The sequence below is a fragment of the Thiosulfatihalobacter marinus genome (genome assembly GCF_016019955.1).
GTDB classification, from domain to species: domain Bacteria; phylum Pseudomonadota; class Alphaproteobacteria; order Rhodobacterales; family Rhodobacteraceae; genus Shimia; species Shimia marinus_A.
In genome coordinates this window covers 172208-228475 of record NZ_JAECRZ010000001.1, presented here as the reverse complement: position 1 = coordinate 228475, position 56268 = coordinate 172208, and the positions used below count along the sequence as shown (strand labels likewise).

58 protein-coding genes (2 of these 58 only partly in view) are annotated in these 56268 nt (G+C 65.0%); 27 read left to right on the top strand and 31 right to left on the bottom strand.

Going from position 1 to position 56268, the window contains the following annotated elements; all coding sequences use genetic code 11:
* On the top strand, positions 1-412 hold the end of the coding sequence (gene fabB / locus I3253_RS01080) for a beta-ketoacyl-ACP synthase I (RefSeq protein WP_197915772.1). It extends 818 nt beyond the left edge of the window; the window shows 412 of its 1230 coding nt (coding positions 819-1230); its start codon lies beyond the left edge, outside the window; the stop codon is at positions 410-412.
* 8 nt (positions 413-420) lie between these two features.
* Complete coding sequence (locus tag I3253_RS01075) at positions 421-1212, top strand: enoyl-ACP reductase FabI (RefSeq protein WP_197915771.1); 792 nt, start codon at positions 421-423, stop codon at positions 1210-1212.
* Positions 1213-1399: 187 nt separating this feature from the next.
* Here I3253_RS01075 and I3253_RS01070 read toward each other — a convergent pair whose 3' ends face one another.
* Entirely contained in the window at positions 1400-1828 is a 429-nt protein-coding gene (locus I3253_RS01070) for an FKBP-type peptidyl-prolyl cis-trans isomerase (RefSeq protein ID WP_197915770.1), read from the bottom strand.
* Between the two features lie 175 nt (positions 1829-2003).
* On the opposite strand from I3253_RS01070, the gene I3253_RS01065 reads away from it, so the two are divergent.
* From I3253_RS01065 to I3253_RS01030, 8 genes are all read left to right on the top strand, one after another.
* Positions 2004-2690, top strand: a complete 687-nt coding sequence (locus tag I3253_RS01065) for a haloacid dehalogenase type II (RefSeq protein ID WP_197915769.1) — start codon at positions 2004-2006, stop codon at positions 2688-2690.
* Positions 2690-3535 (top strand): alpha/beta fold hydrolase, encoded by an 846-nt coding sequence (locus tag I3253_RS01060; protein WP_197915768.1) that lies wholly within the window; start codon positions 2690-2692, stop codon positions 3533-3535. The genes I3253_RS01065 and I3253_RS01060 overlap by 1 nt, the downstream gene beginning before the upstream one ends.
* Positions 3532-4506 carry a threonine ammonia-lyase gene (locus I3253_RS01055; protein WP_197915767.1) on the top strand — a complete coding sequence of 325 codons (975 nt, stop codon included), beginning with the start codon at positions 3532-3534 and terminating at the stop codon, positions 4504-4506. Before I3253_RS01060 ends, I3253_RS01055 begins: the two co-directional genes overlap by 4 nt.
* Before the next feature lie 135 nt (positions 4507-4641).
* On the top strand, positions 4642-5430 hold the full coding sequence (gene pcaD / locus I3253_RS01050; protein ID WP_197915766.1) for a 3-oxoadipate enol-lactonase: 789 nt from the start codon (positions 4642-4644) through the stop codon (positions 5428-5430).
* Entirely contained in the window at positions 5423-6133 is a 711-nt protein-coding gene (locus tag I3253_RS01045) for an alpha/beta fold hydrolase (RefSeq protein ID WP_197915765.1), read from the top strand. The genes pcaD and I3253_RS01045 overlap by 8 nt, the downstream gene beginning before the upstream one ends.
* Before the next feature lie 4 nt (positions 6134-6137).
* Positions 6138-7466 (top strand): lyase family protein, encoded by a 1329-nt coding sequence (locus I3253_RS01040; RefSeq protein WP_197915764.1) that lies wholly within the window; start codon positions 6138-6140, stop codon positions 7464-7466.
* 159 nt (positions 7467-7625) lie between these two features.
* Positions 7626-8828: a TCR/Tet family MFS transporter gene (locus tag I3253_RS01035; RefSeq protein WP_197915763.1), complete on the top strand. Its 1203-nt coding sequence runs from the start codon at positions 7626-7628 to the stop codon at positions 8826-8828.
* An 87-nt stretch (positions 8829-8915) separates the two neighbouring features.
* Positions 8916-10001, top strand: coding sequence for a Zn-dependent alcohol dehydrogenase (locus I3253_RS01030; RefSeq protein WP_197915762.1), 1086 nt, complete (start codon positions 8916-8918; stop codon positions 9999-10001).
* Positions 10002-10040: 39 nt separating this feature from the next.
* Here the strand turns inward: I3253_RS01030 and I3253_RS01025 are convergent, their stop codons facing one another.
* Positions 10041-11486 (bottom strand): M20 family peptidase, encoded by a 1446-nt coding sequence (locus I3253_RS01025; protein ID WP_197915761.1) that lies wholly within the window; start codon positions 11484-11486, stop codon positions 10041-10043.
* Positions 11487-11648: 162 nt separating this feature from the next.
* Between I3253_RS01025 and I3253_RS01020 the strand changes: the two genes are divergently transcribed.
* From I3253_RS01020 to pdeM, 4 genes are all read left to right on the top strand, one after another.
* On the top strand, positions 11649-12881 hold the full coding sequence (locus tag I3253_RS01020) for a mandelate racemase/muconate lactonizing enzyme family protein (protein WP_197915760.1): 1233 nt from the start codon (positions 11649-11651) through the stop codon (positions 12879-12881).
* Between the two features lie 155 nt (positions 12882-13036).
* On the top strand, positions 13037-13363 hold the full coding sequence (locus I3253_RS01015) for an ArsR/SmtB family transcription factor (protein WP_197915759.1): 327 nt from the start codon (positions 13037-13039) through the stop codon (positions 13361-13363).
* A gap of 6 nt (positions 13364-13369) precedes the next feature.
* The gene (locus tag I3253_RS01010; protein ID WP_197915758.1) at positions 13370-15790 is read left to right on the top strand and encodes a ligase-associated DNA damage response DEXH box helicase; all 2421 of its coding nucleotides are present in this window, start codon (positions 13370-13372) and stop codon (positions 15788-15790) included.
* A gap of 101 nt (positions 15791-15891) precedes the next feature.
* The gene (gene pdeM, locus I3253_RS01005) at positions 15892-16554 is read left to right on the top strand and encodes a ligase-associated DNA damage response endonuclease PdeM (RefSeq protein ID WP_197915757.1); all 663 of its coding nucleotides are present in this window, start codon (positions 15892-15894) and stop codon (positions 16552-16554) included.
* A 26-nt stretch (positions 16555-16580) separates the two neighbouring features.
* Here pdeM and I3253_RS01000 read toward each other — a convergent pair whose 3' ends face one another.
* Complete coding sequence (locus I3253_RS01000; protein WP_197915756.1) at positions 16581-17345, bottom strand: LytTR family DNA-binding domain-containing protein; 765 nt, start codon at positions 17343-17345, stop codon at positions 16581-16583.
* Positions 17346-17473: 128 nt separating this feature from the next.
* On the opposite strand from I3253_RS01000, the gene I3253_RS00995 reads away from it, so the two are divergent.
* The gene (locus I3253_RS00995) at positions 17474-17899 is read left to right on the top strand and encodes a PaaI family thioesterase (RefSeq protein ID WP_232236898.1); all 426 of its coding nucleotides are present in this window, start codon (positions 17474-17476) and stop codon (positions 17897-17899) included.
* A gap of 48 nt (positions 17900-17947) precedes the next feature.
* Here the strand turns inward: I3253_RS00995 and folD are convergent, their stop codons facing one another.
* From folD to ruvC, 18 genes are all read right to left on the bottom strand, one after another.
* On the bottom strand, positions 17948-18850 hold the full coding sequence (gene folD, locus I3253_RS00990) for a bifunctional methylenetetrahydrofolate dehydrogenase/methenyltetrahydrofolate cyclohydrolase FolD (RefSeq protein WP_197915755.1): 903 nt from the start codon (positions 18848-18850) through the stop codon (positions 17948-17950).
* A 146-nt stretch (positions 18851-18996) separates the two neighbouring features.
* Entirely contained in the window at positions 18997-20673 is a 1677-nt protein-coding gene (locus I3253_RS00985; protein WP_197915754.1) for a formate--tetrahydrofolate ligase, read from the bottom strand.
* Between the two features lie 162 nt (positions 20674-20835).
* The gene (locus I3253_RS00980; RefSeq protein ID WP_197915753.1) at positions 20836-21435 is read right to left on the bottom strand and encodes an MOSC domain-containing protein; all 600 of its coding nucleotides are present in this window, start codon (positions 21433-21435) and stop codon (positions 20836-20838) included.
* Between the two features lie 23 nt (positions 21436-21458).
* Positions 21459-22226 carry a methyltransferase domain-containing protein gene (locus I3253_RS00975; protein ID WP_197915752.1) on the bottom strand — a complete coding sequence of 256 codons (768 nt, stop codon included), beginning with the start codon at positions 22224-22226 and terminating at the stop codon, positions 21459-21461.
* Between the two features lie 102 nt (positions 22227-22328).
* Entirely contained in the window at positions 22329-24248 is a 1920-nt protein-coding gene (gene ftsH, locus I3253_RS00970; RefSeq protein WP_197915751.1) for an ATP-dependent zinc metalloprotease FtsH, read from the bottom strand.
* Positions 24249-24327: 79 nt separating this feature from the next.
* The gene (gene tilS / locus I3253_RS00965; protein ID WP_332255657.1) at positions 24328-25587 is read right to left on the bottom strand and encodes a tRNA lysidine(34) synthetase TilS; all 1260 of its coding nucleotides are present in this window, start codon (positions 25585-25587) and stop codon (positions 24328-24330) included.
* Positions 25584-26432: a tol-pal system protein YbgF gene (gene ybgF / locus I3253_RS00960; RefSeq protein ID WP_197915750.1), complete on the bottom strand. Its 849-nt coding sequence runs from the start codon at positions 26430-26432 to the stop codon at positions 25584-25586. The genes tilS and ybgF overlap by 4 nt, the downstream gene beginning before the upstream one ends.
* Positions 26433-26438: 6 nt before the next feature.
* Positions 26439-26942 (bottom strand): peptidoglycan-associated lipoprotein Pal, encoded by a 504-nt coding sequence (gene pal / locus I3253_RS00955; RefSeq protein WP_197915749.1) that lies wholly within the window; start codon positions 26940-26942, stop codon positions 26439-26441.
* 74 nt (positions 26943-27016) lie between these two features.
* Entirely contained in the window at positions 27017-28321 is a 1305-nt protein-coding gene (tolB, locus tag I3253_RS00950; RefSeq protein ID WP_408647772.1) for a Tol-Pal system beta propeller repeat protein TolB, read from the bottom strand.
* 23 nt (positions 28322-28344) lie between these two features.
* Complete coding sequence (locus tag I3253_RS00945; protein WP_197915747.1) at positions 28345-29427, bottom strand: hypothetical protein; 1083 nt, start codon at positions 29425-29427, stop codon at positions 28345-28347.
* A 9-nt stretch (positions 29428-29436) separates the two neighbouring features.
* Positions 29437-29916 (bottom strand): protein TolR, encoded by a 480-nt coding sequence (gene tolR, locus I3253_RS00940; protein WP_197915746.1) that lies wholly within the window; start codon positions 29914-29916, stop codon positions 29437-29439.
* 3 nt (positions 29917-29919) lie between these two features.
* Positions 29920-30594: a protein TolQ gene (gene tolQ / locus I3253_RS00935; protein WP_197915745.1), complete on the bottom strand. Its 675-nt coding sequence runs from the start codon at positions 30592-30594 to the stop codon at positions 29920-29922.
* A gap of 199 nt (positions 30595-30793) precedes the next feature.
* On the bottom strand, positions 30794-31180 hold the full coding sequence (gene ybgC / locus I3253_RS00930; protein ID WP_197915744.1) for a tol-pal system-associated acyl-CoA thioesterase: 387 nt from the start codon (positions 31178-31180) through the stop codon (positions 30794-30796).
* Between the two features lie 82 nt (positions 31181-31262).
* Positions 31263-31862: a methyltransferase domain-containing protein gene (locus I3253_RS00925; RefSeq protein ID WP_197915743.1), complete on the bottom strand. Its 600-nt coding sequence runs from the start codon at positions 31860-31862 to the stop codon at positions 31263-31265.
* Positions 31863-32501, bottom strand: a complete 639-nt coding sequence (locus I3253_RS00920) for a hypothetical protein (RefSeq protein WP_197915742.1) — start codon at positions 32499-32501, stop codon at positions 31863-31865.
* Positions 32502-32780: 279 nt separating this feature from the next.
* On the bottom strand, positions 32781-33806 hold the full coding sequence (ruvB, locus tag I3253_RS00915) for a Holliday junction branch migration DNA helicase RuvB (RefSeq protein WP_197915741.1): 1026 nt from the start codon (positions 33804-33806) through the stop codon (positions 32781-32783).
* A gap of 3 nt (positions 33807-33809) precedes the next feature.
* On the bottom strand, positions 33810-34538 hold the full coding sequence (ruvA, locus tag I3253_RS00910; RefSeq protein ID WP_197915740.1) for a Holliday junction branch migration protein RuvA: 729 nt from the start codon (positions 34536-34538) through the stop codon (positions 33810-33812).
* Complete coding sequence (gene ruvC / locus I3253_RS00905) at positions 34535-35041, bottom strand: crossover junction endodeoxyribonuclease RuvC (RefSeq protein WP_197915739.1); 507 nt, start codon at positions 35039-35041, stop codon at positions 34535-34537. Before ruvC ends, ruvA begins: the two co-directional genes overlap by 4 nt.
* Positions 35042-35377: 336 nt before the next feature.
* Between ruvC and I3253_RS00900 the strand changes: the two genes are divergently transcribed.
* Complete coding sequence (locus tag I3253_RS00900; protein ID WP_197915738.1) at positions 35378-35566, top strand: DUF1127 domain-containing protein; 189 nt, start codon at positions 35378-35380, stop codon at positions 35564-35566.
* Between the two features lie 175 nt (positions 35567-35741).
* Here the strand turns inward: I3253_RS00900 and I3253_RS00895 are convergent, their stop codons facing one another.
* The 4 genes from I3253_RS00895 to I3253_RS00880 all read right to left on the bottom strand — a co-directional run bounded on the left by I3253_RS00895 (position 35742) and on the right by I3253_RS00880 (position 39863).
* Entirely contained in the window at positions 35742-36086 is a 345-nt protein-coding gene (locus tag I3253_RS00895; protein ID WP_197915737.1) for a hypothetical protein, read from the bottom strand.
* Positions 36087-36338: 252 nt separating this feature from the next.
* A complete protein-coding gene (locus I3253_RS00890) occupies positions 36339-37208 on the bottom strand; it encodes a 50S ribosomal protein L11 methyltransferase (RefSeq protein WP_197915736.1) in 870 nt (289 codons plus the stop codon).
* A gap of 84 nt (positions 37209-37292) precedes the next feature.
* Complete coding sequence (locus I3253_RS00885; RefSeq protein ID WP_197915735.1) at positions 37293-38627, bottom strand: MATE family efflux transporter; 1335 nt, start codon at positions 38625-38627, stop codon at positions 37293-37295.
* Positions 38628-38630: 3 nt separating this feature from the next.
* Positions 38631-39863 carry an MFS transporter gene (locus I3253_RS00880; RefSeq protein ID WP_197915734.1) on the bottom strand — a complete coding sequence of 411 codons (1233 nt, stop codon included), beginning with the start codon at positions 39861-39863 and terminating at the stop codon, positions 38631-38633.
* Positions 39864-39991: 128 nt separating this feature from the next.
* On the opposite strand from I3253_RS00880, the gene I3253_RS00875 reads away from it, so the two are divergent.
* The 5 genes from I3253_RS00875 (at position 39992) to I3253_RS00855 (ending at position 44648) form a co-directional block, all read left to right on the top strand.
* A complete protein-coding gene (locus I3253_RS00875) occupies positions 39992-41056 on the top strand; it encodes a YeeE/YedE family protein (protein WP_197915733.1) in 1065 nt (354 codons plus the stop codon).
* A 107-nt stretch (positions 41057-41163) separates the two neighbouring features.
* Positions 41164-41808 carry an SDR family NAD(P)-dependent oxidoreductase gene (locus tag I3253_RS00870; protein WP_197915732.1) on the top strand — a complete coding sequence of 215 codons (645 nt, stop codon included), beginning with the start codon at positions 41164-41166 and terminating at the stop codon, positions 41806-41808.
* Positions 41809-41874: 66 nt separating this feature from the next.
* Positions 41875-42657, top strand: a complete 783-nt coding sequence (gene surE / locus I3253_RS00865) for a 5'/3'-nucleotidase SurE (RefSeq protein ID WP_197915731.1) — start codon at positions 41875-41877, stop codon at positions 42655-42657.
* Positions 42654-43310: a protein-L-isoaspartate(D-aspartate) O-methyltransferase gene (locus I3253_RS00860; protein ID WP_197915730.1), complete on the top strand. Its 657-nt coding sequence runs from the start codon at positions 42654-42656 to the stop codon at positions 43308-43310. Before surE ends, I3253_RS00860 begins: the two co-directional genes overlap by 4 nt.
* A 123-nt stretch (positions 43311-43433) precedes the next feature.
* Positions 43434-44648, top strand: a complete 1215-nt coding sequence (locus I3253_RS00855; RefSeq protein WP_197915729.1) for a M23 family metallopeptidase — start codon at positions 43434-43436, stop codon at positions 44646-44648.
* A gap of 43 nt (positions 44649-44691) precedes the next feature.
* Here the strand turns inward: I3253_RS00855 and I3253_RS00850 are convergent, their stop codons facing one another.
* The 4 genes from I3253_RS00850 to I3253_RS00835 all read right to left on the bottom strand — a co-directional run bounded on the left by I3253_RS00850 (position 44692) and on the right by I3253_RS00835 (position 47362).
* Complete coding sequence (locus I3253_RS00850) at positions 44692-45537, bottom strand: ATP-binding protein (RefSeq protein ID WP_197915728.1); 846 nt, start codon at positions 45535-45537, stop codon at positions 44692-44694.
* 143 nt (positions 45538-45680) lie between these two features.
* Positions 45681-46652, bottom strand: a complete 972-nt coding sequence (tatC, locus tag I3253_RS00845; protein ID WP_197915727.1) for a twin-arginine translocase subunit TatC — start codon at positions 46650-46652, stop codon at positions 45681-45683.
* Positions 46649-47122: a Sec-independent protein translocase protein TatB gene (gene tatB, locus I3253_RS00840; protein WP_197915726.1), complete on the bottom strand. Its 474-nt coding sequence runs from the start codon at positions 47120-47122 to the stop codon at positions 46649-46651. The genes tatC and tatB overlap by 4 nt, the downstream gene beginning before the upstream one ends.
* Before the next feature lie 18 nt (positions 47123-47140).
* Positions 47141-47362, bottom strand: coding sequence for a twin-arginine translocase TatA/TatE family subunit (locus I3253_RS00835; protein ID WP_197915725.1), 222 nt, complete (start codon positions 47360-47362; stop codon positions 47141-47143).
* A 179-nt stretch (positions 47363-47541) separates the two neighbouring features.
* On the opposite strand from I3253_RS00835, the gene I3253_RS00830 reads away from it, so the two are divergent.
* Positions 47542-48216, top strand: coding sequence for a helix-turn-helix transcriptional regulator (locus I3253_RS00830; protein WP_197915724.1), 675 nt, complete (start codon positions 47542-47544; stop codon positions 48214-48216).
* 147 nt (positions 48217-48363) lie between these two features.
* On the opposite strand, the gene I3253_RS00825 is transcribed toward I3253_RS00830, so the two are convergent.
* Both I3253_RS00825 and I3253_RS00820 read right to left on the bottom strand, forming a co-directional pair.
* Positions 48364-49464, bottom strand: a complete 1101-nt coding sequence (locus I3253_RS00825) for an ABC transporter ATP-binding protein (protein ID WP_332255658.1) — start codon at positions 49462-49464, stop codon at positions 48364-48366.
* Between the two features lie 206 nt (positions 49465-49670).
* Positions 49671-50450 carry an SDR family oxidoreductase gene (locus tag I3253_RS00820; RefSeq protein ID WP_197915723.1) on the bottom strand — a complete coding sequence of 260 codons (780 nt, stop codon included), beginning with the start codon at positions 50448-50450 and terminating at the stop codon, positions 49671-49673.
* Positions 50451-50590: 140 nt separating this feature from the next.
* Here I3253_RS00820 and I3253_RS00815 point away from each other — a divergent pair, with 140 nt between their 5' ends.
* From I3253_RS00815 to I3253_RS00795, 5 genes are all read left to right on the top strand, one after another.
* Positions 50591-51601 (top strand): Hint domain-containing protein, encoded by a 1011-nt coding sequence (locus I3253_RS00815; RefSeq protein ID WP_197915722.1) that lies wholly within the window; start codon positions 50591-50593, stop codon positions 51599-51601.
* 49 nt (positions 51602-51650) lie between these two features.
* Complete coding sequence (locus I3253_RS00810) at positions 51651-53258, top strand: peptide chain release factor 3 (RefSeq protein WP_197915721.1); 1608 nt, start codon at positions 51651-51653, stop codon at positions 53256-53258.
* 47 nt (positions 53259-53305) lie between these two features.
* Positions 53306-54061 (top strand): hypothetical protein, encoded by a 756-nt coding sequence (locus tag I3253_RS00805; RefSeq protein WP_197915720.1) that lies wholly within the window; start codon positions 53306-53308, stop codon positions 54059-54061.
* A complete protein-coding gene (locus I3253_RS00800) occupies positions 54058-55014 on the top strand; it encodes a glycosyltransferase family 2 protein (protein ID WP_197915719.1) in 957 nt (318 codons plus the stop codon). The genes I3253_RS00805 and I3253_RS00800 overlap by 4 nt, the downstream gene beginning before the upstream one ends.
* A gap of 175 nt (positions 55015-55189) precedes the next feature.
* Positions 55190-56268, top strand: the 5' portion of a protein-coding gene (locus tag I3253_RS00795; protein ID WP_197915718.1) for a DEAD/DEAH box helicase. The gene runs 352 nt beyond the window's last position; the window shows 1079 of its 1431 coding nt (coding positions 1-1079); its start codon is at positions 55190-55192; its stop codon lies beyond the right edge, outside the window.

The following is a 56268-nucleotide window of genomic DNA, read 5'->3' as shown; positions in this document are numbered from 1 at the left end:
TGAAGGCGGCGAACGCGCCATGCGCCTGGCCCTGCAAACCCTGCCCCAGGGGCGCAAGGTGGATTACATCAACGCCCACGGCACATCGACCCCGGTGGGCGATGTGGGCGAAGTCGAGGCCGTGCGCCGCGTCTTTGCCGGACAAGCCCAGCCGCCGATCTCCTCGACCAAGTCGATGACCGGCCATGCCCAGGGCGCGGCCGGGGCATTGGAGGCGATTTTCTGCCTGCTGATGCTCAAGAATGATTTCATTACGCCGTCGATCAATGTCGACACGCTTGATCCGGCAATCAACCCGGACGAAATTGCCACAAAAACAATCGAAAACGCCGGCCTCGATACGGTGATGACGAACAGCTTCGGATTTGGCGGAACCAACGGGTCCATGCTGCTGTCGAAATTCAAGGGATAACGAAAACGATGTCGGATATTCTCAAGGGCAAGCGCGGCCTGATCATGGGCGTCGCCAATGAACGCTCCATCGCCTGGGGCATCGCCAAAGCCATGCACGAAGCCGGGGCCGAACTGGCATTTACCTATCAGGGCGAGGCCTTCGGCAAACGTGTCACTCCGCTGGTTGCCAGTCTGGGCAGCGAGTTTCTTGTCGATGTCGACGTGACCGACGACGCCTCGCTGGATCGTGCCTTCGAAGAGCTTTCGGCCAGATGGCCCACCATCGATTTCGTCGTGCACGCCATCGCCTATTCCGACAAGAACGAGCTGACCGGACGGTTTGTCGATACAACCCGCGACAACTTCAAGAATTCGCTTGATATTTCCTGCTACTCGCTGATCGAAGTCGCCCGCCGCGCGCACCCGATGATGGCCGAAAACGGCGGCACGATCCTGACCATGACCTACCAGGGCTCCAATCGCGTGACCCCGTATTACAACGTCATGGGTGTGGCCAAGGCGGCGCTGGAAAGCGCCACGCGCTACCTGGCCAACGATCTGGGCCCCGATGGCATCCGCGTCAACGCGATCTCGCCCGGCCCGATGAAAACCCTGGCCGGCGCCGTGATCGGCGGCGCGCGCGCCACGTTCAAACATACCGGTGCCAACGCCCCGATGCGCGCCAATGCCACACTGGCGGCGATCGGCGGCACCGCCGTCTACCTGGCTTCGGATGCCGGGATCTGCACCACGGGCGAGATCATCCGTGTCGATGGCGGCTACCACGTGCTGGGAATGCCCCAGCCCGAAAACCTCTAGCGCGGCATGGGGGCGCTGCCCCCAAACCCCCGGAGTATTGTCGGAACAATGAAAGACGGCCCCTACCCCCGCTTTCATTGTTCCCGAAATACTCACGGCGCTGACACCTGCCGCGCGAGTGCAGGTCGAAAAGGAAAAAACCTGCCGGCGCCGAGCGGGCTTTTGCCTCTTTCGGGTTTGCGGTCGCTTATCCGATCGACACCAGTTCGATGGCAAATGTCAGATCCTTGCCCGCCAGCATGTGATTGGCATCCAGTGTCACGGCATCGTCGGTGATTGCCGTCACTGTTACCGGCATCACCTGCCCCGTGGGCGACTGCATCTGCAATTGCAGCCCCACTTCCAGCGGGATCTCGGCCGGGATGTCGGCGCGCGGAACGTCCTGCACCGCCTGGTCATGGCGCGGGCCATAGGCCTCGTCAGCCGGGATCTCGGCCACTTTCCTGTCGCCGACGGCCATACCGTCCACCGCCGCATCGAACCCGGGAATCACCTGCCCCGCGCCCAGCGTGAATTCCAGCGGCTCGCGCCCTTGTGAACTGTCGAAGACGGAGCCGTCGTTCAGCGTTCCCGTATAGTGGATGCGTACCGTATCGCCCGATTTTGCGGCTGTCATGAAATATCCTTACTTTCTGCGTTTCTCCGCGCATGACGCGCGGCTTGACGCGGGCACCCTAGTCACCCCTGCCCCGAATCACAAACAGGTCGCCCGGCTTCTGCCACCCCCAGCCAAACGCCCCTTTTCCCCGCGCGCATTTCCTGCCACCATCCCCAAAATCAGGGAGGATCCCATGCCTATCACCACCTGCATCTTCGACGCTTACGGCACCTTGTTCGACGTTGCCGCCGCCGCGCGCGAGGCTGCCGCCGAGCCGGGCCGCGAAGCCTTTGGCGAACATTGGCCGCGCGTGGCCACCGACTGGCGCCTGAAGCAGTTGCAATATACCTGGCTGCGCGCCGTCGCCGGTGCCCATACCGATTTCTGGGAGGTCACTCGCAATGGCCTTGACTGGGCGCTGGAAAATGCCGGGCTGGACCGCGACCCGGAGCTGCGCGAACGCCTGCTACAGCTTTACTGGGAACTCTCCGCCTACCCCGAAGTGCCGCACATGCTGGCCGAACTCAAGGACCAGGGCATGAATACCGCGATCCTTTCGAACGGCTCGCCGGACATGCTCGATGGCGCGGTCCGGTCGGCCGGAATTGGCGCGTTGCTGGATGACGTGCTGTCGGTCGAAAGCGTGGGCATCTTCAAACCCGCCGCCGCGGTCTATGATCTGGTCCTGAAGCGTTTCAACTGCGCGCCCGAGAACGTGCTCTTTGTCAGCTCGAACGGCTGGGATGCCGCTTGTGCCACCGGTTTCGGCTTCACCACCGCCTGGGTCAACCGCGCCGGCGAACCGATCGACCGCCTGCCCTGGACCCCGCAACTCGTGCTCAACGATCTGACCGGAATCCCGCAGGAGACCCACCGCTGATGCCTCGTTTCACCAGTTCCGATGGCCTCTCGCTCTACTATGACGACACCGGCGGCGCCGGTCCGGTCGTGCTTTGTCTCTCCGGCCTGACCCGAAACAGTACCGATTTCGACTATGCCATTCCGGCGCTTGCCGGCGCGCGCGTGATCCGCATGGATTATCGCGGGCGCGGCAAGTCCGACTGGGCCGAAGATTTTACCACCTACACTATCCCGCGCGAGGCCCAGGATGCGCTGGAATTGCTCGATCACCTCGATCTGCCCTCGGCGGGCATTCTCGGCACGTCGCGCGGCGGGCTGATCGCGCTGACGCTTGCGGCCATGGCGCGCGACCGGCTGACGGGGGTCTGTTTCAACGATGTCGGCCCGGTGATCGATCCCGACGGATTGGCGGTGGTGCTGGATTTCCTGGGCCGCGATCCGGTCTGGAAAACCCATGACCAGGCCGCCGCCGTGTTCGGCAGCCGCATGGCCGGCTTTGCAAATGTACCCGCATCGCGCTGGCGTGAAGAAGTGGAACGGCACTTCATCGAAACACCCGGGGGCCTGCGCATCAATTACGATCCGAAACTGCGCGACGCCACCCTGGCCGCCTTTGACCCCAAGGCCGATCCGCCCGACCTCTGGCCGCTGTTCGACGCGCTGGCGGGTCTTCCGGTGGCCGGGTTGCGCGGGGTCAACTCTGACATTCTCAGCCCCGAAACCTTTGCGGAAATGCAAAGTCGCCTGCCGATGATCGCTGCACAGGTCGCGGATCGCGGCCATGTACCTTTTCTTGACGAACCAGAGAGCGTGTCGGTCTTGAGCCGCTGGATCGACGCGCTGCGCCAACAGGAAACTTCATGAATATCGATATGATCCGCGCCGCCGCCAAGCGGCTCAACGGCCACGCCCGGCGTACGCCGCTTCTCACCTCGCCGTTTCTTGACGACATCGCCGGACGACGCGTGCTGGTCAAGCCGGAATGCCTGCAACATACCGGCTCGTTCAAGTTTCGCGGCGGCTGGTCGGCGGTCTCCGCGCTTGATCCCGAAACCCGCAAACGCGGCGTCATCGCCTATTCCTCGGGCAATCATGCGCAGGGCGTGGCCCTTGCCGCCGCCCGGCACGGCATCCCGTCGGTGATCGTCATGCCCACCGACGCGCCCCGGCTCAAGATCGAAAACACCCGCGCGCTTGGGGCCGAGGTGGTGCTGTACGACCGCGCCGGCGGCGAAAGCCGCGAGGACGTGGGCAATGCAATCGCCGCCGGACGCGATCTTACCCTGATCCGTCCCTATGACGAACCCCAGGTGATCGCGGGCCAGGGCACCACCGGTTTGGAAATCGCCGCACAGGCGCATGCCGAAGGGGTTGAGGCGGGCGATGTGCTGGTCTGTTGCGGCGGCGGCGGGCTGACCTCGGGGATCGCGCTGGCGCTGGAGGCCGAGGCGCCGGGACTGCGCGCGCGCCCCTGCGAACCGGAAGGGTTTGACGATACCGCCCGTTCGCTGATCTCGGGGCGAATCCAAACCAATTCCCGCCAGTCCGGCAGCCTGTGCGACGCCATCATCACGCCGGCGCCGGGCGAGATCACCTTTCCGATCATGGCGCGGCTCTGCGGCCCCGGCCTTGTCGTGACCGAGGAACAGGCGCTGCGCGCCATGGCGCTGGCCTTCAAACGGCTCAAGATCGTGGTGGAACCCGGCGGCGCCGTGGCGCTGGCGGCGGCGCTGTTTCACGGGCAAGACATTCAGGGCGAGGCGGTCGTGGCGGTTTGTACCGGTGGCAATGTGGATGCGGATGTGTTTGCCGCGGCCGTCACACGATACGATTAGACATGCCGCCACGCCCCGACATCGCGCCCCTTCACCATCGGAAACCACAATGGCATACCGGGCCGCACCGCCCGATGACCGACAAGCCAAACGTCACAGCCCGTTCCGGGCGCATTTGAAACCGGGAGAATGACCATGCAAATCGCCGATCTTGACGGCACCCGCCTGCATTACCGCATCGACGGCGACCCTGCGGGCGCGCCGGTCCTGTTCATCAATTCGCTGGGCACCGATCTGCGGCTCTGGGATCCGATCCTGCCGCACCTGCCCGACGGCCTGCGCCTCATCCGCTATGACAAGCGCGGTCACGGCCTGTCGGATTGTCCACCCGCGCCCTATGCCATGGGTACGCTGGTGCGCGACGCCGAACAATTGCTGGATATGCTCGACGTGCGCGAGGCGCTGGTGGTTGGGCTTTCGGTTGGCGGCATGATCGCACAGGGGCTGGCCGCGAAACGGCTGGATCTGGTGCGTGCGCTGGTGCTGTCCAATACCGGCGCCAAGATCGGCACGCGCGAGATCTGGGACCAGCGGATCGCCATGGCGCGCGAAAACGGCGTGGCCGCCCTGGCGGACGGGACCATGGAACGCTGGTTCTCCAAGCCGTTCCTGTCGCGCCCGGAACTGGCGCTTTGGCGCAACATGTTCGAACGCACGCCGCTTGAGGGCTTCACCGGCTGTTCGGCGGCGATCCAGGGTACGGATTTCTATACGCCCACCGCAGGGCTGCGCCTGCCCACGCTGGGCATCGCCGGGTCCGAAGACGGCGGCACACCGCCCGATCTGGTGCGCGAAACCGTTGGTCTGATCCCCGGATCGCGCTTTGAACTGATCCGGCGCGCCGGGCATCTGCCCTGTGTCGAAGTCCCCGAAACCTATGCCGCGCTGCTGACCGGATTCCTTCGGGAAACCGGCCATGTCTGACATCCTGCTGGTGCATGGATCCTGTCACGGCGCCTGGTGCTGGCGTGATCTGGAACCGGCACTGGAGGCGCTGGGCCACTCCGCGCGCAGCATCGACATGCCCGGCCACGGCGCCGATCCCACCCCGGTCGGCGCGGTCACGCTGGACAGCTGCGCACAGGCGGTGGTGGACGGGCTGCGCGAAAACACCGTGGTCCTGGCCCATAGCTGGGGCGGCTTTCCCGCCACCCGCGCCGCCGATCTGGCGCCGGGGCGCATCGCGCGGCTGATCTATCTTTGCGCCTATGCGCCGTGGGACGGGTATTCGCTGGCCAACATGCGCCGCACGGCGCCCTACCAGCCGCTGATGCACGCCGTGCTGCGCGCGCCTGACGGGCAAAGCTTTACCATCGATCCGCTGCAAACCCAGGCGGTGTTTTATCACGATTGCCCCCCCGGCACCGCCGAATTCGCCAATATGCGGCTCTGCCCCCAGGCCATCGCGCCCCAGGAAACCCCGATCCGGCTGGGCGCCGGTCAGGCGGGCACGCCGAAGACCTATATCCGCTGCATGGATGACCGCACCATCCCGCCCGAATTTCAGGTCACGATGACCGCTGACTGGCCGCCCGAAGACGTGCATGAAATCGCCACGGGCCACTCGCCCTTCTTTGCCGACCCACAGGGGCTGGCCCGTCTGATCGACCATATCCTCAAGGACTGACACAATGGCCGGATCCGTCTTCGACAGCCCGATATTCGCGCGGCTCTTTCCCACTGGCGAGGCCGGGCGCCTGTTCACCGACAGCGCCGAACTGCGCGCCATGCTGCTGGTCGAGGGAATGCTCGCCAAGGTGCAGGGCGAGCAGGGCATCATCCCGCAGGACAGCGCCTTTTTCATACAGCGCAGTGCGATGGAGGTGCAGATCGATCCGGCCGGGCTGGCCGGGGCGACAGGGCAGAACGGCGTCAGCGTGCCGGGGCTGGTGGCCGCGTTTGCCAAGGCGATGGAGGCCCCAGGGCACAGCCAGTATATCCACTGGGGCGCCACGTCGCAGGATATTATCGACACCGGCCTGATGTTGCGGCTGCGCCAGTTGCTGACCCTGTGCGAAACCGATCTGCGCGCGATCCTGGCGACGCTTGGCACGCAGGCCCTGGCCCACGCAGACACGCCGATGGCCGGGCGCAGCTGGGGGCAGCACGCCACGCTCACCAGCTTTGGTGCGCAATGCGCCGAATGGGGCAACCCGCTGACCGACCTGCTTGAGGAGTTGCCCGCGCTGCGCGATGGCGCGCTTTGGGTGTCGCTGTCGGGCGCCGCGGGCACGGCGGGCGCGCTGGGCGAGAAGGCGGGCGAAACCCGCGCCGCGCTGGCCCGCGCGCTGTCCCTGGCCGATCCGGGCCGCAGCTGGCACACGGATCGCGGCCCGGTGTTGCGCATCGCCGCCTGGCTGGCGCGGGTGACTGCCGCGCTGGGCAAGCTGGGAACCGACCTGGTGGCGCTGGCGCAATCGGGGATCGCAGAGGTCTCGATCGGCCCTGCCGGGGCCTCCTCGACCATGCCGCAGAAGCGGAATCCGGTGGCGGCTTCGGCGCTTGTGGCGCTGGCGCGCCAGTCGGGCGGGCTGATGGCCACGCTTCAGGACGGCGCCATGCACGCCCACCAGCGGGACGGGGCGGCGTGGTTTGCCGAGTGGCTGGCCCTGCCGCAGCTGTGCCTGGGGGCGGCTTCGGCGCTGACCATTGCACGGACGGCCTGTGACGGGCTGGTGCCGGATCCGGTGGCCATGATGGCGGCCGGCGCCGACCCGCTGGGCCTGATCCATGCCGAGGCGCTGAGTTTTGCCCTCGCCGCGCGGATGCCCCGCCCCGAGGCGCAGGCGGCGGTGAAATCACTGTGCGGGGAGGCGCGCGCAACCGGCCAGGCGCTGGCGTTGCTGGCGCATCGTGCCCATCCGGGCCTGGATCTGTCATCGGTGTTTGATCCGGGCACGCAGATGGGGCAGGCCCCGGCGCTGGCGCGCGGTTTTGCGGCGCGGGTGGCCGGGCTTTAGGCAAGGAGGGGGCGCCGCCCCCGTCGCCTTGCGGCGACTCCCCCGGAGTATTTCCGGCAAAATGAAGACCGGGGGTGAGTTCCGCGTGTCAGGTGGTGGCAAGAGCGTTGACGCCCGCCCCGTTTCGTGGCTCATTTCGCGCGGTCTCCCGGAGGTTTCATGTTCACCCGCCTGCCCGTTCTCGTGATCCTTGCAACGGCAGTGATCGACGCCATGGGCTTCGGTCTGATCCTGCCGGTGATGCCCGATCTGATTCGCGACGTGACCGGTGGCGACCTTGCCCAGGCCGCGATCTGGGGTGGGATCCTGTCGACGGTGTTCGCGGTGATGCAGTTCCTGTGCGGCCCGTTTCTTGGCAGCCTGTCCGACCGGTTCGGGCGGCGCCCGGTCCTGCTTGTGTCGCTGGCGGTGATGGCCGCCGATTATGTGGTGATGGCGTTGGCGCAGACGATCTGGCTCTTGGTTCTGGGGCGTATCATCGCCGGGGTGACGGCGGCCACCTATGCCACGGCGCTGGCCTATATGGCCGATATTTCCACGCCGCAGGAAAAGGCCCGCGCCTTTGGTGTGATCGGCGCCGGGTTCGGGATCGGATTTGTGCTGGGCCCGGTCCTGGGCGGGGTGCTGGCCGAGTTCGGCACCCGCGCGCCGTTCTGGGCGGCGGCAGCGCTGGCGGGGATGAACGCGCTGTTGGGCTTGGTGGTGCTGAAGGAAACCGTGACCGACGCCACCCGCCGCGCCTTTGCCTGGAAACGCGCCAATCCGCTTGGATCGCTGGCCGCGCTGGGGCGGCTGCCGGCGGTGGGCAAGTTGTTGATCGTGTTCTTTCTGTACCAGGTGGCCACCGCCGTATATCCGGTGATCTGGCCCTATTTCACTGTCCAGCGTTTTGGCTGGTCGCCGGGAATGATCGGCCTGTCCCTTGCTGCTTACGGGGTGGGTTTCGCCATTGTGCAGGGCGCGCTGATCGCCCCCACGATCCGCATATTCGGCAACCGCCGCACGGTGATTATCGGCCTTGTCATCGAACTGGCCTCGTTTGTGTTCCTGGGCTTTGTCGCCTCGGGCACGCTGTTGCTGGCGATGGTGCCGGTCTTTGCCTTTGGCGCGGTCGGGCTGCCCGCGTTGCAGGGCATCCTGTCGCGCCGGGTGCCCGATGACAGCCAGGGCGAGTTGCAGGGGCTGTTGTCTTCGCTTACCTCGCTGGCCACGATCCTGGCGCCGCTGGTGATGACACAGGTTTTCGCCACCTTCTCGGGCGCGGATGCCCCGATCTATCTGCCCGGCGCGCCCTTCCTGCTTTCGGCGGCCCTGATGGGGCTGGCGATCATCGTCTTTCTGCCGTCACGCAAACCGACGTAGGGTCACATCATCGGTGGGCCGTGTTTTTTGACTCGCCTTTGCCTGCCTCAGCTTCAATTCTGATCCGGAACAACAAGGGAGAGCGCCATGCAAACCATCAAGGCCGCCGTGTGCCATGAATTCGGCCAGCCGCTGGTGATCGAGGACATCCAGCTGGCCGCGCCCGGGATGGGCGAAATCGAGGTCACGCTGAAGGCCGTGGCCATCTGCCATTCCGACATCTCCTTTGCCGAAGGCGGCTGGGGCGGCACGCTGCCCGCCGTCTATGGGCACGAGGCCGCCGGGCACATTACCGCGATCGGCCCCGGCGTGAGCGGGCTGGCGCCGGGCGATCCTGTCATCGTGACCCTGATCCGCGCCTGCGGTGCCTGCCCGTCCTGCGCCGGCGGCAAGCCGACGATCTGCGAGACCCCGGTGGACGGCGACAGCCATCCGCTGCGAACCGCCGCGGGTGGCCCGTTGCATCAGGCCATGGCCTGTGGTGCCTTTGCCGAAAAGGTGGTGGTCAGCCACCGCCAGGTGGTGAAGATCAACGATGACATGCCCATGGATTGCGCCGCGCTGGTGGCCTGCGGGGTCATCACCGGGGTTGGCGCGGTGGTCAATGCCGCTGAACTGCGCGCCGGACAGGACGTGGTTGTGATCGGTGCGGGCGGCGTTGGGCTGAATGCCATTCAGGGCGCGCGCATCGCCGGGGCGCGGCGCATCGTGGCCGTGGACATGTCGCAGGAAAAGCTGGACATCGCCAAACAATTCGGCGCGACCGACGGTATCCTGGCCACCGGGCGCAAGCCGTGGATCGCCGCCATGCGCGCCATGGGGCGCGGCGCGGATGCGGTGATTGTCACGGTCGGCGCCATTCCCGCCTATGACGACGCGCCGCGCTATCTGGGCCGGGGCGGCAGGGTGATCATGGTCGGGATGCCCCATTCGGGCGCAACATCCACCTACGAACCGGTGATCCTGGCCGCTGTCGGTCAGGGCATGATCGGCTCCAAGATGGGCGATGTGGTGATCCAGCGCGACATTCCCTGGATGGTCGATCTTTATCACCAGGGCCGCCTGAAACTGGACGAACTGATCTCGGGGCGCTGGACGCTGGACCAGATCAACGAGGCCATCGCCGATACCAGGACGGGATCGGCCAGGCGCAATGTGATCCTGTTCAGCTAGGACAGGGTGGCATGGGCTGGGGAATCCAGCCCTGGCCCCTCACAACCCCGACATCAGCGACCCGTAGAAAGTGATCCCCTTTTCAAGATTCTCGACCGACAACCGTTCGTTCACCCCATGAAAGCGGGTCAGGTCATCCGCCGTGATCCGAAACGGATTGATGCGATAGGCCGCGTCCGCCGCCGTGGCATAATGTCGGGCGTCCGTGGCCGCAATGGTCAGCCCCGGCACAGAGGCGATCGGGCCAAAGGTGGCGCGGATCGAGGCTTCGATGGCAAGGTACCCCGGCCCGCTGCTGTCAGACACCGGCGAGGCTGGCGAGGCGAAATCGCGATTCATTTCGATTTCGATACTGTCGTCGTCGATCGTGTCGCGCACATGGGCCACGATATCGTCAATGGAATCGCGTGGATGAATGCGGAAATTGATCGTTGCCGTGGCCCGCTGCGCCAGAACGTTCTCCTTGGGCGAGCCTGACAGCATGGTCGGCGCCGTGGTCGTGCGCAGCATCGCGTCCGTGGATGGTGCGCCTGCAAGAATGCCTTCGAGCAGCGGTTCAAACAGCCAGCGATTGGCGAAAATCGCCCGTTTCTCGATGCTGAAATACCGCCCCAGCGCGTCAAAGAACTCTTCCGAAACACCGGTCAGCCCGCCCGGCACCGGTGTGGCCTGCAACTTGGCCACCGCCGTGGCCAGCTTGCCCACCGCCGTTTCACGCGGCGGCATCGAGCTGTGCCCGCCCGCGCCCGTCGCCACCAGCGTCATCGTGACATAGCCCTTTTCGGCGATGTTGATGCTGGCCACCGGCACGTCCAGCCCGGGGATGATCCTGTCGAGCACGAAAGAGCCCTCGTCCAGCGCCCAGCCCAGCCGTTGGCTCCTTGCCGTCAGAAAGTCGGCCACGGCCTGCGCCCCGGTGCCGCCGGTTTCCTCGTCGCCCCCAAAGCTCAGGTAAATCGTGCGTTGCGGCGTGAACCCCTCGCCGATCAGCTGTTCGGCCGCCGTCATGATCGCCACCAGCGCGCCCTTGTTGTCCAGCGTACCACGCCCCCAGACAAAGCCATCCGCCACCACGCCCGCATAGGGCGGATACGCCCATTGATCCAGCGCCACAGGCGCCACCGGCACCACGTCGTAATGCGCTGCCAACAGGATCGGCGGCAGCGTGTCATCGCGGCCCTGCCATATGTAAAGCGGCGTCGCCGGGTCCAGCACCACGCGTTCCATCGTGGCAAACACCTGCGGCCATGTGGTTTCCATCCAGCCCAGAAAGGCGCGGAAATCCGGGCGGGTCATGTCGGTCGAGACCGTCCGAAAGGTGACGGCCGCGCTCAGATCCCGCACCGCCTTGTCCAGATCGGCGCCAAATGCAAACGGCTCGTTTTCGGCCACGGGTGCCGGGCGGTACTGCCCGGTGCGCACCGCGATCACCGCGATCAGCACCAACACCGCGAACCCCAGCCCGCGCAAACTCCATTTCAGCATCTCTTGTCTCCCCGTTCTCCCCTGGCGTCAAACTTGCCGCGTCCCGTGCATGCTGTCACGGCTGACTTGACGTTACACCCCCGGCTCCGACGCGCCGCCGTCGCTTTTTGGCTTGCGCCACTTCGCCCGCACCGCCACCCTGCTGGCCAAAGGGAGACCCGGATGCGCCTGCAAGATCTCGACATCATCGTCACCGCCCCTCCGGCCCCCGGCTGGGGCGGACGCTACTGGATTCTGGTGAAACTCACCACCGATACCGGGATCACCGGCTGGGGCGAATGTTATGCCTCGACGATCGGACCGGACGCGATGACCCATGTCATCACCGATCTGTTCACGCGGTATTTCCTTGACGAAAACCCCGAAAATATCGAGCGCCTGTTCCGCCGCTGCTATTCCTCGGGCTTCACCCAACGCCCCGACCTGACCGTGATGGGCGCCTTCTCGGGGCTTGAAATCGCCTGCTGGGACATCCTGGGCAAGGATCGCGACCGCCCCGTGCACGCCCTGATCGGCGGGCGCATGAATGACAGGCTGCGCGCCTATACCTACCTCTACCCCCTGCCCCATCACGATCTGAACAGGTTCTGGTCCTCGCCCGACATGGCTGCCGAATCTGCCCTCGCCATGGTGGACAAGGGCTATACGGCGGTGAAATTCGATCCCGCCGGCCCCTATACAATGCGCGGCGGGCACATGCCGGCCATGAACGACATCACCAAATCCGTCGCCTTCTGCGCCGCCATCCGCAAGGCCGTGGGCGACCGCGCCGACCTGCTGTTCGGCACCCATGGCCAGTTCTCCACCGCCGGGGCGATCCGGCTTGGCACCGCGCTCGAACCCTATGCGCCGCTGTGGTTCGAAGAACCGATCCCGCCCGACAATATCGCCGAAATGGCCCGCGTGGCACAGGCCGTCACCACCCCTGTCGCCACCGGCGAACGGCTGACCACCAAGGCCGAGTTTGCCGAAGTGCTGCGCCAGGGTGCCGCCAGCATCCTGCAACCCGCCCTGGGGCGCGCCGGCGGAATCTGGGAAATGAAGAAAGTCGCCGCCATCGCCGAGGCCCACAACGCCCAGATGGCGCCGCATCTCTATGCCGGACCGGTCGAATGGGCCGCCAATCTCCAGCTTGGATTCTCGATCCCCAACTGCCTGCTGGTGGAAAGCATCGAGACCGATTTCCACTATGCCCTGATCAAGAACGCCTTTCGCGTCGAAGACGGCTATATCCGCCTGCCCTCCGGCCCCGGCCTTGGCATCGAGCTGGACGAAGACCTGGCCCGCGCCCACCCCTATACCGGTGACGGGCTGCACCTGGAAATGCAGGATGCCCCCTGCGACTACCGGCTTGGCAACAATTTTCAGGGCGGCGCGCCACCCGTCACCCAATAGCGCCCGGATACACCCGGGTTTTCGTCCGGGCGTATTGCGCGCAGGCCTGGCGGCACGCCCAGCTTGCCACGCGCCCGGCGGCCCAATAGCGCCACAATCTCGCATTGCGGCCAGAGCCATGCTATATCAAGCAAAAGTTCCAAGGATGCGCCGACATGAACATGCAATCGCCCCCTGCCCCCCCTTCGGAAATGGCCCACAGCGCCGCCGCGGCCGCCGCCTATCTCAAGACATTGGCCCACGAAGGCCGCCTGATGATCCTGTGCCACCTGGGATCGGGCGAGAAATCCGTGGGCGAACTGGAAAACCTGCTGGAAATCCGCCAGGCCGCCGTCAGCCAGATGCTCGCCCGCCTGCGCGAAGAGGGGCTGGTCTCCACCCGGCGCGACGGCAAGACGATCTATTACAGCCTGGCCGACCAGAACACCGCCGAAGTGATCGGCATGCTGTATCGCCTGTTCTGCGGCCCCGATCAGGACTGATCCCCATTGGCCCAACCGGCCCTGCCACCAGAGCTTGAAACCTGGTTCGCCCGGCGCGGCTGGCAGCCGCACCCGCATCAGCGCGCCATGCTCGACAGGGCCAATGCGCCCTGCGTGCTGCTGATCGCCCCCACCGGCGGCGGCAAGACAATGGCCGGTTTTCTGCCCACGCTCGCCGATCTGGCCCGCGCGCCTCATGCCGGGCTGCACACGCTTTATGTCAGCCCGCTCAAGGCGCTGGCCGCCGATATCAAGCGCAACCTGCGCACCCCGGTGGACGAAATCGGCCTGCCCATCCGCATCGAAGACCGGACCGGCGACACGTCCAACACCGTCAGGAAACGCCAGCGCGCCGATCCGCCCCACATCCTGCTCACCACCCCCGAAAGCCTTGCGCTGCTCACCTCCTACCCGGACGCGCCCCGCATCTTTGCCGGGCTGAAACGGGTGATCGTGGACGAGGTGCACGCCCTTGCCGAAAGCAAACGCGGCGATCAGCTGTTCCTGGCGCTGGCCCGGCTGCAAACCCTGTGCCCGGATCTGCGCCGGGTCGGCCTGTCGGCCACGATCGACCGCCCCGACGACATCGCCGCCCTGCTGGCCCGCCATCCCGACCCCTGCGAGATCATCACCGCCGATCCCGGCCCGGACCCCGATATTTCCATGCTGGAAACGGATACCCCCCCGCCCTGGTCGGGGGGTGGGGCGGCCTATGCGATCCCTGCGGTTCTGGAACAGGTCAAGCAACACAAGACCACGCTGATCTTTCACAACACCCGCGCGCAGGCCGAGATCTTCTTTCGCAACCTGTGGCTGGCCAATGACGAAAGCCTGCCGATCGGCATCCACCACGGCTCGCTGGACCGCGAGCAGCGCCACCGGGTCGAATCCGCCATGGTGCGCGGCGACTTGCGCGCCATTGTCTGCACCGGCTCGCTGGATCTCGGGCTGGACTGGGGCGATGTCGATCTGGTGATCCAGGTCGGCGCCCCCAAGAACGTGAAACGCCTGGTGCAACGCATCGGGCGCGCCAATCACCGCTACAATGCTCCCTCCAAGGCGCTTCTGGTGCCCGCCAACCGCTGGGAAATCGTGGAATGCGTCGCCGCGCTCCAGGCGGTGCGCGACCATGATCTGGACGGCGATCCCCGCGGCCCCGGCCCGCGCGACGTGCTGTGCCAGCATATCCTGCTGACCGCCGCCGCCGGGCCGTTCGATGCCGACGATCTGTTGCGCGAAGTCCGCACGGTTGGCGCCTTTGCCGATCTGTCGCGCGCCGAATTCGAGGCCTGCCTCGATTTCTGCGCCACCGGCGGCTATGCCCTGCGCGCCTATGACCGCTGGCAACGCCTGCAACGCCGCCCGGACGGGCGCTGGCACCTGCGCGATCCGCGCGCCGCCGCCTCGATCCGCATGAACGCGGGCACCATCCAGGACAGCGACCGGCTCAAGGTACGGCTGCGCCGCGCGCGCGGCGGCAAGCCGCTGGGCGAGGTGGAAGAGAGCTTTGCCGCCACGCTGTCGGCCGGGGATACATTCCTGATCGGTGGCCGGATCGTGCGGTATGAAGGCTTGCGGGAACTGACTGTCGAAGTCTCGCGCAATGCTTCAAGAAAGCCGCGTATCGCCGTGTTTTCCGGCACGAAATTCGCCACATCCACCCAGCTCTCTCAGCGTATCCTGCGCAATCTCCAACGCAATGACTGGCCCGAACTGCCCGCCCACACCCTCGCCTGGCTAAGCCTGCAACGCCAGATGTCGCGCCTGCCGGAACCGGACCGGCTCCTGATCGAAAGTTTCCCCCATGACGGGCGCGAAAACCTGTGCATCTACGGTTTTGCCGGGCGCAATGCACAACAAACACTGGGGCTGATCCTGACCAAGCGGATGGAGGAAACCGGCCTCGCACCCATGGGCTTTGTCTCCACCGACTATGCCACCCTGATCTGGGGGCTGGATGCCGTGAGCGATCCCAAACCCCTGTTTGATCTCAACGGGATGCGCGACGGTCTTGATGGCTGGCTGGCGGGCAATGCGCTGATGAAACGCAGCTTTCGCGGCGCCGCCACCATTGCCGGGCTGATCGAACGCAACAGCCCCGGCAAGCGGAAATCCGGGCGCCAGGCCACGTTTTCCTCGGACATCCTCTACGACACGCTTCGGAAATACGATCCCGACCACCTGCTGATGCAGATCACCCGTCAAGAGGCGTTGCGCGGGCTGGTGGATTTTGGCCGGATCCAAGACCTGCTTTCCCGCGTTGGCACCCGCATCGATCTTGTCCGCACGCCGCATGTCACCCCCTTTTCCGCGCCTTTGTTCCTGGAAATGGGCAAGGTCTCGGTGCAAAGCGGCAGCGCCGAAGAGCGGCTGCTTGCCGAAGAAACCGACGCGCTGATGCGCCAAAGCGGCCTGTCCGCCATGTAGCCCCGCGCCGCGATGGCCCGATGGCGGGCTTATTGCCGGAATCAAGCAGGCCCGGGCGCATCACGCTTGCACCGGCGCCGCCCGCCGTCTAGCAATTCACCATGAACGGCGTACAGTTTTCCCTGGCCGGCGCGGCCCTCACCGCGCTTGGCTCCGGCGGCCTTTGGTGGGCCGATCAGCGCCTGCTGGTGGTCTCCGATCTGCATCTGGGCAAGGCTGGCCGCGTCCTGCGCCAGGGCGGCGCCGCTCTGCCGCCCTACGAAACCCGCGACACGCTGATCCGGCTGGAAAACGATCTGCGCATGACCAATGCGGGCACTGTCGTGTGTCTGGGCGACAGTTTCGACGATCCCGAAGCCGCCCGCACCCTGGCCGAATCCGACCGGCTGTGGATCAACCGCCTTCAGGCCGGGCGGCGCTGGGTCTGGATCGAGGGCAACCACGACCCCGGGCCGATGGATCTGGGCGGCACCCACCTGGCCGAATTGCCGCGCCCGCCGCTGGTCTTCCGCCATATCGCGCAGGCCGGTCAAAGTGGCGAGATTTCAGGCCATTACCACCCCAAAGTTCGTGTGCAAACCCGGCTGCGCGCGATCTCCCGCCCGGCCTTTCTGTTTGACAGCGACCGCGTGATCCTGCCCGCCTTTGGCACCTATACCGGCGGGCTGCGCAGCACGGATGACGTGCTCAGCACCCTCATGCGCCCCGAAGCCCGTGCCATCCTCACCGGCCAGACCCCGCGCATGATCCCCATGCCACGTTAAACAACCGACGCACGCCCCTGTAATCACTAAATAATACCGGCTTCCTCCAACGCGCCCCGATAGGTCCGGCTGACCGGAACACGCGCGCCGTTGACCAATTCCAGGAACACGCGCCCCTGCGCCGCGTCATGCCCCCTGATCGCATCCCGCGCCACCCAGTGCGAGCGGTGCACCCGGAACCCCTCCACACCCTCCATCTCGCCAATCGCATCGGTCAGGCGCATCCTGATCACCTCCTGCCCCCTGTCCGTACTCACACAAACCGAATGATCCGTCACGCTCAACGACAGGATCCGCGATCCCATCCCCTCTGACAAACGCTCCGCCAGGCGCGGCTGAAATCGCATTGCCGCCCGCGACGGCGCGCCAAAGGCCTGAACCACAATGGCACGGATGCCGACCACCGCAATGGTCACAAGCAGCACATAGGCCAGCGCCAGCCGGTACGAAAGATTGGCACCGGCGGCCGCAAAATACGGGATCCGCCCAATGCCCCACACCGCCGTCGAAATCAACAGCGCGGCAAACAAACCCTCCAGGAAAAACCGCCCCGCCGCATCCCGGCGCGGCCCGACAATCACGGCCAACCCATGCCCGCCAAATCCCAGAACAAAGGACATCGTCACCACGCTGACCCAATAGATCAGCCGCTGGCTGAACCGCATCGACGTGAACGTCCCGAACGGGCTGGCGGCAACCGCAACGACACACAGGATGATCCAGATCGCCAATATGCGCGGGGTGAACATCGCCCCGAACACCATGCGAAAAACAATTTCTATCTTCTTCAATCTCTTACCCGGGATCTCGGTCAAAAATACTCCCCGCCGGACTGGCCGCTTGCCTTCCGTCTCAATTGCCTTTCTTCTGCCAATTATCCCGTCACCCGACAATACGCATAAGGGGAAAACCGGTGCACTTGTCTCCTGAAATCGTGAACAAGATCGAAACCAGCTTTGCCGCCCAGTCGATGATGGCCACATTCGGCGCGCAGCTGGCGGAAATTTCCCCCGGCGCCGTGACAATCACCGCCACGATCCCCGAAAACTGCCGCCAGCAACATGGCTACGCCCATGCCGCCCATACGTTTGGACTGGGCGATTCGGCGGCGGGCTACGCCGCCCTCTCGGTCATGCCGGAACAGTCCGAAGTGCTCACCAGCGAGATGAATATCCACCTGCTTGCCCCCGCACGGGGCGACCTGATCCAGGCCACAGGCCGCGTGATCAAACCCGGCCGCCGCCTGGTGATCGTTCAGGCCGAGGTCTTCGCCATCACCGGCGCCACCCGCACGCAAATCGCGCTGATGACCGGCACCATGGTCCCGATCCTGCCCAAAGGCTAAGGCGGTTCCCGGCCCGGCCCGTCATTGTTCCTCGGAAATGTCCGCCCGTCAGGCCGTCAGCCCTTCCGGCTCGGCAAGCCCGTTGGCCCGGCAACAGGCCGTGACCGTGTTGGCCAAAAGGCAGGCAATCGTCATTGGCCCCACCCCGCCCGGCACCGGCGTGATCGCTCCGGCCACCGCGGCGGCGCTCTCGAAATGCACATCCCCCACCAGCCGCGTCTTGCCTTCGCCCTTTTCCGGCGCGTCGATACGGTTGATGCCAACGTCGATCACCGTCGCGCCCGGCTTGATCCAGTCGCCCGGCACCATCTCGGGCCGTCCCACGGCCGCCACCACGATATCGGCGCGGCGCACCACATCCGGCAAATCCCGGGTCCGCGAATGCGCGATCGTCACGGTACAACTGTCACCCAGCAACAATTGCGCCATCGGCTTGCCCACGATGTTGGAGCGCCCCACAACCACCGCATCCAGCCCCGAAAGGCTCCCGTGATGGTCACGCAACATCATCAGACAGCCCAGCGGCGTGCAGGGCACCATGCTCTTCTGCCCCGTACCCAAAAGCCCGACATTGGAAATATGGAACCCGTCCACATCCTTTTCCGGGGCAATCGCGTTGATCACCAGATCTTCGTTCAGATGGCCCGGCAACGGCAACTGCACCAGAATGCCATGCACCGCCGGATCCGCGTTCAACCGCGCGATCAGCGCCAGCAGATCGGCCTCGCCCGTATCGGCTTCCAGCTTGTGTTCATAGGAATTCATACCCACTTCAACAGTCTGCTTGCCCTTGGACCGCACATAGACCTGGCTCGCCGGATCTTCCCCCACCAGCACCACCGCCAATCCCGGCGTGATTCCGTTTTCCGCCTTCAGCCGGGCCACATGCTCCGCCACCTTCTCGCGCACCCTGGCCGCAAAGGCCTTGCCGTCAATACGTGTCGCCGCCATTTTTCTTCCTCGTCAGATCACGCCCCGGTGTCCATCATCGCACATTCCGATGCAACCCCACGCGCGCCTTCATTTTGCCGGAAATACTCCCGCCGGAGGCACCAGGCGCGGGGCCGGCTCGATGCCGGGCCCGCGCCTCGCCCCGCTCAGAACAATCCTTCAACCAATCCTTCGTCGTTGATCCGGATAGTCTCGGCGGCCGGCTTGCGCGGCAGGCCCGGCATGGTCATGATCTCGCCGCAGATCACCACGACAAACCCGGCCCCCGCACTCAGCCGCACCTCGCGGATCGGCACCGAATGCCCGGTCGGGGCGCCGCGCAGGTTGGGATCGGTGGAAAACGAATACTGCGTCTTGGCCATGCAGACCGGCAGATGTCCGTACCCGGCCTCCTCCCAGGTCCGCAGCTGGTCGCGAATCTTCTTGTCCGCCAACACCTCGTCGGCGCGATAGATCGCCGTCGCCACCCGCTCTATCTTTCCGAACAGGCTCATTTCGTCGTTGTAAAGCGGCGCGAACTGGCTCACCCCCGCATCGGCGATCTCGGCCACACGCCTGGCCAGTTCCTTCGTCCCTTCCGAGCCCTTTTCCCAATGCTGGCACAGGATCGCTTCGGCGCCCTGACCGGCCACATAGTCCCTGACCGCCTGAACCTCCGCGTCGGTATCGGTGACAAAATGGTTTATCGCCACCACCACCGGAACACCGAATTGCTTGAGGTTGCCGATATGGCGGCCCAGGTTGGCACAGCCCTCTTTCACGGCCGCCACGTTTTCGGGCCCCAGATCGGCCTTGGCCACGCCGCCATTCATCTTCATCGCGCGGATCGTCGCCACCAGCACCACACAGTCGGGCGCCAGCCCGGCCTTGCGGCACTTGATGTTCATGAATTTCTCGGCCCCAAGATCGGCGCCGAACCCGGCTTCCGTCACCACGTAATCCGCCACCTTGAGCGCCGTTGTGGTGGCAATCACCGAATTGCACCCATGCGCGATATTGGCAAACGGCCCGCCATGCACAAAGGCCGGGTTATTCTCCAGCGTCTGCACCAGATTGGGCTGCATCGCATCCCTGAGCAGAACCGTCATCGCGCCATCGGCCTTGATATCGCGCGCATAAATCGGCGAACGGTCCCGGCGATAGGCCACGATCATGTCGCCCAGCCGCTTTTGCAGATCGTTCAGATCATTGGCAAGACACAGGATCGCCATCACCTCCGACGCCACCGTGATGTCAAACCCGGTCTGGCGCGGGAACCCGTTGGCCACCCCGCCCAGGCTTGTCACCATGTCCCGCAACGCGCGGTCGTTCATGTCCAGCACCCGGCGCCAGGTCACGCGGCGCTCGTCAATCTCCAGCTCGTTGCCCCAGTAGATATGGTTGTCGATCATCGCGCTCAACAGGTTATGCGCCGCCGTGATCGCATGGAAATCGCCGGTGAAATGCAGGTTCATCTCCTCCATCGGCACGATCTGCGCATACCCGCCCCCCGCGGCGCCGCCCTTCATGCCGAAATTCGGCCCAAGCGAGGCTTCGCGAATACAGATCGCCGCCTTCTTTCCGATCGCACACAGCCCGTCGCCCAGCCCCACCGTTGTGGTGGTCTTTCCCTCGCCTGCCGGGGTCGGGTTGATCGCGGTGACAAGGATCAGCTTGCCATTCTCGCGCCCCTGAACCGAGTTGATGAACTCCTGGCTCACCTTGGCCTTGTCATGGCCATAAGGCAGCAGATCGTCGCTGCCAATGCCCAGCTTGGCCCCGATCTCCTGGATGGGGCGTTTCTTTGCCTCGCGGGCAATCTCGATATCGGTTTTGAAGGTCATGTCAGTCCCTGTTGCAGCGATATTGTTGCATCTGCCCGGAACACTAGCCTGCACCGCCCCCACGCAGGTCGGCATTTCCGACATTTTCCGCGCTGCTTGCGTCGGGATCGGCGGCGGCGGTTTCTTTTTGGAAACGGCTGCACCCCATCGGCGCGCCGGGCGCTACGGCGCGCGCGCCGCCTCCAGGTGGTGCCAGACAGGCTGATCCGGGATGAACAGGCGCAGCACATCGCCCAGCTTTACCGCGCCGGGCCGCTCCACCCAGGCCGTCACCCCGCGCCGCCCCGCGGCGGCGGCCTTGAATGTCCTGCCCGCGCCCGGATGCGCCGCCTCGATCACCTTGCCCGGCAACACGCAGGGGCGGTTTTCCATGTCCACCACCAGCGTGGCACCGCTGTCGGCCTGCAACCGCGAGGATGGCGGCAGGTGGCTCAGGTCCGGCAGACCCCGCAACACCATCGACGCGCCCAGCATGGCCGGATCCAGCACCCCCAGCCCGATCGCCGCGGCGATCGCCGCCAGATCCTCGGCCGCAACCACCGAAAGCTGGCGCGTATTGGCGATCTCCGTCCCGCGCGGATGCAGCGCCAGAACCCGGCTGCAAGACGGGCGCGTGATCCCGCCATGGTGCTCGCCCACCGCCCCACCCAGTTTCAGCTCCAGCGCATCCATCGGCGCGGCGCGCAGATCCGCCTCCGAATCCGCCACCCGGCCCAGCCAGACGATTTCTCCGCGAAACTGCGTTGTTTTCAAAGCCGGCATCCGCCCCGCGCCTCCAATTCCCGTCACCTCCGGCGCAGCGTAAAGAACAATCGCCGGAATGGAAACAGGACCGACCCATCCTGACGCGGCGGATAGGCCGCGCGCAACTCTGCCTCATAGGCCGCGATCAGCCGGTCCCGCGCGCGCCTGTCCAGCCCCGCCAGAAACGGACGGCCAAAGGTGGCTTGCGTGAACTGCCGTACCGGATGACCCGCGCCAACCGGCGCCAGATGTTGCAGATATTCGGTCTGCCACACCCGCATCTCGCCCAGCGGAGACAGCAGGTCATGATATTGTGCGCCGGTCAGGATTTGCGAGCTTGTGGCAACAGGCCGATCCGCAAACACCGCGCGCCAGGCCCTGCTCCATCCCGCATGGGACGGCGCGGCATTCTGCGCCGGCATCTGCACGGCGAGCATACCCCCCGGCGCCAGCCTCCGGGCCAGCGCCGGGATCAGTGTATCGTGATCCCCCAGCCATTGCAGGGCCGCGTTGGAATAGATCACCGCCGGCGCACCTTCCGGCGCCCAGCCCGCGATATCCGCCTCTTCCAGCGCCGCATAGACACCCCGCTCCGCCGCGCGCGCCAGCATCGCCGGTGAATTGTCCATGCCGATCAACCTCCGCGTGCCAAACCGCGCAGCCAGCGCCGGGCCAACGGGGCCATTGCCACAGCCAAGGTCGATCACGTCGCCTTCGGGCACCGATCCCACCCGCGCCAGCAGGTCCAGCGCCGGTTGCAGCCGCTGGTCGGCGAAAGCCTCGTATTGCGCCGGGTTCCAGTCCGCCATTATTTCGCGCGCCCCTCGATCCGCCCGGCACCGGAATTCGTGGCGAATTCCGCAACCGCCCATGCGAAAGGGCCGGGGTATTCCCCGGCCCTGTGATATGTCTCAAGCTGTCGGTTCCGGCTCCATCCCGCCTTCGCCGCTTGGTTTCTTGCGCGGTTTGGTCTTGGGCACCGCCGTAATGCTGGGCGCGTTGCCCTGATCCGGCTCGTCATCATTATCCCCGCCCGTATGAGGCGGTTCGCCCTTCATGACGCGCTTGATCTCGTCGCCGGTCAGGGTCTCGTATTCCAGCAACCCTTCGGCCAGCCGTTCCCATTCGTCCTTGTGCTCCACAAGGATCTCATGCGCCCGCTCATAGCCGCGCTGGATGAACCGCTTCACCTCTTCCTCGATCAGTTCCTTGGTATGGGCCGAAACCGAGAACCCGGCGGTATTGCCGCTATAGCCTTCATGCGCCTCGGCATAATCGATATTGCCCACCTTGTCGGACATGCCCCAGCGCATCACCATCGCGCGTGCCAGCTGGCTGGCCTGCTGGATATCGCCAGCCGGCCCGTTGGACACGTGATCCTCGCCGTATTTGATCACCTCGGCGGCCTTGCCCGCCATGGTCATGGCCAGCTTTTGCTCACATTCGTCGCGATGCCAGTTCAGCCGGTCCATTTCCGGCAAACTCACCACCATCCCCAGCGCCCCACCGCGCGGAATGATCGTCGCCTTGTAGACCGGATCGCATTCCGGCAGCTTCAGACCCACAACCGCGTGCCCGGCCTCGTGATAGGCGGTCTTTTCCTTCTGATCGGCGGTCAGCACCATGCTGCGGCGCTCCGCCCCCATCATCACCTTGTCCTTGGCGTTCTCGAAATCTTCCATGGTCACGAAACGCCGCCCCACACGCGCCGCCATCAACGCGGCCTCGTTCACCAGGTTGGCCAGGTCCGCGCCCGAAAACCCGGGCGTGCCGCGCGCGATGATGCGCAGATCCACATCCGGGCCCAGCGGAGTCTTGCGGGCATGCACCGCCAGGATCTTCTCGCGCCCCTTGATATCGGGGTTACCCACGGTCACGTTCCGGTCGAACCGGCCCGGACGCAACAGCGCCGGGTCCAGCACATCCTTGCGGTTCGTGGCCGCCAGGATGATCACACCCTCATTGGCCTCGAACCCGTCCATTTCCACCAGAAGCTGGTTCAGCGTCTGTTCGCGCTCGTCATTGCCACCACCATAGCCGGCGCCACGATGGCGGCCCACGGCGTCGATCTCGTCGATGAACACGATACAGGGCGCGTTCTTCTTGGCCTGTTCGAACATGTCACGCACACGGGACGCGCCCACACCCACGAACATCTCCACGAAATCCGAGCCGGAGATGGTAAAGAACGGCACGCCCGCCTCGCCCGCGATCGCGCGCGCCAAAAGCGTCTTGCCGGTGCCCGGAGGGCCCACCAGCAGCGCGCCCTTGGGGATCTTGCCGCCCAGACGGCTGAATTTCTGCGGGTTGCGCAGGAATTCCACGATCTCTTCCAGCTCTTCCTTGGCCTCGTCGATCCCCGCCACGTCGTCAAACGTCACGCGGCCATGTTTCTCGGTCAGCATCTTGGCCTTGGACTTGCCAAAGCCCATGGCCCCCCCCTTGCCGCCGCCCTGCATCCGGTTCATGAAATAGATCCACACGCCGATCAGCAACAGGAACGGCAGCAGGCTCAGCAGGAACGCCTGGAACCCGCTCTGCTCCTGGCTCTCGGCGCGCACCGGGATGTTCTTGTCGATCAGCAGGTTCGTCACTTCGGCATCGGTTGGCTTGATCGTGACATAGCTGGTGCCGTCCTTGGTGGAATACCGCACCTTCTCTCCATCCAGCGTGACACTGGCCACCTGATCGTTTTCCACGGCGGCCACGAAATCCGAATAGCTGTTCTCACGGCTTTGCAATGTCGTGCCATCACCGCTGAACAAATTGAACAGAGCCAGGATCAGCAGAAAAAGAACGACCCAAAATGCAATATTGCGTGCGTTGCCCAAGGCAAATCTCCCAAGGTTAGACCGGCGCTGTCCCTATCACAGCGGGTGTTACAGTTAAATAGACATCACGCCAGCAGGTTCAATGCGATAATTGTCCCTGATCCCGTCCCAGACCGGGGAAATCCGCCCGTTCCGGTTCCATCACCGCGCGCCAGCCCCGTGCCAGCCCGGCGAAAGGCGCCGCCACCAACACTGCGTCGCGCCAAACCGCCGGGCTGGAGATCACGCTCTGGCGCGGCAGCCCGCCGTCCCGCCAGCCCGGGCACTCACGCAAACCGTCCTCGCCCAACGCCCTGATTTTCATACCTTTTCCTCCAGGTCCAATCAGCCGCCAGCGCCCGTCCCACGGCTCTCCCAAGGCACAGGACACCGCCGCGACGGCCTTCCATTCCCGCAGGATACGCATCCGCCCCCCCTTGCGGATCACCAGACAGCCATGCAGCGCCACCGGCCGCGCGGCTTCCAGCGCCCCGACCAGCGCGTCATGGCGTGGCCGATAGCTCTGCCCCGAGACCCAGCACAATGCCTCGGCCAGAAGACGGGCGCGCAGCTCGTCCGGGGCCGCATCGAACGGCGCGGCCTCGATCACCACGTCGCCCGCCTCCAAAGTCACAACTGTCCGCGCCAGCGCGGCCATACCGTATTCCAGCGCGGCCCGCGCCCGCGCCATATGCGCCGCCGTGCGCGTCAGCCGCGCCACATCCAGATCCAGCGCGGCAATCGCCTGGCGCACCCGCACCCGCGCATACCCCGTATCCTCGTTGCTCGGATCCTCCGCCCAGCGCAGCCCCTGGGCACGCAAGTAATCGCGCAGCTCGGCGCGCCGCACCTCCAGCAAGGGCCGCAGCCAGGTGATGCCCTCCCGCCGGGCCACCGGTGCCATCGCCGCCAGCCCGTCCACGCCCGATCCGCGCGCCAGCCGCATCAGTACCGTTTCCGCTTGGTCATCCGCCGTGTGGCCCAGCGCCACGTGACCGATCCCGCAGCCCTGCGCCCATTGCGCAATCGCTGCACCGCGCCCTTGCCGGGCTGCGTCCTGCACATTGCCGTGCCCGTCCCAGCGCCAGGTCAAGATCGCGTGATCCAGCCCCCGCGCGGCGCAATACCGCGCCACCAGCGCCATCTCGTCGCGCGCCTGCGGTCGCAGCCCGTGATCCACGCTCGCCACCGCCAGCGCCACTCCCGCCTCGTGCAACAGGTCCAGCAGCGCCAGCGAATCGCCGCCGCCCGACACCGCCACCCCAATCCGGGGCCAGGTTCGGAGCCGTTCCCCTTCGGGTGTGTCATCGCCGGGCAACATCCCGGCCAGCGCCTCGGCCAGCCGGGTTTGCAGGCTCACTGGCACTGAAGCCGTGCCATCTCGGCGCGGGCCTGCGCCACTTCGGGCGCGCCCGGATAGCGCACACCAACTTCGTTGAGCGTCACACAGGCCTCGTTGGTCTGCTCAAGTTTGCCCAGAGAGCGGCCCAGATTGAACAGCGCCTCCGCTGCCACGCTGCCCTGCGGCGCCCCGGAATAGGCTTCCAGAAAGGCCCGCGCCGCGCGCGTGTTCTCGCCCAGCCCCTCATAAGCCTGACCGCGCCGCAAATGCGCCTCGGCTTCCAGCGGGCTGCCCGGATAGGTGTCGACAAAGCCGGTGAACTGATCGGCGGCGGCGCCGTATTCGCCCGCCTCCAGCGCCGCGCGGGCGCGCTCGAAATCCGCGCTCTCGCCCACCGCCAGTTCGCTCGCGGCGTCATTGCCGGCCCGCTCGTCCCCTCCGGCGGGCGGCAGGTCGCCCATGTCCCCGCCCAGGGTGCTGGTCTCGCCCAGCTGGCTCAGATCGCCGCCCTCCAGCTCGACCAGCCGGAACTCCAGATCGCCGATCCGGTTGGTGCCATCCTCGACGATCCGCTCCACCCGGAATTGCAGCTGTTCGGTCTTGCCGGTCAGCGATTGCAGCTGTGCCTCGATCGCGTCCAGCCGCTCCAGCGTGGTGCCCCCCGCCGGAACGGAACCCGGGGCGCCGGTGGTGTTCAGCTCGCGTTTCAGCCGTTGGATTTCCACATACAGCACCGAAAGCTGCTGGCGGATATCGGCCAGCGTTTCCGAGCGCGACTGTGCCCGCCCCGCCACCGGTGCCAGCACCACCGCCGCGCCCAGGGCCGAGATCAGGGCCAGGACCAGAACCTGACGTGTCCTCATCGTGACTTACCCCGTTGCACCCGCGGCCAGAACCGTCACCGCGCGGCGATTCTGCGCATAACAGCTTTCGGCCGAACACAGTTCGATCGGGCGCTCCTTGCCATAGCTCACCGTTCGGATGCGGTTGGCCGAAACGCCCTGCGCCACCAGCAACTGGCGCACCGCGCTGGCGCGCCGCGCGCCCAGCGCCAGGTTATATTCGCGTGTGCCCTGCTCGTCGGCATGGCCCTCGACCACGGCGGTATATTCCGGGTTGTCCAACAACCAGTTCGCCTGGGCCAGCACCGTCAGCCGCCCCTCGTCGCTCAGCGTGGACTGGTCCACCGCAAACAACACCCTGTCGCCAACCACCTGCTGGAAATGGGCGATCGATGTCGGATCGTCCACGCTGCCCGCCGTCGCGCCGCTCTGGCTGCCCGGCCCGTCGGTGCCGGAATACAGATCGCTGTTGGCGCAAGCCGCCAATGTCAGACCCGCCACCAGCAATGCCGCCTTCGTCACATGTCTCATCTTTTCTGCCTCGCCTCTTTGCCCTTGTCTTTGAGGGATTTCATACCATAACGCTCCGGCCTTTGAAACGGCCCCTATTGCAGCGGCGACCAGCTGGGATCGGATCCGCCGCCGTTCATCCTGACCCGCTTCAGATTGCGTCCCGACACATCCACCGAATACAGCGCCGACACCCCATCCGCACCGCGCGTTTCACGGGTGAACATGATCACCCGTCCGTTGGGCGCCCAGGTCGGACCCTCATCCAGGAACGATGCCGTCAACAGCCGCTCTTCGCTGCCATCGGTGCGCATCACGCCGATATGGAACCGGCCCTTGTTCTGCTTGGTGAACGCGATCAGATCGCCGCGCGGGCTCCAGACCGGCGTGCCATAGCGCCCTTGACCGGAACTGATCCGGGTCGCCTCGCCGCCCGACGCGGCCATCACATAAAGCTGCTGTGATCCCGACCGGTCGCTTTCGAACACGATCCTGGTACCGTCCGGGCTGAAGCTGGGCGCGGTTTCAATCGCCGGTCCATTGGTCAGCCGCGTGCGCTGTCCGCTGGCAACATCCATCCGGTACAGATCGGTATTGCCCCCCTCGGTGACGGACATCACCACGCTCTTGCCATCGGGCGAGAACCGCGGCGCAAAGCTCATCGTGCCCACCTCGTCCGACATCACCTTGCGGCGCACCGAGGCCACATCCATCAGATAGACCTGCGGAAAGCCGGTTTCATAGCTGGTGTACAAGACCTCCTTGCCCGTGGGCGAAAACCGCGGTGCCAGCACAATGGCGCTGCTGTCGGTCAGATATTGCAGGTTGGCTCCGTCATAATCCATGATCCCCAGCCGCTTCTTGCGGTCGTTCTTGGGGCCGGTTTCGCTCACGAACACGACGCGGCTGTCGAAATATCCGCCCTCGCCCGTGATCCGGCTATAGACGGCATCCGCCACCTTGTGCGCCATGCGCCGCCAGCCATCGGTGGTACCCTTGAAGCGCAGGCCATTGCCCAGCTCCTGCCCGGCGAACACGTCCCACACGCGGAATTTCACCTCAAGCTGGTTGCCGCTCACGCTGACACCCCCGGTGATCAGCGCCTGGGCATTGATCGCCTTCCAGTCGGCGAACTGCACCGGGCTGGCGAAATTCGTGATGGTCGAGATATGCGCCTGGGCCGGGATTTCCCGGAACAGCCCGGTGCCGCTCAGGTCTTCGGCAATGACGCGGCTGATATCCTTGGAAATCTGGTTGGATCCGGGTGTCTCGGCCACGAAATCGGGCACGGCAAAGGGCAAAGGCTCGATCACGCCCTCGGTGATCTCGATCCGGAGCGGGCCGTTTTGCGCCTGTGCCACGCCGCCGGCCGTCGCCGCCCCGAGCAGAATCAGCCCCATTAGAAAGTTTGCGAAGACTCTGGTCATTTCCGCCTCATGTTCTCGGGATTGAAAGTAATTTCCACGTCACGCCAATTGTCATATTTCTCTATTGGCAAATCATAACCGCTTTTCTGACAACGCAACACCGCCCGACGCGCCGCCTGGAACGCGGAGGTGGCAGCGGCCTCGTCCCCGCCCGATGCGCCGATCATGCGGATATCGCCCTGGACCTTTCCGCTCTTGTCCAGCGAAAAGCCTACCGTTACCGTCACATCCGCCGCGCGCGAGCCGACATCCACCACCCAGCAATTCTGAACCGCCACACGCAACCCGTCCTTCTCCCCTCTGGTCAAAGGTGGTCCGCCGGGCGGCCGCGCCGCCGGGGCCTGCTGGTCGCTGGCCTCTTTCAGCGCCGCCGCCACCGCCGCCTCCCTGGCGGGCGCCGGATCCGGGCGCGCCACCGGGCGCGTGCGCGGGCGCACCGACCGGCTTGGCGCCGCGCTGGCGGCCTTTTCCTCGGGTTCGGCCTTGGGCTCGGTGGCGATCTCGGTGCTGGCGGCCTCGGGGGCGGTCTCTTCTTTGGGCTTCTCGGCCGCTTCGCCGCGCGCGTCGGGCCGGGTGGCCTCCTGCACCTCGTCGGCGATGGTCGTGTCCGGCTCGGGTTGCGCCACCGGCTCGGGCGCCACCCGCGGCGCCGGGCGCACCACCGGACGCGGCGCGCGCTCGGGCACCACCGCCGCCGTGTCCACCTCGGGCGTGATCAGCACCGGCGCGGCGTCGGTCACGTCCTGCGGTTCGGGCGCCGCCATGTCGCTCAGGTCCGGCGTCGTGTCCGGCTCTGCCGCGGCCGCCGCCTCGGGCGTGGGCACATCCACCGGCGCATCCTCGGGCGTCGCCACTTCGGGGGTCTCCACCTCGGCCTCCGGGATCACCGGCACCGCCACCTCGGTTTCCGTCACCGGCGCCTGCTGCGCACGCTGCAAGGCCGCGAATTCCTCGGTCGAGATCACCGCCACATCGGTCACCTCAAGCGGCGGCGGGTCGGCGCGGAACACGTCGCCCACCAGCACCCAGCCGATCAGCCCGGCATGTGCCGCGCCCGAGATATAATGCCCGATATGCAACCGCGCGCCTCAGTTTTCCGGGCTGCCATCCATCGACGGCCCCCCGATATCCGTGACCAGCCCGATATTGGCAAACCCCCCGGCATTCAGCGCGCCCATCACCTGCACCACCGCCTCGTAGGGAATGCTGCCATCCGCGCGCAGATACACCCGGTCCGACTCCCGCTCGACGGCGATCGCGCGCAGCTTGGGCACCAGGTCCTGCGCCGTCACCTGCGTGGTCTGGATGGTGATGCCCAGATCCGGGCCGATCGTCACCGTCAGCGGCTCTTCCTGCTCGCCGGGCAGCGGGTTGGCCGCCGTCTTGGGCAATTCCACCGGCACCCCCACCGTCAACAGCGGCGCCGCCACCATGAAAATGATCAACAGCACCAGCATCACATCCACAAAAGGGGTGACGTTGATCTCGGACATCGGCGCAGAGCGGCGCCGCGACCTGCGCCGCCGCTTGCCACCCCCCCCGCCCGATTGCATGACCCCGGCCCCCATGGCTCAGGCGTCCAGCTGGCGCGACAGGATAGTGGCGAACTCGTCGGCAAAGGCTTCGTACCCGGCCACGATCCGGTCGCTGTCCGAACTCAGCTTGTTATAGAAGATCACCGCCGGAATCGCCGCCAAAAGCCCCAGCCCCGTGGCCAGCAGCGCCTCGGCGATGCCCGGCGCCACCACGGCCAGGTTGGTGTTCTGCTGCGCCGCGATCTCGATAAAGGCGTTCATGATGCCCCAGACCGTGCCGAACAGCCCCACGAACGGCGCGGTCGACCCCACCGTCGCCAGCACCGGCAACCCTTTCTGCAACACCTCGGCCTCCTTCACGATGGCCACATCCATGGACCGGTCGATCCGGCTTGTGGCATTCGCGATCAGCCCGCCATCCTGCCGGTGGCTGCGCTGCCACTCCACCATGCCGGCCGCGAAAATCCGCTCCGAACGCCCCTTCGGTTCCGGCCCCAGCTCCTCGAACAGCTGATCCAGCGGCTCGCCGGACCAGAACGCCCGGTCAAACTTCCGCGCCTCCCGGCGGGCCGTCCGAAACAGAACGGTTTTCTGAATGATCACCGACCATGACCAGAACGACGCCACCACCAACAGCAACATCACCAGTTTCACGGTCAGGGTTGCGCGCGCGAAAAGCGCCCACATGGAAAAGTCGACTGCTGCTTCCATTCTGCCTGCTCTGCTCTGTGGCCCCATCTCCGGGCCTTGTTTTGCAGCAAAATTAGCGCAGTTCCACGGGGAATACCATCAAATTGGCGTCAGGCGCGGATTTTCGCGCACGTCCCGCCCCCTGCGCCGCCCCGGCACTCTTGCCGAACGCCCCGCACAGCCACAATCGAACAGCGCCGCCCGCCCGCGCGGGGCAGCCTCAATGCATCAGCCGCCGCACCAGCGCCGGAAGCCGTACCGGCTGGCCCGCCTCGTTCATGCACACCGCCGTCACCATGGCATGAAACAGCACCTCTTCGCCCCGCTTCACCCATTGCTCCATCACCAGCCGCGCCGCCGTCACATTGGCCACCCGCGTTTCCACCACAAGCTCGTCATCCAGCCGGGCCGATCCCAGGTAATCCGCCTCCACCCGGCGCACCGCGAACACCACGCCATCGGCCTTCATCTCGTGCTGATCCAGTCCGATCTCGCGCACCCACTCGCTGCGCCCGCGCTCGATGAATTTCAGGTAATTGGCGTAATACACGATCCCGCCCATGTCGGTATCTTCGTAATACACACGGATCGGCAATCTGTAGATCATGGCGCACACTCGCTTTCCCGTTTTCCACGGAAATGCCTACGCGCCTGGCGCCCGCAATTCAACCACCGCGTCAACCACCGCGTCAAACCCGCTCTAACACCACAAAAACAAACGGCTGTTCGCGCCCCTGCGGTGTCACATGCACCTGCCGCAACCGCGCGCGCGGCACGAAGTCCGCCCCGGCCCATTGTTCCAGCCCGGCACCGCTCCAACGCTGCACCGGCAATCCCGAGCACCGCTCCGGCCCGTCCTCGTCAAAGGTGCCGATCACCGCAATCCCCCCCGGCGCCAGCGCCTGCACCATCACCCGGCGATAGGCCGCCTGCGCTTCCGGCGTGGTCAGGAAATGAAACACCGCCCGATCCTGCCAAACACCGTAACGGCGCTCCGGCACCCACCGGGTCACATCCGCGCGGATGCAGCGCACCCAGGCAGCTTCCGCCGCCAGGGCCTCAAGCGCCGCGTCCGACAGATCCAGCGCGGTCACATCGCCAAACCCGGACGTCCGCAATGCCCCCGGCAACCGGCTTCGCCCCGCGCCCACCATGACAACCGGCGCCCCGGGCGCGGCGTGCTCCGCGATAAGCCGGGCCGAAACCCCGCCATCCGGCTCGTACCAGCTCAGCCCCTCGCGCGGGCCGGCCGCATAAACCTTGTCCCAATGGTCCGCCGCACCGCTCATTCACGCATCCCCCTGAAGCCGCGCATACAGGCGCAGCGCGTGGCTCGCATCCTGCGCCGCCACCGGCATCATCCGATCATAGGCGGCAACGATCACCCCGGCAATCTCGGGGCGCAACACCGTCGCGCCGCTCTCCGGCAACACCGCCAGCGGCGAAGTCCCGGCAAAGGCCCGCTCCCCCCAGGTCACGATCACCTGCACCGCCTGGGCCAATGCCAGCGTCTCCGCCGGAAGCCGCGCCATCTCTGCGGTCATGCGCACAAACACAAACGCCGCCTGAATCGCCCCGTCCCCGTCAAACCGGAACGCCCGATACTGCGTGGCCTCCGCCAATCGCAACCGCGCCACCAGCGAGTCAAGCTCCGGAATCAGCCGCCCAAGGTCGGGCACCTCCAGCAACTCCTCCCATTCCCGAAAGAAAAACACCATCAGATTGGCGCCCAGCTCGGGGTCGGTCTCGGCCATCCGGTGCCCGGCCAGGGTGCACACCGCCTCCAGCGCCCCCTTCACAACAGCCAGGGTCGCGTCCTCCACCCCGAACACCACCGGCGCGATCGGCCGCCCCCAGCGTGCAAACCCGTACCGCCCGTCCGCGCGCAGGAACAGTGCTTCAATCTCTTCCGGTGTCAGTCGCGCCATCGTCACGCCTCCAGCAAAGCCAAACCCGCCGCTTCATGCCCGCCCGCCGCGCCACGCGCAAGAGCACCCGCGCAACGCACGGCGCGTTTACCACGCAGATCCGCCACTCCATACCGACACGATACCGACGTGTTGCCGACGCTCCGCCGATCCCGGATTGCCCCGTTAACCAAGGCCGGAAAGCCCGATTCGCACCCCCGCCAACCGCGCAACGCGCCCGCACCGGCAAAATCCGGTTAACCTTTCAATGTTCCCCAAATACTCATCCCACCGCCAGGCCTATTCAAACAGCTGCCCCTGGTCGCGCCCCTGCGGCGCCGCCAGCCCCAGATGCGTCCACGCCTTCTGCGCCAGCATCCGCCCGCGCGGCGTGCGCTGGATCAATCCCTGTTGCAGCAGGAACGGCTCGATCACCTCTTCGATCGCGTCGCGCGCCTCGCTCAGCGCCGCGCTGATCGTATCGATCCCCACCGGCCCCCCGGCATAGTTCTCGGCAATAAAGCGCAAATAGCGCCGATCCGCCCCATCCAGCCCCAGATGATCCACCCCCAACCGGGTAAGTGCCCCGTCCGCAAGGGTTTTCGAGATCCGGCCATCCCCCTCGACCAGCGCGAAATCCACCACCCGCCGCAACAGGCGGCCCGCAATCCGGGGCGTTCCGCGCGACCGCCGCGCAATCTCGCGCGCGCCCCCGTCAGCGGCCGGCACGTTCAGCTTGCGGGCATTGCGCGTGACGATCTCATGCAATTCGTCCTCGGTGTAAAACTGCAACCGCGTCGGAATTCCGAACCGGTCGCGCAGCGGCGTGGTCAACAGCCCCAGCCGCGTTGTCGCCCCCACCAGCGTGAAAGGCTGCAATTCAATGCGCACCGTACGCGCGGCCGGTCCCTCGCCAATCACCAGATCCAGCTCGAAATCCTCCATCGCGGGATAGAGAACCTCCTCAACTGCCGGATTAAGCCTATGAATTTCATCAATAAAAAGCACATCCCGCGCTTCCAGGTTGGTCAGGATCGCCGCCAGATCTCCCGCCTTGGCCAAAACCGGCCCCGAGGTCATGCGGAAACTCACCCCCAACTCGCGCGCCATGATCTGCGCCAACGTGGTCTTGCCCAATCCGGGCGGGCCATGAAACAACGTGTGGTCCATCGCCTCGCCGCGCTGCTTCGCGCTCTCGATGAACACCTTCAGATTGGCCCGCGCCTCGGCCTGCCCGATGAAGGCGTCCAGCGTCTGCGGGCGCAGCGCGCGGTCGGCATCCTCCGGGCGCGGCTCAGGGCGCAATGTCGGGTCCGGCTGTTCCATGAATTATCCCTTCGGTGCCAACAGCTTGAGCGCCGCCCGGATCAGCCCGGCCACATCCGCCGCCGGGTCTTCTCCCGACGCCTGCGCCACCGCGCCCGCGGCCTCCGAAGGCGCATATCCCAGGTTGCCCAGAGCCGAAAGCGCATCCGCCTGGACCTGCGCCGCGCCGGCCCCGCTGGCCACGGGCGCCACCTGGCCCGGCGCCGGCGCGCGTTCCACCTCCACCAGCGCCTCGTCCAACGCCGGCGCCCCGCCGACTGTCTCCTCGCCCGGTTTCTCGCCCGGCGTCCCGCCCAGTGTCTCGCCCAGACTCGCCCCCAGCGCCATCACCGCCGGCGCCTTGTCCTTCAACTCGATCACCACGCGCTGCGCCGTCTTTGGCCCCACGCCCTTGGCCGCCTTGATCGCCGTCACATCTCCCAGCGCCACCGCCCGGCTCACCCCGTCCGCTCCCAACGCGCCCAGGATTGCCAATGACGCCTTCGCCCCGATCCCCTGTACGCTCATCAGCAACCGGTGCCATTCCTTTTCCAGCAGCGACGAGAACCCGAACAACTGCAACAGATCCTCGCGCACCAGAAGATCGGTATAGACCGCCGCCGCCTCCCCCGGTCCCGGCAACGCCGCCAGCGTCCGGTCCGAGCAATACACCACATAGCCCACGCCGCCGACCTCGATCAGCACGTGATCGCTGGCCCGGTATCCGATCCGCCCGCTCAGCTTGCCGATCATGCCCGCGCCCTCCGCACCGCCGCCGCGTAACCGGCCCCGGCCCGCGCGTAATGGGCGTGGCACATGGCTATGGCCAGCGCATCCGCCGCATCCGCACCATGGATCACGACCCCCGGCAATTGCAGCTTTACCATGTATTCCACCTGCTGTTTCTCGGCATGGCCCGCGCCCACAATCGTCTTCTTGACCTTGTTGGGGGCATATTCCCCCACCGGCAACCCGGCCTGCGCAGGCACCAGCAACGCGATCCCGCGCGCCTGGCCCAGCTTCAGCGTGCCAGCGCCGTCTTTGTTCACGAATGTCTGCTCGATCGCCGCCTCGTCGGGGCCAAACCGCGCCACGACTGCGCTCAACTGTTCGTGCAGCGACAACAGCCGTGCCGCCAGATCCTGCCCGACCGAATGGCAGATTCCGTTCGCAACATGGCTGAGTCGGCTGCCCTGAGCATCGATCACGCCCCACCCCATGTTTCGCAAACCGGGGTCAATTCCCAAAACCCGCATCTTTGTCGCCGCTGCCGCCCGTTATTTGTTGCTTTTTTGTAGCACTAGCACGAAACGGGAACAAAGACCAAGCGGAATACACCGATGCCCATTCGCGGCATCGCAACTCACGGACACGACACCCGCCACCCAACCGTCCGCAGGAACGGTCGGAAAACGACACGCCAAACGTCGCTTTCAGCCCTTGTTTCATTGGCGTTTCCACCGGGTCCAAGGAATGCAGAAAACGCATGCCACCTATGCCATTTTTGGCGCTTGTCTTCTGTCCCGGGCGCTCTTAGGTGCCGCCAGACGAAAACGGACCATCATCCACAACCAAACAGAAGGAAGACTGACATGGCCTCTTACGACTCCGTCTATGCCCCCACCTTTTCCGGCCGCTTCGGTCAGACCTTTGCCGCCCTGCTGGCCACGTTCACAAGCTGGAACGACCGCCGCATGACACGCAATGCGCTGCGCGGCCTTTCGGATCGCGAACTGGACGATATCGGCCTGTCGCGCGGCGACATCGAAAGCTTCATCTAAAGCGCCTGCCGCGCCATGACACGGTTTTCAGACCTTTGGGTCGGTAGACCGCGCATCCCCCGGATGCGCGGTTTTTCCTTGCCCATTTGGCAGCATCCAACCACATAACGGACCAAAGGCCCTGCGGAGAGAAACGCAGGGCCTTTGACCAGAGCTGAATTGGAGGGTCAGCGAATTATTTCAGCGTCTTGATCTGCACCGACACCCAACGCGATACCGGGTCGGGCTGCATGGTCCAGGCGGCGGCCTTCTCGACGACATTGCCGCCGTCCAGCCGCGCCACGCGCTGCGAATAGAAATCGGGGCCAAACTGGGCGATGATCGCGCCCTTCAGGCCAAAAAACGCGACGGCCAGCATTACCAGACCGGTCCACGGGATCCCGCGCCGGCGCCCGGCACCACGCACGATGACATATCCGTCCCGATTGATGACAACCCTTTGGCGGGATCTACGTCCCCTGGCCTCTTTGCGATAGATTTTGGCCAGGCGGTCGTGAAATTCGGCTTGCGATTCACTCATGGCAACATACTCATGTTCGGCCCCCACCAAACATGGCCAAAGTGGATTTCAAATGTGGCGAAAATGTGGCGCAACCGGGGAAATGCGGCGAATTTTGGACAAATGGGGCAGACCTGCCCGATTTGATCCGTCTCCCTGGAAACAATGCGCACATGCTGTTCATATTGTTCAGGAAACTGGAACGGCGCCACATAAATGGCCCCCCAGAAGGGCGGCCTCCGAACCGCCCGATTCGACCCCGGTTCGCCAGCCTCAGCGCCGGGTCAGAGTCAGCGTCGTCCACTCGCCGATCTCTTCTCGCGTATGGATATCGAACCCGGCGGCGTCATAGGCCGCGACCACCTCGTCGGCCTGTTCATTCAGGATACCGGACAGGATCGCATGGCCCCCCGGCGCAATACTGGCGCCCATGTCCGGGGCCAGGTCCACCAGCGGCGCTTTCAGGATATTTGCAAACACCAGGTCATAGGGTGCCCTGGCCGCCAGATCGGGATGTCCGAACCCCGCCGCCTCAAGGCAGATCACCCGCCCCTCCAGCCCGTTGGCCTTTACATTGGCCTCGGCCACGTCCACCGCCACCTCGTCGATATCGCTGGCCAGAACAGTGCCCGGCCAGATCCGCGCCGCGCCCATCGCCAGAACGGCGGTGCCACAGCCGATATCGGCCACGTTGCGCCCGACAAACCCCCCGCTTGCCAGCCGGTCCAGCGCGCTCAGACAGCCCAGCGTGGTGCCGTGATGCCCGGTGCCAAACGCCATCGCCGCCTCGATCAACAACGGCTCGGCGGTCGCGGGCACCTTGTCCGCATCATGGCTGCCATGGACAAAGAACCGCCCGGCCACCACCGGCGCCAATTCGCGCCTTACCTTGGCCACCCAGTCGGTTTCCGGCAATTCGCTGACCGCAAAGGGCCTGGCGCCGAACGCCGCCGCCAACACCGCCAGCCCGGCCTCGTCCGGGCTCTCGGTGAAATAGCCGCCCACTTCCCACAGGCCCGAACCGTCCTCGATCTCGAACACGCCCACGCCGGTAGGCTCCGGGCGCAACCGCTCCATCGCGTCGCCAAGCGCCCCGGCCCGGGCCTTGGTTTCCAGGGTGGTGAAGGCGGTGAATGTCGGCATGATGTGATCTCCAGAAGGGTGCTGCGGGCCTAGTCGCCCCGGCGCCCAAGGTCAAGCCAGCCGATTTGCCGACGCACGCGCCCCTCAGGCGCGCGGCCCGATCCCGCGCAGGAACCGCCAACTCCACAGCGCCGCCAGCACGCCCACCGCGCCGCCCACTCCGGATTGCGCGTAAATCACGCCCGGCGCCTGGAACAGCGCCGCCATCCACCAGGCCACCGGCAGGATCAACACCCCGTCCCGCATCCAGTTCAGCGCCGTCGACCGGGCCGGCCTGTCCAGGTTGTTGAAAGTCGCGTTCGATACAAACAACGCCCCGATGAACACAAATGCCCCCGCCCCCACATAGGCAAAGGCCTCGTACACCAACACCCCGTCCCCGATCAGCCCGAACCCCGCAATCACATATTGCGCCGTCCCCGCCAACAGCGCCCAGGCCAACAGCGTATACCCCGTGCAAAACACCAGCGCGTCGCGGAATGTCTGCCGCAACCGGTCAAAAAGTTCCGCCCCGTAGTTCTGGCCAAATATGCCGCCAATCGCGCCCGACAGCGAAAAGATGCCGCCAAAGGCCACCACCGTCAGCCGGTTCACCACCGCCCAGGCCGCCACCGCATTGTCGCCGAACCCGGCGATAACCCCGGTCAGCAGGTAATTGCCAAACGGCGTTGCCATCTGGGTCAGGATCGCCGGCAGCGCCACCCGCGCAAACGGCCCGATACAGCGCCGCACCGCCCACAGCGCCGGGCGCGCGAACAGGTCATGCACCCCGATCGCAAAGCGCAGCGCCATGCCCGCCATCACGAACCGCGACAGGATCACGCCCAGCGCCGCCCCGTCCAGCCCCAGCCCAAGCCCAAGGATCAGGAACGGATCGACAATCATCGCCACCGTGCCACTGGTCAGCGTGACATACATCGACCGCCGCCCGTCGCCCTCGGCCCGCAAACTGGCCTGCCCGGCCAGCCCGAACGCCATGATGAACAGCGACGGCATCGAAATCAGGATATAGCGCGACGCCAACGCCAGCGTGTCCCCCTCGGCCCCGGCCAGCCGCAGCATCGGCTCGCGCAACGTCACCACGCCCAGCGCCACCCCCCCCTGCACCAGCGCCGTGAGGATCAGCGCCGAACTTGCCTCGTGCCGGGCGCGCTCGAAATCCCCCATGCCGATCCGGCGCGACACCACCGCCGTGCCCGCGATCATCAACCCCACGCCGATCGACACCGCAAAGAACTGAATGGCAAAGGCAAAACCGATCGCCGCCACCAGCCGCTGATCCCCCAGCCAGGCGATCCAGAACAGGTTGGCCAGATCGACCAGGAAAACAAAGGTGATGCCCGCCGCCCCGGTCAGGGTCATGCGCACCACATGCCCCATGGTCGATCCTTCCAGGAACCGCGCACGCCGCTGGGCCATGCGTTATGCCGCCCGGGCCGGCACAGGGCGCGCCAACCGCGTTTCGTTGCCCTTTTCCGGGTGGCGCGGGATCAGCGTGGCCAGCGCCAGCGACACCGCCGCCATGGCCGCCGCCAGCGCAAACACCGCCCCCGGCGACAACAGCCACATCAGGCCCAGCAGGACCGGCAGGAATACAGCCGCGATATGATTGATGGTAAAGGCCACCGCCGCGGTGGGCGCGATATCCTCGGGATCGGCGATCTTCTGAAAATAGGTCTTCAGCGCCAGCGCCAGCGCGAACAGAATATGGTCCACCACATACAGCACCGCCGCCAGCACCACGCCCCAGCCAAAGAAATAGATACCGCCATAGGCCAGGAATACAATCGTCAGCCCGGCATATTCGAACATCAGCGTGCGCCGCTCGCCAAACCGCGCAACCGCCACCCCGAACAGCGGTGCCGCCGCCATATTGATCACCAGGTTGATCAGATACAGCGCCGTGATCTCATGCACCTGGAACCCAAACCGCTCCACCATCATGAACCCGGCAAACACCACAAAGATCTGCCGCCGCGCCCCGGCCATGAACTGCAACGCGTAATACAGCCAATAGCGCCGCTTCAGCACCATCTTGCGCAGCTGCGGCGTGCGGCTCTCGAATTGCGGAAAGACCAGCATGCAATAGATCGCAATCAGCGCGGTCAGCCCGCCGCTCAGCAGGTAAACAAAACTATAGCTCAGCCCGAACCGCTCCCAGGTCAGAACGATGGCCCCATAGGCCACCAGCGTCGCCGCCGATCCCGCCGCCAGCAGCCACCCCAGCACCCTGGGCGCGCGCGCCTTGTCCAGCCATTGCAACTGCAATGACTGGTTCACCGTTTCATAGTAATGAAACCCGATCGAACTCAACATCGTGATCGTCAGAATCCCGGCCAGCGACGGAAACCACGCCGTCACCGCCGTTGCCACCCCCAACAGGATCAGCGCCACCAGCCCCAGCACCTGCTCGCGCATGAACAACAGCACGGCAATCACCCCGACCGCCAGAAATCCCGGGATCTCGCGCACCGTGTGCAGCAGGCCAATATCAGCCCCGTCAAACTGCGCCACTTCGATCACGAAATTGTTGAGCAGCGCCGACCAGGTATTGAACGCGATCGGCATCGCCAGCGCCATCAGCAGCAACAGCGTGACCGGCCGCCGCCACACCGGCAGATGCGCCGCATCATCAAGAGTCATTTTGCTTAACATGCGGTGCAAATACGCCTCCGGACGGCGAAAGGCGAGTGCAAATTGATGCAGGTCTGATCTGGATCAATGCACATCCGGTGTCCGCACTCAATACATATACACATTCGCATTTCAATATAGGTTTGCTCATGACTATCCTGACCCTTGTCGAAAGCATTGGCGAAGCCCCCACGGCGGCGGTTCTCGGCCTGATGACCGGGCTGGTCTTCGGCGTCGCCGCGCAACGCTCGCGCTTCTGCCTGCGCGCGGCCACGGTGGAATTCGCCCGCCGGCGGCTGGGCGACAATGTCGCGGTGTGGCTGCTGACCCTCTCCACCGCCATAGTCTGGGTGCAGGGCGCACAGGCGCTTGGGCTGATGCGCGCCGCCGATGCCCGCATGATGGCCGTCCCCGGAAGCTGGTCAGGCGCGATCCTGGGCGGGCTGATCTTCGGCGTCGGCATGGTGCTCGCGCGCGGATGCTCGGGACGGCTGCTCGTGCTGGCGGCCACCGGCAACCTGCGCTCGGTCGTGTCCGGCCTGATCTTCGCGGTCGTCGCCCAGATGAGCCTCTCCGGCCTGCTGTCGCCCCTGCGCGACCGGCTTGCCGGGCTGTGGATCACCTCGGGCGGGCGCAATGTCGATCTGATCGCCGCGCTGGGCCTGCCCGAATTGTCCGGCCTGTCCTTGGGCGCGGCCATGGCGCTCGTGGCGCTGACGATCGCGCGGCACAACCGCATCGGCGCGGCACGGCTGATCTTTGCCTCCGGCGTCGGCTTCGCCGTCGCACTGGGCTGGGTGCTCACCTTTGGCCTGGCCCAGGTCGCCTTCGATCCGGTCCAGATCGAAAGCGCCACCTTCTCCGGCCCCTCGGCCCGCACGCTGATGTTTTTCCTGGATCGCAACGCGGTGCTGGAATTCGATATCGGCCTCGTGCCCGGGGTGGTGCTGGGCGCCTTCCTCTCGGCCCTGTTGGCCGGACAGTTCCGGTTTCAGGGCTTTGAGGACGAAGCCAATATGCGCCGCGCCATCCTCGGCGCCGTCCTGATGGGATTCGGCGCCATGCTCGCGGGCGGCTGCGCCATCGGCAACGGCGTCACCGGCGGATCGATCTTCGTCGCCACCGCCTGGCTCGCGCTGCTTGCCATGTGGCTGGGCGCCATCGCCACGGATTTCCTCGTCGATCAACGCGGCAATGCGCCCGCCCCGGCCTGACCCCCGTCTTCATTTTGCCCGAAATACTCCGGGGGAATCGCCGCTTTGCGGCGATGGGGGCAGCGCCCCCCTTGACCTAGCCCGCCAAAGACCGCACATGACACCCCATGAGCACCACCGAGAAAATCGCGCTGATCACCGGCGCATCGCGCGGCCTGGGCGCCGCATTGGCCGAAGCCCTCGCGCCAGAGTACCACATCGTTGCCGTCGCCCGCACCACCGGCGCGCTGGAAGAACTGGATGACCGCATCCAGGCCAGGGGCGGCAAGGCCACGCTGGCGCCGATGGACATCACCAATGTCGATGCCATGGCCCAGCTCTGCCGCTCGATCCATGACCGCTGGGGCAAGGTCGATCTGTGGCTGCACACCGCCATCCACGGCGCCCCGCTCACCCCCGCCGGACATATCGACCCGAAAGACTGGGACAAATCCGTGCGCATCAACCTCGAAGCCACCGGCCGCCTGGTCCCTTTCCTCACCCCCCTGCTGGGCGACGACGGGCACGCCGTGTTCTTCGAAGACACCCATATCGGGGAAAAGTTCTTCGGCTCCTACGGCGCCACCAAGACCGGCCAGATCGCCCTTGTGCGCAACTGGCAGGCCGAAAATGCCCGGATCGGGCCACGCGTGTCGATCCTCGCGCCGCAACCGATGCCCACCGGCCTGCGCGCCCGCTTCTATCCCGGCCAGGACCGCGATGCGCTGACCAGCCCGCTGGACGAGGCCGCCCGCCTTCTGGCCATGCTCTGAACCGCCCCACTTGCTCCCCGTCACAGGCTCCACTAGACAGGGCAAAGGCGACAAGCGGGGCAGGCCATGCGCATTCTGATCACCAATGACGACGGCATCAATGCCCCGGGCCTCGCGGTGCTGGCCAGGATCGCCGCCGAGGTGGCCGGACCGGATGGCGAAGTCTGGACAGTGGCGCCCGCCTTCGAACAATCCGGCGTCGCCCACTGCATCAGCTACACCCACCCCACGATGATCGCCCGAATGGGCGACCGCCGCTTTGCCGCCGAGGGCAGCCCGGCCGATTGTGTGCTCGCCGGGGTGCATGACGTGATGAAGGGCACCCCGCCAGACCTGATCCTGTCGGGTGTGAACCGGGGCAACAACTCGGCCGAAAACGCACTCTATTCCGGCACGCTGGGCGGCGCCATGGAAGGCGCGCTCCAGGGCATCCCGGCCATGGCGCTGTCGCAATATCTCGGCCCCGCGAATGCCACCGCCGAAGACCCGTTCGATGCCGCGGCGCAATACGGCGCCGATGTGGTACGCAAGGTGCTGGCGGCGGCGCCCGCCGACCCCGGCGCATACCGGCTGTTCTACAACATCAATTTCCCGCCCGTCATGGCCGATGACGTACGCGGCATCCGGGCCGCACCGCAAGGGATGCGCCAGGGCACCTGCTTTTCCGTCGAACCGCACGCCTCCCCCTCGGGGCGGCGGTTTTTGTGGGCGCGCGGCGGCAATCAGCAGGCCCCGACAGAACCGGGCAGCGATGCGGCGGCCAATCTTGACGGCTACATCTCGGTCACGCCCATGCGCGCCGACCTCACCGCCCATGACGCGCTGGCCGCGCTGAAAGACATCGAATGAGCGACCCCGACACCAGCGCCGCCGAACGCAAGATGCAGTTCCTCTTCGCGCTGCGCTCGCGCGGCGTCACCGATCCGGCGGTGCTGACGGCCATGGAACGTATCGACCGGGGCCGGTTCGTGCGGGGTCTGTTTTCCGAACGCGCCTACGAGGACACGCCGCTGCCCATCGCCTGCGGTCAGACCATCTCACAACCCTCGGTTGTCGGCCTGATGACCCAGGCGCTGCAAGTCAGCCCGCGCGACAAGGTGCTCGAAGTGGGCACCGGCTCGGGCTACCAGGCCGCGATCCTGTCGCTGCTGGCCCGCCGGGTCTATACCGTCGACCGGCACAAGCGCCTGGTGCGCGAGGCGCGCGAGATATTCGAGGCGCTGGACCTCGTCAACATCACCGCCTTCACTTCGGATGGCAGCTTCGGCCTGCCCGACCAGGCCCCCTTTGACCGCATCATCGTGACCGCCGCCGCCGAAGACCCGCCCGGCCCGCTCTTGGCCCAGCTCAAGATCGGGGGTATCATGGTGCTGCCCGTGGGCCAGTCGGATGCGGTGCAAAGCCTGATCCGCGTGCGGCGGACGGAAACCGGGTTCGACTATGACGAAATGCGCCCGGTGCGCTTTGTGCCCCTGATCGAAGGCATCGCGCGCGAAAATTGAGCATTCCGGGCCGGTTTTCCCCTTGGTTTTGGGCACAAACCCGCGCATCCGGATATTGACGAGTGACAGAACTGGCCCCGGCGCAAGACCATTCCTAAAAGGGCCGCATGTGAGGACATCGAGATGGCAGTATTTCCTGCACGTACCGCACGGATGACAATGGCGGGCCTGTCGCTCGCCTTTGTGGCGGCTTGCGCCGACGGGTTCGATCTGGACCTGCGCAGCGGGCTGGGCGCCGGGCTGGACACTACCACCGCCGCCAAATCCGCCACCGCCAAACGCCCCCAGCCGGACAATCGCGGCATCATCTCCTATCCCGGCTACCAGGTGGCCGTGGCCCGGCGGGACGACACGCTGGCCGATGTGTCCGCGCGTGTCGGCATACCCACGGGCGAACTGGCCAGGTACAATGGCATCCAGCCCGAAGCCAAACTGCGCCAGGGCGAGATTGTCGCCCTGCCCTACAAGGTGGCCGAACCTTCCGGGGCCACCGGCGGCAGCGGTGTCGTTCGCCCCCCTGACAGCAATGTCGACATCGCCGCCCTGGCCGGCAGCGCAATCGACAAGTCCAGGCCGGACGTGGCCACCGAAAGGCTGGCCCCCGCGCCCGAACCCGCCGCCAGGGACACGCCCCAGACCGGCTATGAGCCGATCCGCCACAAGGTCAAGCGCGGCGAAACCGCCTTTACCATTTCACGGCTCTATGATGTTTCGGTGCGGGCGCTGGCCGAATGGAACGGGCTGGACAGCGATTTCACCATCCGCGAGAACCAGATCCTGCTGATCCCGCCAGTCGATCCTGCCGCCAAAAGGACATCCACAACGGCGACGGCCGCAACCACCACCGCCGCTGTCTCTGCCACGCCCAAGCCGGGCCAGGGCTCGCCCACGCCGACCCCACCCAGCGCCTCCAAACCGCTGCCCGCGGACGATACCGCAACCCCGGTGGCAAAACCGGCCTCGCCCGATCTGGGCAAGTCGCAAACCACGACCTCCCGGATGAGCTATCCGGTGGATGGCAAGATCATTGTCCCCTATTCCAAGGGCAAGAACAACGGCATCGACATTGCCGGCGAGACCGGCAAACCGGTCATGGCGGCCGCCGATGGCGAGGTTGCCGCGATCACCAGGGATTCCGACGAGAACCTGATTGTCGTCATCCGCCACCCCGACAATCTGATGACGGTCTATTTCAACGTCGCCGACATTTCGGTCGCCAAGGGCGACAGCGTCAAGCGGGACCAGAAAATCGCCGTCGTGCCCGCCAAAAGCAGCTTCGTGCATTTCGAACTGCGCAAGGGCTTCGACAGCATCGACCCGATGCCGTACCTGAACTGACGCGTCCGGGCGCGTCCGGCCCGCCGCCCCGGAGCGGGCATCTCTATGCGTCGATCACCACGCCCCGCCGCCCGGCCAGGTCGGTGAAATACTGCCACGCCACCCGGCCCGAACGGGATCCGCGCGTCGCCTGCCACTCGATCGCCTCGGCCCACAGCGTGTCGTCGTCGATCTCCACCCCATACGCCGCGCAATAGCCCCGGATCATCTCCAGATACGCATCCTGACCGCACGGATGAAATCCCAGCCACAGACCGAACCTGTCGGACAGGGACACTTTTTCCTCCACCGCCTCGGACGGGCTGATCGCGCTGGAGCGCTCGTTCTCGATCATGTCGCGCGGCATCAGGTGGCGCCGGTTCGACGTGGCATAGAACACCACATTGTCGGGCCGCCCCTCGATCCCGCCATCCAGCACCGCCTTCAGGCTCTTGTAATGCTGGTCGTCATGGGAAAACGACAGGTCGTCGCAAAACAGCAGAAACCGCTCGCCGCGCCCGCGCAGCAGGTTCAAGAGCCGCGATACGCTGGGCAGGTCCTCGCGCTGCAATTCCACGATCTTGAGATCCAGCCCCCGCGCCAGCACCTCGGCATGGACCGCCTTCACCAACGAGGATTTGCCCATCCCGCGCGCGCCCCACAACAGCGCGTTGTTGGCGGGCAGCCCGCGCGCGAACTGCACCGTGTTCTCCAGCAGCGTATCGCGCGACCGGTCGACCCCGACCAACAGCTCCAGCGCCACCCGGTTGATGCGCGCCACCGGCTCCAGCCGGTCCGGCTCCACATGCCACACAAACCCATGCGCGGCCCCGAAATCCGGCGCGGCCAGCGGCGCGGGCGCCATCCGTTCCAATGCCCCGGCAATGCGGTTCAGCGTGTCGTTGTCCATCCTGGCCCCCTCTTGATCGCGCCGCCCAGAAACCATGTTCCGCGTCCGCGGGCAAGGGGCCGGCGCGCCATCAAAAAGGGCGCGCCCAACCGGCGCGCCCCGTTTCCTTCGGACCGTTTCCTTCGGACCGGTCCCGACCCGCCTCAGGCCTTGCCGGCGGCGTCGTCGTCCTCGTCCGCGTCGAACTCATCCATCAACGGATCGTCGAACGCTTCCTCGTCATCCTCGAACCACACCCCTTCAGCCTTCAGCTTTTCCTTGCGGGCCTTCTCAACCCGCCTGACCAGGAAAATCGACACCTCGTACAGCCCATAGACCACCGTGAACAGGATCAGCTGTGTCACCACATCCGGCGGCGTCACCAGCGCCGCCAGCACAAGGATGCCGACCATGGCGTATTTTCGCACCCGGCCCAGCCCCTCGGCGCTGACCAGCCCGGCCTTGCCCATCAAGGTCAACAATACCGGAAGCTGAAAACACAACCCAAAGGCAATGATGAATTTCAGCGTGATATCAAGGCTTTCGTTGACCTTCCCAAAGAACGTCACCTTGATCCCGTCCTGGGTTTCGGGAACCATCACGGCATCGCCCGGCATTTCCGGCGCGGCCCCTGACAGCAGGTTGGCAAAGATCGAACTGACATCGGCAAAGCCCAGAAAGAACGACATCGCCAGCGGTGTCACCACGAAATGCGCAAAGGACGCGCCCAGCAGGAACATGAACGGCGACGCGATCATGAACGGCAGCAAGGCCCCCTTTTCGTTCCGGTACAGCCCCGGCGCCACGAACCGCCACATCTGAAAGGCGATCACCGGAAAGGCCAGCGCAAAGCCGAAGACCAGCGAAATGCGGAACAGCGTGAACAGATATTCCTGCGGCGATGTGTATTGCAGCGTCGGCGACGGATCCCCCAGCGCCCGCAATGACGCCTCGATCGGCGTCAGCAGGAAATTCAGGATATGCACCGCGATGAAATCGCCACCGATCGGAATGAACATCACGCTGACGCCGATCAGCAAAGCGATCACGGACCGGATCAGCCGCGTGCGCAGTTCGGCCAGATGCTCGATCAACGGGGCAGAGCTGTCCTCGATCTCGTCGGTATTGGTGGTCATGCCTTGTCCTCGGGCAACGTGTCAGCCGGCGCGCCTTGCGCCGCGGCGGCCTCGGCGGCGGCGGCCTCCTCTGCGGCTTTTCTCTCCAGCGCCTTGCGGGCCGTGGCCTCGCGGATCTTCTTGGCCGCGTCGGCGCGCTCCTGCGACAACTTGCCGGTTTCGCTGTCCGGATCCAGGTCCAGCTTGGTGAACGAGCTGGCCGAGTCCTTGACCGCATCGCTGGCCGCCTTCATCGGGTTGGACATCTTGTTCAACCCGTCCGTGGCCGATTTCAGACTGTCGGCCACGTCCTTGACCCCGGCCTGGTCGGCGGCATCGTTCATCGCGCTTGAAAACTCGCGCGCCATCGCCTTGGCCCGGCCGACAAACTTGCCCACTTGCCGGAACAGCACGGGCAAATCCTTGGGGCCCACCACGATCAGCGCGACGATGCCGATCACCAGAAGCTCTGCGAAACCCAGATCAAACATGGGATGTCAAACCCCGGCTCAGACTTTGTCTTTTTCGTCTTCGGGCGTCACATCCTTGGCCGCGTCGGCAGCTTCTTCCTGCTCCAGCTCCTTCTGACCCTCGTTGATGCCCCGCTTGAACGACGTGATGCCCTTGCCCACCTCGCCCATCAGCCCCGAGATCTTGCCCCGGCCAAACAGCACCAGCACCACGATCGCGATCAACAGAAGGCCCGGCAGACCAATATTTCCAATACCCATGATGGTTCTCCTCTCGACGGGCGCCCCCGCCCGGTACATGACGCCCCTGTCCTAGCGCGTTGCCAGAGCCGCGAAAAGCGCCAAACCTATCGCCCGCGCGGCGTTTTGGGGGTGTTTTGTCACTTGTTTTGCCATTATCCTGTCAGTTGCCAGTTTTTTGTCAGTTAAGGCCCTCTCGGATGAAACGTGCAGACCGGCTTTATGCCCTGATCGATATCCTCAAGGATGGCCGGCTGCACCGTGCCCAGGACATGGCCGCGCGGCTGGGCGTGTCCATGCGCACGATCTACCGCGACATGGATACGCTCGCGGCCTCCGGCATCCCGGTCGAGGGCGAACGCGGGCTGGGCTATACCGCGCGCGCCGCGATCACACTGCCGCCGCTGAACCTCACGGAATCCGAACTTGAGGCGCTGCATATCGGGTTGGCGGTGGTTGGCTCCAGCATGGAAGGCGAACTGCACGCTGCCGCCGAAACCCTCTCGGCCAAGATCGATGCGGTGCTGCCCGAAGACAGCCGCGCCCCCCCCAAAAGCTTCGGCTTTGCCGTCTACCCCTTTGCCGACGCCGCACAGGGCTTTCGCCATCTCGCGCCGCTGCGCACCGCAATCCGCGCCCGCCAGAAACTGCGTCTGACCCTTTCGGACGGACACCGGATCGATACACGCCCGCTCAAACTCGACTATTGGGGCCGGGTCTGGACATGCGTGGTCTGGAACGAAACCGCCGACGCCTTCGAAACCCTCCGGCTGGACCGGATCGACAGCGTCGCCATCCTGCCCGGCCTGTTTGTCGACGAACCGGGCAAGCGGTTGCAGGATTACGACGCGTCAGGAACGGTTTCCCGCCGTTAACCGCGTACGCCGGGTTAACACCGGCGGCGCCGCCCCCTGATGCCGACGCCATACCGACGCAATACCGACGTGGCGCCGAACTGCAAATCCCAGCAAAACAACGCCGTTAACCATCGAATCGCGAAACTGACCGGCTTGGGACGGCCCTCAGCCCCTGGACGGAAACACAAAGCACCGATCCCGCCGGATCGTCAGCCACAGCGGTGTGCCTTTGGCGGGCAGGAACACGTTGGGCACGGTCACTTTCAATTCGCTTCCGTCGTAGTCCATCCGGAATTCCACAAGGCTTTCATTGCCCATGAACCGCGCCCGATTCACCACGCCGCGCGCCGCCACCCCGTCGCTGGCGGTGGGCAGCGGTCCCTTGCCATCGCGATCGAAATCCAGCTTCAGGTGTTGGGGGCGGATCACGATATCCACCCTGGCCCCATCCGCCAGCCCCGGCGTCAGGAACTGACCAAAGGGCGTATCGGTCAGCGCGCCCTTGCTTGTCCCTCGTATCACGTTGATATCGCTGAAAAAAGCAACTGCTTCGCGATCAACCGGTGCGTTGTAGATATTGTATGGTGCGCCCTGTTGCACGATCTTGCCCTGCCGCATCAGCGCGATCTCGTCGGCCATGCGCATCGCCTCTTCCGGCTCGTGCGTCACCAGCATCACCGCCGTGTCTTCTTCTTTCAAAAGGCTTAATGTCTGGTCGCGGATCTCGTCGCGCAAGCGATTGTCCAAACCGGAAAACGGTTCGTCCATCAGCATGATCCGGGGGCGCGGTGCCAGCGCGCGGGCCAGGGCGATCCGCTGCTGTTCACCCCCCGAAAGCACATGCGGAAACTTGTCAATGGCCCAGCCCAGGTTGACCCTGGCCAGCAAGGCCTCGACCCGCGCCCGCTTTTCGGCGCGCCCGCCCTTGAGGCCAAAGGCGACATTATCCGCCACACTCAGATGCGGAAAAAGCGCAAAGTCTTGAAACATAAGGCCAATCTGGCGCCTCTCGGGCGGAATGCGGAACACGGTGTCGCAAACCAGATTGCCATCCACATAGATCTCGCCACTGTCCTGCATGTCGACCCCGGCGATCATCCGCAGGGTCGTTGACTTGCCACAGCCCGACGGCCCCAACAGGCACAATACCTTGCCCGGCATGATCTTCAACGACACGTCATCCACCACCTGCCGATCGCCAAAGGCGCGACGCAGGTGGCGCACTTCCAGCCGGGGTGGTGGGGTCTGTTCTGGCTGCGACTGCACGTGGGCCTCTTGCAATCCCCGAGGGAAATCATCGGGTTTCGCCGATCTCTATCAGCCCCCCTGCCCCGCTTCAACCCTGCGAACGCATCGCAGCCGCAGGCGCGGGCGCCGCCTCATCGGCCCCGGCGGCATGTTCCGCCACCGGGACATCCAGGCAATCTTCGCTGAAACAGCGGGGCTTTCAGGCAACCCCCTTGTGCCACCCGTTACAGCGTGGCGTTGATGTTGCCCCCATCCAGCAGGATGTTCTGCCCCACCATAAAGCTGGCATATTGCGAGCACATGAAGGCGCAGGTGGCCCCGAAATCGCGCGGGTCGCCGTCCCGGCCCGCCGGGATCGACGACTGGCGCGCTGCACGCGCCTCTTCCACCGATTTCCCGTCCTTGGCTGCATTTCCCGAATCCAGCGCCGCGATCCGGTCGGTGTCGTGACTGCCGGGCAGCAGATTGTTAATATTCACTCCGTAAGGTGCCACCTGCCGCGAGGTTCCGGCAACGTATCCCGTAAGCCCGGCGCGCGCCGAATTCGACAGGCCCAGCACGGCGATCGGTGCCTTAACCGATTGTGAAGTAATGTTGACGACCCGGCCCCAGCCGCGCTCCATCATGCCCGGCACCAGCGCCTTCATCAGCGCGATCGGCGCCAGCATGTTGGCGTCCAGCGCCTTGATGAAATCTTCGCGATCCCAATCCGTCCACATGCCCGGCGGCGGACCACCGGCATTGTTTACAAGGATATCAACACCTTGCGCCGCCTCGATCAGCGTCGTTTGCCCCTCGGGCGTGCTTACGTCACAGGCCACGGTGACAACATCCACCCCGAATTCCGTGCGGATCGCCCCTGCCGCCGCCTCCAGCGCATCAGCGCCGCGCGCGTTCATGATCAGGTCGACACCCTCGGCGGCCAATGCGCGGGCACAGCCCAGCCCCAGCCCCTTGGACGACGCACATACCAGCGCTCGTTTACCCTTGATTCCCAAATCCATGCGATTCTCCCCGTTGCGTTGCCCCGAACAAATACCCGATTTGCCCGGGATGCCAGCGTCTTGCCCGCGCTCTGGCGCGATACTGCCACATTTTTCGTTTATCCCTTGATCAAACACCTACTTCAAGAGACCCTGCCACCATGTCACCCCAACGCCCCGAAACCGCCCAGCCGTCCCAGCGCCTGCCCGTCTTCCGGGCTGACATGCTGCGCGTCACCAACGGGGCCAATCTGGGCGACGGCCTGTCATATGCACAGGAAATGGTGCCCGACGATACCTATGCCCTGGCGACGGGGGCCGAGCCGCAAAGCCTGTCTCTGGGCGTTGACGGGGAGGGGCAATTTCACATCGCGCATGACAGCACGTTGGGCGCACAGAACGCCCGCATCTTCCTGGATTGCGTGGCCACGTTCATGCCGCCCTCGGGGGGCACCATAGAAGTGCTGGTTCTGGTCGAGGTCGACGACGACGGCAACATTTCCGAAATCTACGGTGCCCCGCTGGCGCCACTTGGCCTCAAGACAGACTATGTTCTTGTCGGGATCGACACGGAAAACGCGGTTGCCCGGCTGGCGCAACTGGCCTGTGTCAGCTTTACCCGTGGCACGCGCATCACCACCGCCACGGGCGAACAGAAACCGATCGAGACATTGCAGGTGGGCGACCGCATCCTGACCCGCGATGACGGCCCGCAGGAAATCCGCTGGATCGGCCATACCGTCCAGCGCGCCGTTGGGGAATTTGCCCCGATCCTGATCACCGCCGGTACGCTGAACAACACCGATGATTTGCGCGTCAGTCCCGATCACCGGCTGTTCATCTACCAGCGTCACGATCATATCGGCGCGGGCCGGTCCGAACTGATGGTCAAGGCCCGCCACATTGTAAACGGCAATAGCGTGCGTGTTCAGGAGGGCGGATTCGTCGACTATTTTCAGCTGATGTTCGACAGTCACCAGATCATCTTTGCCGAGGGAATCTCTGCCGAAACGTCGCAGATCGACACCCGAACGCAAGCCATGCTACCGGGCGACATGCAAAGCAAGCTGCCCGGCAATCAAAGCCGGCGGCATCTGGAATACGAAGTGCACAAAAGCCTGCTTGACCGCCCCGACGCCGCCGAACTTCTGAAACGCGCCTCCTCCAAGTAACGCGCGCTTTTCCTTGCGAATTGTCGCGCGCCCACCTATACGCGCGCTCATGTTGGACACCGCCTCGAACCGCCCCGAATTGCCCGCCGAAATCGCGCGCCGCCGCACCTTTGCGATCATCTCGCACCCGGATGCGGGCAAGACCACCCTGACCGAGAAATTCCTTCTGTACGGCGGCGCCATCCAGATGGCCGGACAAGTGCGCGCCAAGGGCGAAGCGCGCCGCACCCGTTCGGATTTCATGAAGATGGAACAGGACCGGGGCATTTCGGTTTCGGCTTCGGCAATGTCGTTCGATTTCGGCCCCTACCGGTTCAATCTCGTAGACACGCCGGGCCACTCGGACTTTTCCGAAGACACCTATCGCACCCTGACGGCGGTGGATGCGGCGGTGATGGTGATCGACGGCGCCAAAGGTGTGGAAAGCCAGACGCAAAAACTCTTTGAAGTCTGCCGCTTACGCGACCTTCCTATTCTGACTTTCTGCAACAAGATGGACCGGGAAAGCCGCGATACGTTCGACATCATCGACGAGATTCAGGAAAACCTGGCCATCGACGTGACTCCGGCAAGCTGGCCCATCGGCATGGGGCGCGAGTTCATGGGGTGCTATGACCTGCTGAACGACCGGCTGGAACTGATGGACCGGGCCGACCGCAACGTTGTCGCGGACTCGGTTGAAATCAAGGGGCTGGATGATCCGAAACTCGCCGAACATATCCCGGCGCATCTGCTGGAGAAATTTCTGGAAGAGGTCGAGATGGCGCGCGAATTGTTGCCCGCGCTGAACCCGCAATCTGTGCTCGAAGGGCATATGACCCCGATCTGGTTCGGCTCGGCAATCAACTCCTTTGGCGTGCGCGAACTGATGCAGGGCATCGGCAATTACGGCCCCGAACCGCAGGTGCAAACCGCGCAACCGCGCAAGATTTCGCCCGAAGAAACAAAGGTTTCCGGCTTTGTCTTCAAGGTTCAGGCCAATATGGATCCCAAACATCGCGACCGCGTCGCCTTTGTGCGCATGGCCTCGGGCCACTTCCGGCGCGGCATGAAGCTGACCCATGTACGGTCCAGGAAACCGATGGCCATTTCCAATCCCGTGCTGTTCCTGGCCTCGGATCGCGAACTGGCCGAAGAGGCCTGGGCCGGCGATATCATCGGCATCCCCAACCACGGCCAACTGCGCATCGGTGACACCCTGACCGAAGGCGAGGCGCTGCGCGTCACGGGCATTCCGTCTTTCGCGCCGGAACTGCTGCAAGGCATCCGCGCGGGCGACCCGATGAAGGCCAAGCACCTGGAAAAGGCGCTGATGCAATTTGCCGAGGAAGGCGCCGCCAAAGTGTTCAAGCCGATGATCGGTTCGGGCTTTATTGTCGGAGTTGTCGGCCAGCTGCAATTCGAAGTGCTGGCCAGCCGGATCGAACTGGAATACGGGCTGCCCGTGCGGTTCGAACAAAGCCAGTTCACCTCGGCGCGCTGGGTGAACGGTTCGCGTGAAGCCATTGACAAATTTGCCAATTCCAACAAACAGCATATCAGCTATGACCATGACGGCGACGTGGTGTACCTGACCCGCCTGCAATGGGATATCGACCGGGTCGAACGCGATTATCCCGACATCAAGCTGACGGCGACAAAGGAAATGATGGTCTGACCCGATCCGCAATTGCATGGGAAAACCCGCCGTGCAATTCTGCCGCCATGACGGATGAAGACCTCACTTATCCCGGCGGGTTGCCCGCCCTGCTGGAGCGCTATGAGGGGCGGCGCGACCCGTTCAATTTCGGCCCCGACTCGCTTCCACCGCTGGACTGTGATCTGGGCGCCCTCAAATCGGCCCTTGTCCCCGCCAGCGCCGCCAAGAAACAGCCCGACGATCCGCGCACGTCCTGGGCCTGGAAACGCCGCGACATCGCGCGCGAATTTGTCGGCAACTCGGAACTTGCCTGCCTGAATGGCCTGCTCATTTCCAACCTGCGCAAGCGCGCCCATCCCGATCACGCCCCGGCGCTGTTCCGCCGCCTCTGGGCAGAAGAGGCCGATCACCTGATCGGCGCGCTCAGCCTGCGCTGGCTTGTCTCCTCGGTGCAAACCTTTGCCGATCATGGCAATACCCCGACACAGCGCGAAGTGGGTCATGCCCTGCGCATGTTGTTCGGGATGATGAAACTCTATGAGTTCGAGCGCACATTCAGCGGCAAGTCCCCGGATCAGGCATTTGGTTTCGGGCGCCGGGTCAAGGCACGTCTTCCGCTGGACATGGAAAGTTTTTCCCTGAAATCCGGTGGGTTGGACATCAATCTTGTCGCACCGGTCTGGGATCAGGCGCGGGGCGATCCAGTGATCGGCCCGCTGGCCTGCCACCTTCTGGAAGAACTCAACCGCGAGCCGGGCGGCATTTTCCGGCGCCTGAAAACCATGCGCATCCGGCGCGAACGTCAGGTGGCGCGCGAATGAGCCGCTGGGGGATTGTCGCCACGATCAAGGCTCCGGCCCGCGAAATCCTGGATTTCGTGGCGTATCACCTGGACCTGGGTGCCGAACACCTCTTCATCTATCTCGACAATCAGAACCCGCGCGCCCAGCAGGCGCTGGAGGCCCACCCCAGGGTCACGGTCACGCGCACCGATGGCGATTATTGGGCGGCGCTCGGGCGCAAGAAGCCGGAACGTCACCAACCCCGCCAGACCGCCAATGCCAGCCACGCCTACCGGAACGCGACCGGGTTGGAGTGGCTGGCCCATATCGACGTGGACGAATTCCTGTGCCCCTCGCGCCCCGTGTCCACGCTGCTCTCCGGTCTGCCCGACGACATCCAATGCGCCCGCGTGCGCCCCGCCGAAGCGCTGGCAAGCGACGGTATCGACGGGCTTGACCCAGCCGCCACCTATTGCAAGGCCTGGATGCCCGGTGGCGACAGCCGGATCGGCCTGGAAAAAGACCTGTACCCCAATTTCGGCGGCTACCTGCGGGGCGGGTTTGTCAGCCATTTTGTCGGCAAGATCTTTATCCGTACGGGCCTTGGCCCGGTCGATTTCCGCATTCACCGGGGCATGATTGCCAAGCAGGAAATCGGCCCCCGGATGGTGATGGACGGGATCGAACTGTGTCACCGCCATATTTCCGGATGGGATGCCTGGCAGAAGATCCTTGATTATCGGATGACCAGGGGCAGCTACCGCAGCGAGTTGAAACCCACCCGCAAACCCGAGCTTGGCGGGCTGTCGCTGCACGAGTTGTTCACCTTTCTGCTGGCCGAAGGCGGCGAGACCGCCCTGCGCGACTTTTACGCCGAAGTCTGCCAGGCCCGTCCGGAATTGCTGGACAAGCTGAAGGATAACGGCCTGCTGCGCGTCTTTCACCTGGACCTCGACAGCAAAAGAGGGAAACAATTTCCTGATTTTGGCTAGATTGATGCTGAATCAGCAAAAGCGCCCTGTCGAACCACAGGCTTTGTTGACCATTCGCAGACCTTGCGATACAAGGCCCGCGTGGGACATTGACACGCTGCCATGCGAGGCCATCCGGGCCTGACCCAACACCAGATGCTACGGGCCAACCAGTGTCCGTAAACCACGGATACACATGACAAAATTTTCCGACTTGAACCTCAACCCGAAGGTGCTGAAAGCGGTCAGCGAAGCGGGCTACGAAACTCCCACCCCAATTCAGGCCGGCGCGATTCCGCCCGCCCTTGAAGGCAAGGACGTGTTGGGCATTGCCCAGACGGGCACGGGCAAAACGGCCAGCTTTACGCTGCCGATGCTGTCCCTGCTGGCACGGGGCCGCGCCCGGGCGAGAATGCCGCGCAGCCTTGTTTTGTGCCCCACGCGGGAACTGGCCGCTCAGGTGGCCGAAAACTTTGATACCTATTCCAAGCACCTGAAACTGACCAAGGCGTTGCTGATTGGCGGCGTCAGCTTCAAGGAACAGGATTCGCTGATCGACAAGGGCGTGGACGTGCTTATTGCCACGCCAGGCCGGTTGCTTGACCATTTCGAACGCGGCAAGCTGTTGCTCACCGGTGTTCAGGTCATGGTCGTGGACGAAGCCGACCGGATGCTGGACATGGGCTTCATTCCCGACATCGAACGAATCTTCTCGCTCACACCGTTCACCCGGCAGACACTGTTTTTCTCGGCGACCATGGCGCCGGAAATCGAACGGATCACCAATACGTTCCTGTCCGCCCCGGCGCGGATCGAGGTTGCGCGCCAGGCCACGGCGTCGGAAACCATCGAACAGGCCGTGGTCATGTTCAAGGCCAGCCGCCGCGACCGAGAAGGCAGCGAGAAACGCAAGGTTCTGCGCGCGCTGATCGACAGCGAAGGCGACAAATGCACCAACGCGATTATCTTCTGCAACCGCAAGACGGATGTGGATATCACCGCGAAATCGCTCAAGAAATACGGCTATGACGCGGCGCCAATCCATGGGGATCTGGACCAGAGCCAGCGCACACGCACGCTGGATTCGTTCCGCAATGGAGAGTTGCGGATTCTCGTGGCGTCTGACGTGGCCGCGCGTGGGTTGGACGTGCCCGCCGTCAGCCATGTGTTCAACTTTGACGTTCCCGGCCACGCCGAGGATTACGTGCACCGCATTGGCCGCACCGGGCGCGCCGGACGTGAGGGCAAGGCGTTCACCATCTGCACCCCCCGCGA

Coding starts and splice junctions, on each gene's coding strand:
- I3253_RS01075 (WP_197915771.1), top strand. CDS start 421: ATGTCGGATATTCTCAAGGGCAAGCGCGGCCTGATCATGGGCGTCGCC.
- I3253_RS01070 (WP_197915770.1), bottom strand. CDS start 1,828: ATGACAGCCGCAAAATCGGGCGATACGGTACGCATCCACTATACGGGA.
- I3253_RS01065 (WP_197915769.1), top strand. CDS start 2,004: ATGCCTATCACCACCTGCATCTTCGACGCTTACGGCACCTTGTTCGAC.
- I3253_RS01060 (WP_197915768.1), top strand. CDS start 2,690: ATGCCTCGTTTCACCAGTTCCGATGGCCTCTCGCTCTACTATGACGAC.
- I3253_RS01055 (WP_197915767.1), top strand. CDS start 3,532: ATGAATATCGATATGATCCGCGCCGCCGCCAAGCGGCTCAACGGCCAC.
- pcaD (WP_197915766.1), top strand. CDS start 4,642: ATGCAAATCGCCGATCTTGACGGCACCCGCCTGCATTACCGCATCGAC.
- I3253_RS01045 (WP_197915765.1), top strand. CDS start 5,423: ATGTCTGACATCCTGCTGGTGCATGGATCCTGTCACGGCGCCTGGTGC.
- I3253_RS01040 (WP_197915764.1), top strand. CDS start 6,138: ATGGCCGGATCCGTCTTCGACAGCCCGATATTCGCGCGGCTCTTTCCC.
- I3253_RS01035 (WP_197915763.1), top strand. CDS start 7,626: ATGTTCACCCGCCTGCCCGTTCTCGTGATCCTTGCAACGGCAGTGATC.
- I3253_RS01030 (WP_197915762.1), top strand. CDS start 8,916: ATGCAAACCATCAAGGCCGCCGTGTGCCATGAATTCGGCCAGCCGCTG.
- I3253_RS01025 (WP_197915761.1), bottom strand. CDS start 11,486: ATGCTGAAATGGAGTTTGCGCGGGCTGGGGTTCGCGGTGTTGGTGCTG.
- I3253_RS01020 (WP_197915760.1), top strand. CDS start 11,649: ATGCGCCTGCAAGATCTCGACATCATCGTCACCGCCCCTCCGGCCCCC.
- I3253_RS01015 (WP_197915759.1), top strand. CDS start 13,037: ATGAACATGCAATCGCCCCCTGCCCCCCCTTCGGAAATGGCCCACAGC.
- pdeM (WP_197915757.1), top strand. CDS start 15,892: ATGAACGGCGTACAGTTTTCCCTGGCCGGCGCGGCCCTCACCGCGCTT.
- folD (WP_197915755.1), bottom strand. CDS start 18,850: ATGGCGGCGACACGTATTGACGGCAAGGCCTTTGCGGCCAGGGTGCGC.
- I3253_RS00985 (WP_197915754.1), bottom strand. CDS start 20,673: ATGACCTTCAAAACCGATATCGAGATTGCCCGCGAGGCAAAGAAACGC.
- I3253_RS00980 (WP_197915753.1), bottom strand. CDS start 21,435: ATGCCGGCTTTGAAAACAACGCAGTTTCGCGGAGAAATCGTCTGGCTG.
- I3253_RS00975 (WP_197915752.1), bottom strand. CDS start 22,226: ATGGCGGACTGGAACCCGGCGCAATACGAGGCTTTCGCCGACCAGCGG.
- ybgF (WP_197915750.1), bottom strand. CDS start 26,432: ATGAGGACACGTCAGGTTCTGGTCCTGGCCCTGATCTCGGCCCTGGGC.
- pal (WP_197915749.1), bottom strand. CDS start 26,942: ATGAGACATGTGACGAAGGCGGCATTGCTGGTGGCGGGTCTGACATTG.
- tolB (WP_408647772.1), bottom strand. CDS start 28,321: ATGGGGCTGATTCTGCTCGGGGCGGCGACGGCCGGCGGCGTGGCACAG.
- tolR (WP_197915746.1), bottom strand. CDS start 29,916: ATGGGGGCCGGGGTCATGCAATCGGGCGGGGGGGGTGGCAAGCGGCGG.
- tolQ (WP_197915745.1), bottom strand. CDS start 30,594: ATGGAAGCAGCAGTCGACTTTTCCATGTGGGCGCTTTTCGCGCGCGCA.
- ybgC (WP_197915744.1), bottom strand. CDS start 31,180: ATGATCTACAGATTGCCGATCCGTGTGTATTACGAAGATACCGACATG.
- I3253_RS00925 (WP_197915743.1), bottom strand. CDS start 31,862: ATGAGCGGTGCGGCGGACCATTGGGACAAGGTTTATGCGGCCGGCCCG.
- I3253_RS00920 (WP_197915742.1), bottom strand. CDS start 32,501: ATGGCGCGACTGACACCGGAAGAGATTGAAGCACTGTTCCTGCGCGCG.
- ruvB (WP_197915741.1), bottom strand. CDS start 33,806: ATGGAACAGCCGGACCCGACATTGCGCCCTGAGCCGCGCCCGGAGGAT.
- ruvA (WP_197915740.1), bottom strand. CDS start 34,538: ATGATCGGCAAGCTGAGCGGGCGGATCGGATACCGGGCCAGCGATCAC.
- ruvC (WP_197915739.1), bottom strand. CDS start 35,041: ATGCGGGTTTTGGGAATTGACCCCGGTTTGCGAAACATGGGGTGGGGC.
- I3253_RS00900 (WP_197915738.1), top strand. CDS start 35,378: ATGGCCTCTTACGACTCCGTCTATGCCCCCACCTTTTCCGGCCGCTTC.
- I3253_RS00895 (WP_197915737.1), bottom strand. CDS start 36,086: ATGAGTGAATCGCAAGCCGAATTTCACGACCGCCTGGCCAAAATCTAT.
- I3253_RS00890 (WP_197915736.1), bottom strand. CDS start 37,208: ATGCCGACATTCACCGCCTTCACCACCCTGGAAACCAAGGCCCGGGCC.
- I3253_RS00885 (WP_197915735.1), bottom strand. CDS start 38,627: ATGGCCCAGCGGCGTGCGCGGTTCCTGGAAGGATCGACCATGGGGCAT.
- I3253_RS00880 (WP_197915734.1), bottom strand. CDS start 39,863: ATGTTAAGCAAAATGACTCTTGATGATGCGGCGCATCTGCCGGTGTGG.
- I3253_RS00875 (WP_197915733.1), top strand. CDS start 39,992: ATGACTATCCTGACCCTTGTCGAAAGCATTGGCGAAGCCCCCACGGCG.
- I3253_RS00870 (WP_197915732.1), top strand. CDS start 41,164: ATGAGCACCACCGAGAAAATCGCGCTGATCACCGGCGCATCGCGCGGC.
- surE (WP_197915731.1), top strand. CDS start 41,875: ATGCGCATTCTGATCACCAATGACGACGGCATCAATGCCCCGGGCCTC.
- I3253_RS00860 (WP_197915730.1), top strand. CDS start 42,654: ATGAGCGACCCCGACACCAGCGCCGCCGAACGCAAGATGCAGTTCCTC.
- I3253_RS00855 (WP_197915729.1), top strand. CDS start 43,434: ATGGCAGTATTTCCTGCACGTACCGCACGGATGACAATGGCGGGCCTG.
- I3253_RS00850 (WP_197915728.1), bottom strand. CDS start 45,537: ATGGACAACGACACGCTGAACCGCATTGCCGGGGCATTGGAACGGATG.
- tatC (WP_197915727.1), bottom strand. CDS start 46,652: ATGACCACCAATACCGACGAGATCGAGGACAGCTCTGCCCCGTTGATC.
- tatB (WP_197915726.1), bottom strand. CDS start 47,122: ATGTTTGATCTGGGTTTCGCAGAGCTTCTGGTGATCGGCATCGTCGCG.
- I3253_RS00835 (WP_197915725.1), bottom strand. CDS start 47,362: ATGGGTATTGGAAATATTGGTCTGCCGGGCCTTCTGTTGATCGCGATC.
- I3253_RS00830 (WP_197915724.1), top strand. CDS start 47,542: ATGAAACGTGCAGACCGGCTTTATGCCCTGATCGATATCCTCAAGGAT.
- I3253_RS00820 (WP_197915723.1), bottom strand. CDS start 50,450: ATGGATTTGGGAATCAAGGGTAAACGAGCGCTGGTATGTGCGTCGTCC.
- I3253_RS00815 (WP_197915722.1), top strand. CDS start 50,591: ATGTCACCCCAACGCCCCGAAACCGCCCAGCCGTCCCAGCGCCTGCCC.
- I3253_RS00810 (WP_197915721.1), top strand. CDS start 51,651: ATGTTGGACACCGCCTCGAACCGCCCCGAATTGCCCGCCGAAATCGCG.
- I3253_RS00805 (WP_197915720.1), top strand. CDS start 53,306: ATGACGGATGAAGACCTCACTTATCCCGGCGGGTTGCCCGCCCTGCTG.
- I3253_RS00800 (WP_197915719.1), top strand. CDS start 54,058: ATGAGCCGCTGGGGGATTGTCGCCACGATCAAGGCTCCGGCCCGCGAA.